This window comes from Candidatus Edwardsbacteria bacterium (assembly GCA_018821925.1).
In the GTDB taxonomy this organism is placed as follows: Bacteria; Edwardsbacteria; AC1; order AC1; family EtOH8; genus UBA2226.
Map to the genome: position 1 here is coordinate 1 of JAHJLF010000072.1, position 57,671 is coordinate 57,671.

A 57,671-nucleotide genomic window follows, 5' to 3' on the forward strand; every position below is an offset into this window, starting at 1 on the left:
CGTTGTTGCTGTTTGTTGCGTCAAACATAACGGCGGCTGATTTCACAGTCATTGACGATAAGTTCAATTCATATTATTATGATCTTGAATTGCGGGGCTTGGTCGAGCCGGCGAGTTTGTACGGCCCGCTGACCTACCGCCAATATCAATCAATCCCCGATTCGACCAGGGAAACATCAATCTCACATTACCGGGAGCTGGGGCTGCCGTTTTCCGGCAGTGAACAAATGCGCCTTTTCGGCCAAGTTGAGGCCCAGCTTCTTAAAAACAAAAATAAATTATCAACCGTCGGCGAGTTTCATGGCGGAATGCTGCTGGGCTCCGGACGGTGGTCATCCGCCGCCGTATATGAAGGAATATCGGGTGACGATCTTTCTTCAAATTATTACGGGTATCAGTGGCGCGGAGTCAAGGCCAAGACCGGCCAGGTTTACGTAAGGTGGTCGGGCGATAAAAGCTTTTTCCAGATCGGCAAGGACCAGATTAACTGCGGGCTGGGGCTGACGCTCTCGGGCCGGGATCCTTACGAGAATATTCAGGGGGGTGTGACCCTGGGGGATCACTTGAAACTTTACGGTTTTGTCGGCAAACTTGACGGCTGGCTTAAGGACAGCGTTTTTGTCAACCGTTATCTGGCCGGGCATCGGGCCGAGATATCTTTTCCCCCATTTCAATTGGGATTCAATGAATATGTGATCTATGGCGGGCCGGGACGGAATGTGGAACTATATTATCTTATTCCCTTATATCTTTACCAGGGAGAGCAGATCAACCGCCAGTTTGACGATAACGTCATCTGGAATGCCGATTTTAAAATCGTAAAACCTCCTTTCAGATTATCCGGAGAGGTGACCATTGATGATTTTCAGATAGAAAGGAAAACCGCCGGAGACCAGGAACCAACCGAAGCCGGATTTGGCCTACAGGCCGATTGGGCGGTTATATCCAGCCCCTGTTTTGTCACCACATCGCTTTCCTACCGGATGATCACCGGATGGACATACAATCAATCCAAGGATTGGAACCGTTTCTTGTTTGAATCCCAGCCGATCGGTTCCGAAGAAGGAAACGATTTCGACCGGTTGTCATGGAAATTAACTGCGAATTCTTCGGCCTGGATCGGCTCGGCCGAAGTATTTTATAAACGAAAGGGTCAGGGAAGCATCGAGGATCCATGGACTGAACCCTGGGCTCATGATTCAACCTGGCACGAGACCTTTCCCACCGGAGTGGTGGAGAAGACATTAGGCTGCCAGATTAACCTGGAATGGCAGACGACGGTAATTAAAATTTTGAATCAAAACCGGCTAATGAATGTCTTCGGATTATGGAGATATGAAAACAGCCAAAACTATGATAATATCTCCGGGCAAAACCGCAGTCAATGGTTGGCCGGGTTGGGACTGGGATTCAGTTTTTCGCAGGGAATAATCAATTTTTAAACGGGCACTGATTCGTCTTTATAATGCCATAACCGTGTAATAGGTTTAAGTAAGCTTTTTATGGATAGCAATCTGAAAAACACTAAAATTGCCATTGTCCACGATTATCTGAACCAATACGGCGGAGCCGAGAGGGTTCTGGAATCGTTGCACGGGCTTTTCCCGGAGGCTCCGATCTATACCCTGCTGCATGATCCCGATATGCTGCCAGGCCATTTCCGTGGCTGGGATATCCGCCCGTCCTTTCTCAACCGATTACCAGGGCACCGGCGCCACTATCAAAAACTATTGGCTTTATTCCCACTGGCGGTGGAAAGCTTCGATCTAAATGATTACGACATAGTTATCTCCAGTTCCAATGCTTGGGCCAAGGGGGCTATAACCACTAGCCGAACATTCCATCTTTGTTATGTACATACGCCCATGCGTTTTGTATGGGATTGGTATCATTATATTTCTCATGAACATAATGCCGTTACCAATCTCTTTCTGATCCCGTTTTTAAGCAGGATCCGCCTATGGGACGAATGCAGTTGCCAACGTCCGGATTTTTATGTTTCAAATTCAATGGAAGTGCAAAGGAGGATTGCCAAGTATTACCGGCGCCACTCTACGGTGGTTTATCCGCCGGTTAAAACCGATTTTTTCATTCCGCCGGAGGACAGCGCTATTGGCGATTACTTCCTGGTAGTGTCCAGGCTCAAGCCGCATAAAAGGATAGATCTAGCGGTAAAAGCATTCAACCAACTTAAGCTGAAACTTATAATAGTCGGAGACGGCGGCGAATACAACCGGCTAAAATGCTTGGCCGGCCCGAACATCAATTTTGCCGGCAGGGTATCGGATGACCAGCTGCTGAAGTACTACCAGGGTTGCCGGGCCTTGATATTTCCCGCCTTGGAGGATTTCGGCATTGCCCCGGTAGAGGCCCAGGCCTGCGGACGCCCGGTTATAGCCTATGGGAAAGGCGGCAGCGAAGAAACCATCGTGGATGGCAGGACGGGTATATTATTTCAGCAACAAACACCTGAGAGCTTGATTTCAGCGGTTACCGGTTTTAACCAGTTCCAATTTGAAAGCAAGACCGTAAGAAAACAGGCGGAGACTTTTGACCAAAAAATATTCGAGCAGAAATTCATCAGAATCTTAAGCGATCAATATAAGGCATTCCTTCAACAGAGGCAGGGAGACCGATGAGAAAATATTGGGCCGCAATATATTCCTGGATTATATTAGCCAGCGATTTAATATTAGGCTGGACTGCCGCCAATATTTTATGGACCCTGTGGTTTGTAAAATGGGGCCCCGGGCAGGGTCCGCAGCCGCTGGAGATGGAACATAAGGTAGCTTTGGTGGTTTTTCTGTTGCTCTCGGTGCTGCTGCACGGTGGGTATCGCCACACCTATAAAATGAATCGGCTGGAACAAATATTGAACATATATAAATCTTCACTTATAAGTCTGGTTTTCATTATAGTGGTGGTTTTTTTAATAAAAGGTTATCGGTATTCCAGGGGATTTATTGTTTTATATTATACGGCTGCGCCGTTCCTGCTCTCTTTGGGCAGAGTATTGTTTTTTGTATTCAGTGAAGAGCTTATGAAGCGCGGCTGGGGTATAAAAAATGCAATCATTATCGGCAGTGGGAAAACAGCCAAAGCCGTTTTTGACCATCTGATAACCAACCGGGCCTACGGATACAAGATAATAGGATTTTTGGTGGAGAACGAAAAGGATCTGCAATTCAAATACGGAGGGGTGAAGGCCATCGGCCTTCACCGGGATTGCGATATAGCCGTCAAAAGAAATAAAGTTGAGGAGATATTCATCCCGGGTCTGACCACTAAACTGGCCGATTACAGCGACCTGATCGATCTCTGCCGCAACCATAAAATGGAGGTCAGCATAATTTCCCACCACTATGACCTATTGGCTAAGGTGGCCGGGATATATGATGTAGCCGGGGTGGCCATTGTGACCCAGCACGGGACCTTTTATAGCCGGTTTTACCCCTATGTCAAAAGGGCCATGGACGTTTCCCTTTCGACCCTGGCCCTGGCTGTGTTCAGCCCGGTGATGTTGGCAATCGCCCTGCTAATCAAACTCAACTCCCCGGGGCCGGTTTTCTTCAGGCAGACCCGGGTGGGAAGGAATAGCATCCTCTACCCGTTGTTAAAATTCCGAACCATGCATAAGGATGCCGAAAAGGTAAAGGTGAACCTGCATCAGCATAACGAGGCCGATGGTCCGATATTCAAGATCAAGGAGGACCCCCGGATCACCAGGGTGGGACGCTGGCTGAGGCGCCTGAGCCTGGACGAGCTTCCCCAGCTGATCAACGTATTCAAGGGGGATATGAGCCTGGTGGGACCGCGACCCCCATTGCCCTCGGAGGTGGAGAAATACCAGGATTGGCATAAATACAGACTACAGGGGCAACAGGGGATGACCGGGCTGTGGCAGGTTTCCGGCCGGAGCGAATTGTCCTTCGAAGAGATGGTGCTGTTGGACATTTACTACCTGGAGCACTGGTCGCCCATGATGGATCTGGAGATACTGATCAAAACCATTCCGGCGGTGATCACCGCCAAAGGGGCCTACTAAGATTACAGATATGGGATAATAGATTTTAGGGAATTATAAATGGAAAATACCGGGAATAAAAAGATATCGCCCAGCGTGGTCCGGCTGGGGTGGGTCAGCCTGCTGACCGACGCCTCCTCGGAGATGCTATATCCGTTGATCCCCATTTTTCTGACCACTGTGCTTAATGCCCCGATGGCGGCCCTGGGCCTGATCGAAGGGCTGGCCGAGAGCGCTGCCAGCATTCTGAAGATATTCTCGGGCTGGTGGTCGGACCGGATCGGAAAACGCCGGCCCTTCGTGATTGGCGGCTATTCGCTGTCGGCCCTGTCCAAGCCGCTGATGATCTTCGCCCTGACGGCCGGCTGGCCGCTGGTTCTTCTACTGCGGGTGATGGATCGCACCGGCAAGGGCTTCAGGTCATCGGCCCGGGACGCCCTGATCGCCGACCACACCCCGGACTGTTTGCGGGGCCGGGCCTTCGGACTGCACCGGGCCATGGATTCCCTGGGAGCGGTGCTGGGCCCGCTGGCGGCCCTGTTCTTCATGAGCCGGCTGGGGGAGGGTGCCGCGGCCTACCGGACGGTCTTTTTATGGGCCTTCGTCCCGGCAGTGCTGGGGGTATTTCTGCTGTTCACCGTCCGGGACAAACCATTTGTCAGCCGCTATATAAAACCCAAGTTCCAGTGGAAGGCCTTCAACCAGGATTTCAAGATATTCATTTTCATCAACCTGATCTTCGCCATCGGCAACTCATCGGATGTTTTTCTGATCGTCCGGGCCAAGGAGCTGTTCTCAACCAATCCGGTGGTGATGTCGCTGCTGGCCTACATGCTGTACAATCTGACCTATTCCCTGGGTTCCTACCCGGCCGGGATGCTGGCCGACCGGATAGGTTCACGCAAGGTATTCACCCTGGGGCTGTTGGTCTTCGGGCTGGTCTATCTGGGCTTCGCCTTCAATCACAGCCCGCATATGCTGTGGGTATTGTTCGCGGTCTACGGATTATATACCGCCCTGACCGACGGGGTGGGCAAGGCCTATGCCTCCAAGCTGGTGCAGGAGGAGCTGCGGGCCACCGGAATGGGGGTGTACCACATGTCCACCGGGCTGGCCAGTTTTGTTGCCAGCACCATCGCCGGGCTGTTGTGGCAGACCCTGGGGTTCAGGTCCACATTCATCTTCGGAGCGGCCGCCGCCCTGCTGGCGGTGATCATGTTCGTATTTTTAATCAAAGGGAAGAAATAAATGACGGCAGTGATAGATGCCATAAATGTGAATCGGATATTCCAGGCCCCCAAAGGCGACCTTAAGGTATTATCCGAATTATCCTTCTCCATCGAAAAAGGCGGAACCGCCTCCATTGTGGGGGCCTCGGGCTCCGGCAAATCCACCCTGCTGCATATCCTGGGGTGTCTGGACCGGCCCACCGCGGGGAAGGTTATGCTGGGCGGGCAGGATACCTCGCTGTTGTCCGATCACGATCTGGCAGGGGCCAGAAATAAAAGCATCGGCTTCGTCTTCCAATTCCACCATCTGCTACCGGAGTTCACCGCGGTCGAGAACGTGGCCCTGCCCCTGCTGGTCGGCGGTATGGAAAAAAATGAATCGTTTGCTCTGGCCGAGAAGCTGATGGATGAGGTGGGCCTCAAAGAGAGGTGTCTGCACCGGCCCTCGGAGCTTTCGGGCGGGGAACAGCAGCGGGTGGCGGTGGCCCGGGCCCTGGCCAATTCGCCGGAGGTCATCCTGGCCGACGAGCCCACCGGCAACCTGGACAGCCGGTCCGGAGGATCGGTGGCCGACCTGCTATGGCGGATGAACCAAGAAAAGAATATCGCACTGGTCCTGGTGACCCATAATAACGAACTGGCCGGGCGGGCCGAACGGATAATGGAACTTAAGGATGGACGATTATGGCCGAAGTAAATAACCGAACACTGAAAATAAAGAACATCTACAAAAGCTACCGCAAGCACCGGGCGGTGAACGGCATCTCCATCGAGATCAACCAGGGGGAGATAGTGGGGCTGCTGGGGCCTAACGGGGCCGGCAAGACCACCACCTTCAACGTCATCACCGGACTGATCAAGCCCGACGAAGGTTCGGTGCACCTGGACGAAACCGACATTACTGACATGCCGATGTACCAGCGGGCCCGGCACGGCCTGGGCTACCTGACCCAGGAATCTTCGGTGTTCCGCAAGCTGACGGTGGCCGAGAATATCATGGCCATCCTGGAGATGATGCCTTTAAGCGATCAGCAGAGGCAGGATCGCCTGAAGAACCTGCTGCAGGAGCTGAGCATCACCCATCTGGCCGACAAGAAGGCCCATTCCATTTCAGGCGGGGAGCGGCGCCGGGTGGAGGTGACCCGGGCCCTGGTCACCAACCCGGCCTTTCTGCTGCTGGACGAGCCGTTCACCGGGATAGATCCCATCGCCCGGGCCGACATCCAGCAGGTGGTGATCAAACTAAAAGAACGCGGCATCGGCGTTCTGTTGACCGATCACAACGTCCGGGAGACCCTGGAGATCACCGACCGGGCCTATGTGGTCTACGAGGGCCAAATATTCGCCTCGGGCACGCCCCAGGAGATCGTGGATCACGCCGGGGCCCGGGAGAAATTCTTGGGGAATAAGTTCACCCTGTGAGGGCGGATCAGTATTTAATAAGCCAGATAATCATATAAGGGAAAAGTCATGGATAAAAATGCCAAGATCTATGTGGCCGGACATGCCGGGCTGGTAGGATCGGCCATGCTGAAGCAGTTGAAAGAAAAAGGCTATCACAATATCATTCTGCGTGAGATGAACCAGCTGAACCTGCGGGATCAGTCGGCGGTAGGTGAATTTTTCAAAGCCGAAAAACCGGAGTATGTCTTTCTGGCGGCGGCCCTGGTGGGCGGCATCCATGCCAATAACACCTATCCGGCCGATTTCATCTACGATAACCTGCTGATAGAGTGCAACGTCATCAATGCCTCATACCTCAACGGGGTCAAAAAACTGCTGTTCCTGGGCTCCTCCTGCATCTATCCCCGGGAATGCCCCCAGCCCATGAAGGAGGAATACCTGCTGACCGGCCCGCTGGAACCCACCAACGAGCCCTACGCGGTGGCCAAGATCGCCGGGATCAAGATGTGCCAGGCTTACAACAAACAGTACGGCACCAAATTCATCTCGGTGATGCCCACCAATCTTTACGGCCCCAACGACAATTACCATCCTCTCAATTCGCATGTCCTGCCGGCCCTGATCCGCCGCTTCCACGAGGCCCGGGAGGAGGGTCGGCCCTATGTGGAGGCCTGGGGCACCGGCTCGCCCCGCCGGGAGTTCTACTACTCCGAGGATATGGCGGCGGCCTGCATCTTTCTGATGGAAACCTATGACGGCGGCGAAATTGTCAACATCGGCTGCGGACAGGATATGACCATCAGGGAGCTGACCGCACTGGTGGCCAAAACTGTCGACTATAAGGGCCAGATCCGCTGGGATGAATCCAAGCCCGACGGCACCCCCCGGAAATTGCTGGACGTCAGCCGACTGCACGGTTTGGGCTGGACCAAACACACCCCGCTGGAGGAGGGCCTCAAGCTGGCCTACCGTGATTTTCTGGAGAACCCCCAGATCAGAAAATAATGACAATGCGTTCAAATTAAAAAAATATAAAGACGGAGGAACTGTGATGATCAAAGACCTTTCTGCTTTCTATTCCAAGAATGCCCTGAACATGAAGCGCTCCGAGATCCGGGAGCTTCTCAAATACACCCGCAAGCCGGAGATCATCTCCTTTGCCGGCGGGCTGCCGGATCCCCAGACCTTCCCGCTCAAGGACATCGAGGAGATAGCCTGCCAGGTGCTGAGGGAGAAAGGGAACGTGGCCCTGCAGTACGGCCCCACCGAGGGCGAACTGCCGCTGCGCCAGGAGATCGCCAAATGGATGGCGGCGCATAAGGCCGGCATCAATCCCGAGAACATCATGATCACCTCGGGTTCGCAACAGGGCCTGGACATCATCGCCAAGGTGTTCATCGATCCGGGCGATCCCATCATCGTGGAACTGCCCAGCTACATCGGCGGGCTGCAGGCCTTTCAGGCTTACCGGGCCAAGATGATCGGCATCCCCCAGGATAACGACGGGATGAAGGTGGACAAGCTGGAGAAGGTTCTGGCCCGGATGGCCAAGAAGAAAAAGAAGCCCAAGTTCATCTACGTGGTGCCGGATTTTCAGAACCCCTCCGGGGTGACTATGTCGCTGGAGCGCCGGAAGAAACTGCTGGAGCTGGCCTATAAATACGAAGTGCCGATCATAGAGGACAGCCCCTACCGCGACCTGCGGTTCACCGGGAACGATGTGCCGCCCATCTACAGCCTGGACACCCAGAACCAGGTGATAGTGCTGGGCACCTTCTCCAAGATATTCTGCCCCGGCCTGCGTCTGGCCTGGCTGATGGCCCCGGCCGCCTGGACCGACCGGATGATAGTCTCCAAGCAGAGCATGGACCTGGCCAGCCCCACTTTCAACCAACTGATCGTGGCCGAGTATATGAAGCGCGGGCTGCTGGTAGGACAGGTCGAGAACATCAAAAAACTGTACGGCAAAAAGCGGGAGGTGATGCTGAAGGCCCTCAAGAAGAACATGCCCAAGGGGGTCAAGTGGACCAAGCCGGAGGGGGGGCTGTTCCTGTGGGTCAAACTGCCCAAGAACATGAACGCCACCGAATTGTTCATGAAGGCCATCGAGGAGAACGTGGCCTATGTGATAGGCTCGGCCTTCCACTGCGACGGCAAGGGGCAGAACACCATGCGGCTGAATTTTTCCTACGCTTCGGAGGAACAGATAGCGGAGGGCATTCAGCGGCTGGCCAATATGATCAGAAAGAATATGTGATCCCGGCATATAAGCATGATGGGTAGACAGTATACAGTAATCAGTAGGGGCGGGGTTTAAACCCGCCGACCTCACCCCCGACCCCTCTCCTAAAGCATTAGGAGAGGGGCTTTTGTGTCCCCTAAAAAGGGGAGGATATGAGGGGTGTCTTGGTTCGGGCCGTGTACAATACCGTAGGGATATGGTCGCCATGTCCGGCACCATGCCTACCCGGCAGGAAACATTGGGCCGGCCCCGGCCGGCGGGTTTTCTGTTTGACATATGGGATAATTAATAGTAGAATACTTATAACATATCATCATTGGGCTTAAGCAATACCATTACTCTAATACTGTAAAGGAGAACAAGATGAAACACACTTTGTCCGCAGTCATGGCCGTGCTGGGGGCCTTTTTTATTCTGGCCGTTCCGGCCCAAGCCGACTGGGCCACCACCACCGTGGCGGCGGGGACAAACCCTTCCGCTGTTGCTATTAATCCGGTAACCAACAAGATTTACGTGGTCAACTGGAGCAGCAACAACGTAACGGTGATAGACGGGGCCACCAATGACACCACCACGGTGGCGGCGTGGGCAAGCCCCTGTGGCGTGGCTTGCAACCCGGTAACCAACAAGACCTACGTGGCAAATTATGGCAGCAATTGTGTGACGGTGATAGACGGAGCCACCAACAATACCAGCACCGTGGCTGCGGGAGGCGGCCCCTGGGCCGTGGCTTGCAACCCGGTAACCAACAAGATCTATGTAGCAAACAATGGCAGCAACAACGTAACGGTGATAGATGGCGCCACCAATGTCGCCACTACCGTGGCGGCAGGGACAAACCCCTATGCCGTAGCGGTAAACCCGGCCACCAACAAGATCTACGTGACCAACGAAGGCAGCAACAACGTAACGGTGATAGACGGGGCCACCAACGACACCACTACCGTGGCTGCGGGGACAAACCCCAGGGCCGTGGCTTGCAACCCGGTAACCAATAAGATCTACGTGGCCAACTACAGCAGCGACGACGTAACGGTGATCGACGGGGCCACCAATGCCACGGCCACGGTGGTGGAGGGAGAAGGACCCTATGCCGTGGTTTGCAATCCGGTAACCAACCAGATCTATGTGGCGAATAACAACAGCGCCAATGTAACGGTGATAGACGGGGCCACCAATGGCACCACCGCCGTGGCGACCGGAACACAGCCCTGGGCCGTGGCTGTGAACCCGGTGACCAACAAGATCTACGTGGCGAATATCGGCAGCAACAACGTAACTGTGATAGACGGGGTCACCAATGACACCACAATCGTGGCTGCGGGGACAAGTCCCAATGCTGTGGCTTGCAACCCGGTGACCAACAAGATCTACGTGGCCAACCAAAGCAGCAACAACGTAACGGTGATCGACGGAGCCGCCAATGCCACTGCCACGGTGACGGCGGGGACATATCCCTATGCCGTGGCTTGTAACCCGGTTACCAACAAGATCTACGTGGCCAACTACAGCAGCGACGACGTAACGGTGATCGACGGGGTCACCAATGCCACGGCCACCGTGACGGAGGGAGACGGACCCTATGCCGTGGCTTGCAATCCGGTAACCAACCAGATCTATGTGGCGAATATCGGCAGCAACAACGTAACGGTGATCGACGGGGCCACCAATGCCGCCACCACCGTGGCTGCGGAAGGAGGACCCTATGCCGTGGCTTGTAACCCGGTTACCAACAAGATCTACGTGGCCAACTATTCAAGCAACAACGTCACGGTAATAGACGGGGCCACTAGTGACACGGCCAGCGTAGCGGCGGGGACAAGTCCCTGTGCCGTGGCTTGCAACCCGGTTACCAACAAGATCTACGTGGGGAATTACAGCGGCGACAGCGTGACGGTGATCGACGGGGCCACCAATGCCGCCACTGCCGTAGCGACGGGGACAAGTCCACGTGCAGTGGCTTGCAACCCGGTAACCAACCAGATCTACGTGGCCAACTGGACCAGCGCCAACGTAACGGTGATAGACGGGGCCACCAATGCCACCACTACCGTAGCGGCGGGGACCAACCCCATTGCCGTGGCGGCCAACCCGGCAAGCAACAAGATCTATGTGGCCAACTATGGTAGCAACAACGTAACGGTGATAGACGGGGCCACCAATGACACCACTATCGTAGAGGCGGGTTCATATCCCTATGCCGTGGCTTATAACCCGGTAACCAACAAGATATATGTGGCGAATTACAACAGCAATAACGTAACGGTGATCGACGGGGCCACCAATGCCACAACCACCGTGGTGGCGGGGACAAACCCCATTGCCGTGGCTTGCAACCCTGCAAGCAACATGATCTACGTGGCGAATTATTACAGCAACGACGTAACGGTGATAGACGAGGCCCCTGTTTACGATACCGGGGTGCGGGCGGTGATTACTCCGCTGGCAAATAACAGCACCTACCTGTCCCAGCCCACCCTGACCGGCAGGGCCGTCAACCGCTGGGCTACCAACAGGACCGACATGATGGGCGTCATCAACGATTGCCTGCCCTGTCCTAATTCCTGGCAATGGTCGGCGGGCCCGTTCGACAGCACCTCCTCGGACTCCATCAGCTTCAATTTCAACTGGGGGGATTCGCTGGTATGGGGGGAGAACTTTGTCACCTTCGTTCCGCTGGAGATGCAGGCCGCCACCACCAACAACCTGGGGCTGGGCACTCCCTTTTCCGGTAACAGGCTGGTCTATCCGGTCTACCGGATAGACTCGACCGCCTACGGGGTGGCCGGCCAACCGGAGAATATCGGACAGCCTTTGGCATTCAGGCTGGAACAGAACTGGCCCAACCCCATGAAGGATCAGACAACCATCAGGTATCAACTTTCCAAGTCAGCAGCAGTCAAGGTGGAAATATATAACATAACAGGCCAGAGGGTGAAGATCCTGGTTGAGGGGACACAGCCGGCCGGGCATCATACGGTGCAATGGAAGGCCGCCGGAGTGGCCTCCGGGGTGTATTTCTGCCGATTGCAGGCCGGGGACTTCAGCGCGACTAGGAAACTGCTGATAGTCAGGTAAGCCCCTTTCATTGGCATAAGGGCCGCCCTTTAGGGCGGCCCTTATGACTACATTCATGAAATTCATATTGCTTTATTGGGTGTTTTAAGATAACATCAATATGGGGTTTGGATCATAAACCGCTATCGGCGCTTTCTCTGAAAACTTAATTCACAAGGAATAGACATGAAAAGAATGCTTATCACGGCAATAGCCTTGCTGGCAATGCTTCTGGGCGGAGCGGCAACCTGCCGGGCCGATTGGGCCACCGCCACCGTATCTGCCGGCTCCTGGCCGGTGGCCGCGGCAGTGAACCCGGTAACCAACAAGATCTACGTGGCCAACCGCTATGCCGACAGCGTCACCGTAATCGACGGGGCCACCCTGTCTTCGACCAGGGTGGCGGTGGGCCAGTACCCCAGGGCCCTGGCGGTCAATCCATACACCAACAGGATATACGTGGCCAACTATGACGGCGGCACGGTGACTGTAATAGACGGGGCCACCCATTCCACTGTTACCGTGGCGGCCGGAACCAATCCCATGGCAATTGCGGTGAATCCCATGACCAATAAGATCTACGTGGCCAACGAGGGCAGCGCCAATATCACCGTGATCGACGGGACCAATAATTCCGCAGTGAACGTGACGGGAAGAGACGTGCCCTGCGCCATAGCCGTGAACCCAGTGACCGACATGATCTACGTGGCCAACGCCGGCAGCCACTATCTGACGGAGCTGGCCGGCATCGATAATTGGACGGAGAGCATCAGCATAGCGCCCAGCGGAACCTACACCTTTGCCGTGGCGGTGAACCCCTCCACCAACATGGTCTATGCCACCAGGGGCGACGGCCTGGTGGTGGAAGTGAACGGGGACGGCCATGACACCAGCTTCGTGTTGATTGATGGAGACGGCGGGGCCCTGGCGGTGAATCCGGTGACCAACAAGATCTACGCGGCCAATTATAATGACAACAGCGTAACGGTCATAGACGGGGCAACCCATGCCACAACCAGAGTGGCCCTGGGGTCACCTCCGCAGGCCATAGCGGTGAACCCGGTGACCAACAAAATCTACACCGCCAACGACACCGGCGACAGCGTGACGGTGATCGACGGGGCCACCAATGCCATAACCAACATTTCCACCGGGAATCTTACCTGGCCCCAGGCCATCGTGGTCAACCCGGCCACCAACAAGATCTACAGCATCAACCACATGGGCGACAACCTGACGGTGATCGACGGAGGCGATTACGATACAGCCACGGTAGCCGCGGGTTCCATTCCCTTTGGCGCGGAGGTGAACCCAGTAAGCAACAAGATCTACCTGGCCAACACTAACAGCGACAACGTCACGGTGATCGACGGTGCCACCAACGACACCAATGTCGTTGCGACAGGCGATACCCCCTGGGCGGTGGCGGTCAACCCGGTGACAAATAAGGTCTACGTGGCCAATTACTATGGCAATAACGTGACCGTGATAGACGGCGTCACCAACGGCACCACCACGGTGGCTGTCAGGACAACCCCCCGGGCGGTGGCGGTCAACCCGGTGACAAATAAGGTCTATGTGGCCAACGGCAATAACTCCAGCGTCACGGTGATAGACGGCGCCACCAACGACACCGCCACGGTGACCACCGGATCAGTTCCCTATGCCGTGGCGGTGAATCCGGCCACCAACCGGATCTACGTGGCCAACTACGGGAACGCCAGCGTCACGGTAATAGATGGGGCTACCAACAACACCGCCACCGTGGCTGCGGGAGCCAGCCCCCGGGCAGTGGCGGTGAACCCGTTGACCAACAAGATCTACGTGGCCAACACCAACAGCGACAACGTCACGGTGATCGACGGCGCCACCAACGACACCGCCATCGTGGTTGTGGGCACGAATCCCTATGCCGTGGCGGTGAATCCGGCCACCAACCAGATCTACGTGGCCAATAACGGCAGCGACAACGTAACGGTGATCGACGGCGCCACCAATGGAACAACCACAGTGGCTGCGGGGGCAACTCCCCGTGACGTGAAAGTGAATCCGGTGACCAACAAGATCTACGTGGCCAATGGTGGCAGCGACAATGTAACGGTGATCGACGGCGCCACCAATGCCACTCACACGATCGCCGCCGGGAACTCCCCCATAGTCCTGGTGGTGAATAAGGTGACCAACAAGGCATATGTGGCCAATAATAGCGGCAGTAACCTGACGGTGATCGATGCGGTTAGGGAGTGGGACACCGGCATAACGGCAGCCGTTGACAGCAGCATCAATCACCGCAGCTATGCCCATCGGCCATATATCACAGGCACGGCCTCGGTGAACTGGCCGCCCAACTGGATCACTTTAGATCACGTGCTGGACAAATGGATGACCGGGCAGGAGGCCTGGCACCAGGCTTCGGTGAACGGATCCGGTAAGACCGTCGACTGGACTTACAACTGGAGCGGCGACTCCCTGCTGTGGGGCGAGAATTATATCAATATCGTGCCTTTGTCGCAAAGCGGCACCACCAACAACCTGGGCCTGGGCACGGCCATGACGGGGAATGTGCTGACATACCCAATCTATTACCTGGACAATGTTCCGCCGACCATCGCCTGGTGGGACAGTCTGGCGGATGATACTGATTCAACCGGTGGTTACGGTCCATACCAGGTGAAAGCTGTCATCAGGGATTTCTCCGGCATTTCCACGGCCTTTCTGCATTACGACGGAGACAGCGTGGCCATGAATAGGACCACAGCCGATAGCTTCTCCGCCAGCATCCCGGCCCAGATACTGGCCGCGGGAGACAGCCTGATCGTCACCTATTCGGTCAGCGCTAGGGATCATGCTCACGATTTTAACAGAGTTCAGAGCTCGCCAAGGGCGATTTGGCTATACAATTTTATGGGAGTGGCGGGAAGGCCGGCATCATCGCTTCCGACTTCGTATGTCCTGAACAATGCCTATCCCAACCCGTCGAGGGGGCAGACGGTATTCAAGTACCAACTGCCCAGGCAGTCCGATGTCCAGCTTCAGGTATACAACGTGGCCGGGCAGCTGATAAAGACCTTCCGGGAGGGCAGCAAGCCGGCCGGGTATCACCAGATAAGCTGGAACGGCAATACCCTGCCCAACGGCATTTACTTCTACCGCCTGCAGGCGGTAGACTTCAGCGCGACAAAGAAACTGCTGATAGTCAGGTAATCTAGGACTAAGGTAGTTTAAGTGAAAAAGCCCCGCCAAAGGCGGGGCTTTTCATATTGATATTCGGGGCAAAATATTTGCTGCACTTTGGTGTTGCAGTCCGGGCATAATTATTGTAACATTAACGCAGGTTAAATAATAAAAGCCGGTTTGCGTATTCGGTATACAGTATTCAGTAGACGGCAACATTGTAAAAATAAGAAATCTTATTGCCTTGGTGTCTTGGTGGTTAAACTCCGGCAAAGTTTAAAAGCCTCGGTGTCTCTGTGCCTCTGTGGTTAAAATTCTGGATTCCCGACTTCTCGGGAATGACAATGGTGGATTCTTCGGCTTGGCAAGCAAGGGGCCGGGCTCAGAATGACGTCCGTATTTAAAGCTAAAAATATAAAGTCTTAGTGTCTTGGTGGCAAAAATTATAAATTAGTAAAGAATATTATGCCGGCAAAGGATCAATCCAAACGGGCCTGGGTGGTCTCGGTGGACATGGGCTACGGCCACCAGCGGGCCGCCTACCCCCTGAACGAGATCGCCAACGAACGGGTGATCACCGCCAACAACGACCAGATCATCTCGGAGCGGGAGCGGGGGATCTGGCAGTGGAGCCGAATCGGCTATGAGACGGTCTCCCGGCTGAAGACCATCCCCTGGATCGGCAAGTTCATCTTCGGGGCCTACGACAGCCTGCAGTCCATCGCGCCGTTCTACCCCTTCAAGGTGGATGCCCGGCCCAATCTGACCGTGCTCCGGGTGAAGGGGCTGATCAAGCGCTGGGGATTGTGCAGCAGCCTGATCGATTACGTCAAAAAAGAACCACTGCCATTGGTCACCACCCATTTCATCCCGGCCCTGGCGGCCGACTACCTGGGGCTGGAGAACGTCTACTGCATAGTCACCGATACCGACATCAATCGGGTGTGGGCAATTGACAAGCCCGCCCAGACCAGGATCAAATACCTGACCCCATCGCGCCATGCCACCATCCGGCTACGGCAGTATGGGGTGCCCGAGAACCGGATCATCATGACCGGTTTCCCCCTGCCCCGGGAGAATATCGGGGGTCGGGACCAGAAGATCCTGAAAAAAGATCTGGCCGAGCGCCTGCCAAATCTGGATCCCCACAAAAAGTTCATCACTGTCTACGACGAGACGCTGAAGAAATTTTTGGGCGAATCAAGGGCCAAGAGCAACCATCCCCTGACCCTGTGTTATCTGGTGGGCGGGGCCGGGGCCCAGACCGAGATCGGCATCACCATCGTCAAGGCCCTGCAGAAGAAGATCTGCGCCGGCAAGATCAGGGTCAACCTGGTGGCCGGCACCCGGCTGGACACGGCCGCCTACTTCAATAAGGAATTAAAGGCCCTGGGCATCGATCCCCGGACCAACTCGGGGGTCAAGGTGATCTACGCTTTGGACAAGCGGGCCTACTTTTCCATCATCAACCGGGAGCTGAGGACCACCGACATACTGTGGACCAAGCCCTCGGAGATGTCGTTCTACACCGCCCTGGGCCTGCCGGTGATCATCGCCCCGCCGGTGGGGGCCCACGAGAAATTCAATCAGCAGTGGCTGGAGCACATCGGCTCGGGCTTCGTCCAGGAGGATCCCCGCTACGTGGACCAGTGGCTGTATTACGTGCTGGAGAGCGGAAAATACGCCGAGGCCGCCTGGCATGGCTTCATGAATGCGCCCAGTATGGGGACCTACAACATCGAGGATGCTATGTTCGGCAAGCCGGGGGAACAGTAGCTCTCTTTTTTCTCACACCAAGACGCTAAGACACCAAGTTATTGTCGGGTCTCTTCCCCTTAGTGCCTCCGTGTCTTTGTGTGATGTTTATAAAAATCAATATTCAATAATATCAAACTGATATGCCGGAAAAGAAAATAAAAATAGGTGACGAGGTCACCCGCCAGGGGGTAGACAAGGAATCGTTGAAAAAATCCTTCTTGGATCACATTGCCTTCTCACTGGCCAAGGACAAGTATTCGGCCACCAAGCGGGACTACTACCTGAGCCTGGCCCTGGCCATTCGGGACCGGCTGGTGGAGCGTTGGGTGCGGACCCAGCAGCGGTATTACCAGGTGGACGCCAAGCGGGTCTACTACCTGTCGCTGGAATTCCTGATGGGGCGCAGCCTGGGCAACAGCATCATCAATCTGGAGATGGATTTCGCCTGTCGCAAGGCCCTGGAGGAGCTGGGATTCGACCTGGAGGAGATGATGGAGGTGGAGTGGGACGCCGGGCTGGGCAACGGCGGCCTGGGCCGGCTGGCGGCCTGCTACCTGGACTCAATGGCCTTTCATGCCCTGCCAGCCTACGGCTACGGCATCCGCTATGAATACGGAATCTTCCTGCAGAAGATACAGAACGGTTACCAGGTGGAGATGCCGGACAACTGGCTAAGATACCAGAACCCCTGGGAGCTGCCCCGGCCGGAACATCTGTATCCGGTAAAATTCTACGGCCGGGTGGAGATGGGCCAGTGGCCGGATGGCCGGTCCCGGTTCCTGTGGCAGGATGGCGAGGAGGTGATGGCCATGGCCTACGACACTCCGGTGCCGGGCCACGGCAACAACACCGTCAATACCCTCAGATTGTGGTCGGCCAAGGCCACCCGGGAATTCGACCTCAGTTACTTCAACAGCGGGGACTACGTCTCGGCGGTGGAGGACAAGAACCAGAAGGAGAACATCACCCGGGTGCTGTATCCCAGCGACAATGTCTATCAGGGCAAGGAGCTGCGCTTAAAGCAGCAGTACTTCTTTGTCTCGGCCACCCTGCAGGACGCCATCCGGCGCTATAAAAAAACCCAGCCGGACATGAAGGCCTTTCCAGAGAAGACCGTCTTCCAGCTCAACGACACCCACCCGGCCATCGCCATCCCGGAGATGATGAGGCTGCTGATGGACCAGGAGGGTATGGAATGGCAGGAGGCCTGGGACATCACTGGAAAGGTGTTCGCCTACACCAACCACACCGTGCTGCCGGAGGCCCTGGAGCACTGGCCGGTGGACATGATCGAACGGATGCTGCCCCGCCACTGGCAGATCATCGGCGAGATCAACCGCCGGCTGATGGAGGCGGTGGAAAAGAAATACCCCGGCGACCGGCAGAAGAAACAAGCCATGTCCATCATCTCGCCGGATCCCGAGCCCCAGGTACGGATGGCCCACCTGGCCATCACCGGATGCTTCTCTGTGAACGGGGTGGCCGAGCTTCACACCAGGATCCTCAAGGAAAGGGTGTTCCCGGAGTTCAATGAATTCTTTCCGGGCAAGTTCAACAACAAGACCAACGGCATCACCCCCCGCCGCTGGCTTAAAAAATGCAATCCGGGCTTATCCGAACTGATCACCAAGAAGATCGGGCCGGAGTGGGTAAAGGACCTAAGCCTGCTGAAAGAATTGGAGCCGCTGGCCGAAGATTGCCTGTTTCGGGAGAAATGGCGGGGGATCAAACGCGACAACAAGATCCGCCTGGCGGAATACATCCGGACCCACAACAACCTGGAGGTTAATGTCAACTCCATGTTCGACGTCCAGGTAAAGCGCTTCCACGAGTACAAGCGCCAGCTGCTGAACGTGCTGGGGGTGATAGCCCAATACAACCGGATCAAAAAGGACCCGGAGGCCCCGGTGGTACCGCGGACCGTCATCTTCGGCGGCAAGGCGGCCCCCGGTTATTTCATGGCCAAACTGGTGATCAAGCTGATCAACTGCGTGGCGGACAAGGTCAATAACGATCCCGATATCGGTAATAAACTCAAGGTGGTCTTTCTGGCCAACTACGGGGTATCCCTGGCCGAGCTAATCATGCCGGCCGCCGAACTGTCGGAGCAGATCTCCACCGCCGGGATGGAGGCCTCGGGCACCGGCAACATGAAGTTCGCCCTGAACGGGGCCCTGACCATCGGCACCCTGGACGGGGCCAATATCGAGATCATGGAGGAGGTGGGCGAAGACAACATCTTCATTTTCGGGCTGACGGCCGAGGAAGTGTCACAGTTAAGAGCCAAGGGCTACGATCCCAAAAATCAATATCATTCCAACGGCCAGCTGAAAGAAGTTGTGGACCAGTTGGATGGCGGGTTATTCTGCCCCGAGGATCCGGGACTGTTCAAGCCCATAGTGGACAGCCTGCTGAACAAGGGCGATTATTATTTGCTATTGGCAGATTTCGCCTCCTACCTGGAATGTCAGGAGCGAGTGGATAAGACCTACCTGGATACAGACCAGTGGACCAAAATGGCCATACTCAACGTGGCCAATATGGGAAAATTCTCCAGCGACCGCTCGATCAAGGAGTACGCTGAACAGATATGGAAAGCCCACTCGGTGCCGATTGAATAGGCGATGGTTATTAGTTGCTGGTTATTACTACTTGGAGCAGTTATTAGTAGACCGAGGCAAAGGCCGTGAACGGCCTAAGGTTGGTACAGTACGTGCTCTTAACCCAGCCCTTAAAGGCTGGGTTAAGGAGACCCATTGAAGATAATCAAGGCCATTCATGGCCTTATGTTTTCTATTATATGCTCCGAGTAATAATTGTCGGCGTTTAAATCTATCATCACCAAATATATGGAAGGACTTTTTATGGCAGGGCAGGAATTAAAGTGGAACCTCAACGACATCGTGGCCAAGGGAAAATTCAACGAAACGTATTCCGGGATCGAAAAGGATATCACCGGGATGGCGGAGCAGCTAAAGCTGCTCAAGCCGCAGATGTCCCTGGCCGAATTCAAGCAGGTCATAGAATTCCGCGAGGATTTGAAGACCAGATTGTCCAAGATCTCTTCTTACGGCGAGCTGTGGGAGAACGCCGACCTGAAGTCGCAGGACGCCAAATTGTACAAATCGCGCACCCAGGACTTGAGCATCAAACTGTCCGATGCTATTCTTCCCCTGGAGCACTGGCTTAAAGGGCTGACGGTGGAGGGAATGGAGAAACTGGACGACTTCAACGCCAACCGGCTATTCGCCGAACTGCCGGATTTGGAATACGTATTCAACTATAACCGGGCGGCCGCCAAACACACCTTAAGCCAGGGCGAGGAGAGGCTCATCACCCGCAAGAGCGTCACCGGTTCCCAGGCCCTGGTGGATATGTACAACCTGATCACCGACAGCTTCGAGTATAAATTCCAGCCCAAAGGCCAGAAGGCAAAAACATTCAAGGTCCAGGGGCAGGTGCGCAATTACTACTACAGCGCCAAGGCGGCGGAGCGGGAGGCGGCCTATAAAGCCGTCTTTAAACCCTACCATGACAACGAGGATAAGCTGTTCGTCATCTACCGGGCGTTAGTCAAGGATTGGGACAACGACGCCAAACTGAGGAATTTTCCCAGTCCCGTTTCGGTACGCAACTTCAACAACCGGGTGCCGGATAAGGCCATCAATACCCTGCTGGAGGTATGCCAGAAGAACGTTGGGATCTACCAGGATCTCTTCCGCTATAAGGCCAAACTGCTGAAGATGAAGAAGCTCCGTCGCTACGATCCGTATGCCCCGCTGGAGGCGCCCAAGTCCAAAATGCCCCTGCCCGAGGCCAAAAAGCTGGTGCTGGAGATCTTCCGCGACTTCGCGCCGGGCTTTGCCGACAAGGCCGAGTCCATCTTCAAGGCCGATCATATCGACAGCCATCCCCGGCCAGCCAAGGACACCGGGGCCTTCTGCGCCGATATCGCTCCGGGAACAACCCCTTATATTTTGCTGAACTACACCGGCAATAATTCCTCGGTGTCCACCCTGGCCCACGAGCTGGGGCACGGGGTTCACGATCTGTACGCCCAGGGGCACTACTTCAGCTCGTCGCACACCACCCTGCCGCTGGCCGAGACGGCCTCCACCATCTCCGAGTTGATGGTGTTTGAAAAACTTTTGGGCCAGGCCAGGTCCGACAAGGAGCGCCGGGCCATGCTGCTGGAGAAGCTGGGCGACTCCTATGCCACCGTCATCCGCCAGGCATATTTCGTGATGTTCGAGAATCAGGCCCATAAAAGGATCACCGAAGGAATCAAGTCCGACCAGCTGAGCGACCTGTATATCAAGCAGCTGCGCTCCCAGCTGGGCTCGGCGGTGGAGGTGGCCGAGGAATTCCGCAGCGAGTGGGCCTACATTCCGCACATCTTCCAGACCCCGTTCTACTGCTACGCCTACAACTTCGGGGAACTTTTAGCCCTGGCCCTGTTCGCCCGTTACAAGGACGAGGGCAAACCCTTCGTTCCCAAGATCGAGAAGATCCTGGCCTACGGCGGATCCCAGAGTCCGGACCAGATCATCAAGGAGGTGGGCATGGATATGTCCTCGCCGGAATTCTGGCAGGGCAGCTTCGAGGTGGTCAAGACCTGGCTGAGCGAACTGAAGAGACTGTCAAAATAATAAACCCCAAAGGGCTGCCGGCATCCGGCAGCCCTTTTTAGTTTCGCTGAAAATAATGTCACACTGAGATTATTCCGTGCCCCGCAGGTTGAAGTGTACGCATATGAGCGCGTCGGCATCTTGGTTTGACCTCACCCCATCCCTCTCCTAAGGCATTAGGAGAGGGAGATGATGATTTTTGTATTGCAGAAATACGCAATTTGTAGTAATATGAAAAAATGATAATTTACTATTCTGTCGTTGGTTGATGTTTCTACAGCAACTGATAAACGGCCTGACGGTGGGCTCCATCTATGCCCTGATAGTCCTGGGCTTTTAAGCCAGTGGGGGCTCAATTCCCGGGCGGCGGTCGGGTGCTGCTGCTGAGGCCGCAGGGGATACCGGGGAACAAGACGGATAGGATCTGAAAACGAAAGTCGGGCATCAGTGTGTTAAACGATTCGGTGGCACTATAGTAATTTAATTGCATTTGGTAAAAAATATGAAAATACTATTGGCTGGACCAGGCACTGGAAAAACAACAAAAATAAAAAGCATTATAACTGAACAATATGATGGTTGTAAAAATATTGTAGTACTCTCTTTTACCAATGCTACGGTAAAAGATTTAAATACCAAATTCTCAAAGTGTGAAAATGTTACGTGTATGACACTTCACAGTTTTGCCTTAAAGTATAATCATCTACCTGAGTTGCATATTCTAATAAAAGAAGAACAAAACATATTAAAATGGATAGCTGGAAAACTGAAAATAGACTTTGATACTATTTGTGAAATTCTTCATTGTATAACTTTTAATAAAATGATACTCGCGTGTTTGGCTTTTATAAAAAGCAACTCGGCATATTTTGTAGATAAATTAGGCAAACTTGATCTTTTGGTTGTAGACGAATTCCAGGATTTTAACCCCGTCGAACAAAATTTTGTGCTTCAATTATCAAAGATTGCTTCCGAAACTATTATATTGGGTGACGATGACCAATCCATATACGGGTTTAAAGATGCTGACCCGGATGGAATTATTTCTTTGTACAAAAATGAAAATGTAGAAAAAATCCAGCACGAGAATTTATGTTATCGCTGTCCAGATAACGTTGTTGATTATGCTGTACGCTTAATAAAAATAAACAAAAACAGAATCCCCAAAAAATGGTTAAAAACAAGCAAGGGCGGACTTGTAAATATCGTACAACATATAACGCAAGAAGAATCGGACGATTATATTTTGGATAAAATAAAAACAATATGTCGTAGTGATCTGAATGCAAGTATTTTATTATTAAGTGCTGTTGGTTTTTCAGTTGATGCACTTAAAAATAAATTGATAGATAAAGGCATTGAGTTCGTTGATTTTTGGCATAATGACCTTGATGAAGAAAAATTAGTATATATTTGGTGGCTTAACCTATTTTATGGAGATAAGAAAACATTATTTTTATTATTGCTGCTAAAACATTACAAAGCTTTACAAAAAAAGAAAAATCTTACTTATTTTAAAGATAAAATAGAAAAGGATTTCGACGTGACCGCCATATTATCTGAGACAAGAAAGTTTAACGAATTGCCCAGCAATATAGCTAGACATATAACTGCACCACCAAATTTTGATACTTTGGCAAAAGAGTTACCGGTTTTTGAACGATTTCGTGAATATCTTAATTTAAATGACCTGCCAAATTCTGTAAAAACCATTACTAAAAGAATGCGTAACCCCATAGAATTTATCGATAATAAAGTAAATATTATGTCTATTCATAAATCAAAAGGGCTAGAAGCAGATTATGTTATTATAAATGGGTTGATAACAGGAATTCTGCCAAATGAAACGAAAGGCGTTGATACGATAGAAGCACAACGAAGATTATTGTTTGTGGGTATTACACGGGCAAAAAAGGAATTAGATCTAATTTCAACTGTGGAATGGGAAGCAAAAGACGCGCATAAAGTTGATTTTAAAGAATTTCGTTTCAATTACAAAAGAAAGAAATATAATGCAAAAACATCTAAGTTTATCGAGGAAATATCTTTATAGATCAACTTAGTTAAGTGAAAAACAAACTTAAAATATTCATCTGGCCTTTTAGTTGAGTGCCATGGTGGCCCCAAGATCTTCCGCCCACAGGGCCTGCTGCCCAGCAAAAGAAGGAGGCTGGAGCTGGAGGAGTGAACTGACCTGCTGGCACTGAATACCTGTTACCATAGTAAATAGATCAATAATTAAAACTATTGGAGATAATATGAAAAAAATCGTTATGGTCCTGGTGCTTCTGGCAGCGGCCATGATCCAGGCCGGCTGGGCGGCCAGGCCGGCCGGGCCCCAGGATAATTTCCGCTTGGTGGTGCTGGCCGACCGCACCGGCGGAGCCAACCAAAAGGCTTTCGAAATGGTGCTGAAGGATATCGAGCGGATGAAGCCGGACCTGGTGGTGACGGTGGGCGATTTCATCGAGGGCTACAAGGACTCGGCCGGGACGGTCAAGGACTGGGACCAGACCCTGCCAATGCTAAAAGTGCTCTCCTGCCCGGTGTACCTGACCCCGGGCAACCACGACATCACCACGCCGGAGGTGCGCAGCATCTTCATCAAAAAGACCGGGCGGAACCCCTATTATTCCTTTGATCACCAGAACAGCCATTTCATAGTCCTGGACAACTCCCTGGTGGAGACCCTTGATAAAATGGAGCCCGCCCAGATCAGGTGGCTGGAGAAGGACCTGAAAAGCATCAGGAAAAAATCCGGCATCTACGTTTTCATGCACAAGCCGTTCTGGACGGCCGGGGTGGGGGCCGGAAAACCGGATAAGCTGCATGACTTGTTCAAAAAATACAAAGTGACGGCGGTGTTCACCGGACACTGGCATAATTATGCCTCGGAGGTTTACGACGGCGTTCGCTATGTGGTGATGGGCAGCTCCGGGGCGGATATCGGGCCCACCGAGAATGTCAGCCTGGCCGGCTTTTACCAGTACCTGTGGGTCACCATCAAGGATGGAAAATTCAGTCCGGCATTGGTAAAGGCCGGGAATAATTATGACCTTGATTACGTCAGTCTGAAGGAGGAGATCTTTGCCCATCAGATACCCGGCAAGGCGGTGTTTATAAATGGATCGGAACTGATAGAAGGCAAGAAATTCTCCTCCCTGGATGCCAAGGTCAGAATCATGAACCTTACCGACCAGCCTCTGAAAACCGAGATATTATGGGAGACTGCCAAGAACTGGAAATCCGGCCAGGATAAAATCCCGGTGGAGATAGCCCCCGGCGACAGCTTCAAGTCCGTTTTCAGGTTCAAAGGCTCCGGAATTCTGTATCCCCTGCCGGTGATGAAAATGTCCTATCCTTTCGGGCGCGATAAGGTTTATAACCTGGAGATGACCCCCAGCGTGGCTAGAATATTGGAGTGCCCCAGGGTAAAAAAATCTCCGGCCATCGACGGCCAGTTCGAAAAGAATGAATGGCTGGGGGCCGGCAAGGTGGCCGATTTCTGCGGCTGGGACGGCAACCCGGCCACGGCCGATCCCACCCAGGTCTACTTTATGCACGATGGCGAGAACCTTTATATCGCCGCCGTCTGCCGCGACACCGTCATGGCCCAGCTGAAAACCGCCAAGACCGTCCGGGACGATCAGGTGTACAACGACGACTGCATCGGGTTCCTGTTCGCCGCCAATAAGGATACGGTCTACCAGATGTACGTCAATCCGGTATCCACCGTCTGGGACCAGCTGATAGACAACACCCGCGACGACCTGGATCAGAAATGGAACGGCGGCTTCCAGGCCAAGGCTCTGGCCGGGGAATCGGAATGGGTGCTGGAGATGAAGGTGCCTTTGAAGGATATCGGCCTGACGGCCCTGGACAAGAACACCGAATTAAGAATGAACATCCGCCGCAAACAGCAGCGCAACAATCAGTCGGCCCTGTGGATGTACGACTGGTCGTACCAGACCAAGAACTTCGGAGTGGTAAGGTTCAAATGATAAAGCCAGGTGCATCATGAATGCTGCTGCCGGCGGGATGTCCGCTTTCCTAAATGAGAAGGGGTTAAAATTATGCTGATCGCTTTCAATAAACCATACGGGGTGTTGTCGCAGTTCACCTCGGACGATCCCCGCCATGTGACCCTGGCAAAGTTCGGCTTTCCCAAAAACGTCTATCCTCTGGGCCGGCTGGACGCCGACTCCGAGGGTCTGCTGCTGCTGTCCGACGAGGCCGAGCTGAACGCCAAACTATTGAATCCCATGCAGGGCCACTCCCGCACCTACTGGGTCCAGGTGGAGAATATCCCCCAGGAGAAGGATCTTTTAAAACTGCGAAGAGGGGTAACCATAAAGGGGCACGGGACGCTTCCCTGCCAGGTCAGGATCCTCGACCCTCAGCCCGAAATAGAGGAGAGGGATCCGCCCATCAGAATCCGGAAAAACATTCCCACCTGCTGGCTGGAGATCTCTTTGACCGAGGGCAAGAACCGCCAGGTGCGCCGGATGACGGCCGCCGTGGGATATCCCACCCTGCGGTTGGTGCGGATAGGTATCGGAAGCTATCGATTGGGCGGTCTTAAAACGGGGCAGCGGAAAATTTTGGGACTGGCTGAGCGTAAAATGATCTTTATCAAAGAATGACAGGGTTATAGATGCTTTTAACGGCTCAAAATATTTCTAAAAGTTTCGGCGGCCTGATGGCCCTACAGGATATCTCATTCGAGATAGGCCGAGGTCAGATACTCGGCTTGATCGGACTCAACGGGGCCGGCAAAACGACGTTGTTCAACTGCCTGACCGGGGGCTACCGGCCCGCCGGACAAGGTAAGAAACGACCTCCAGGTGATAGAGGCCTATCTGGGAACCCAACAGTGAAGATATTATGGAAATAAAATTAAAAAATATAGTTCTGATCGTCATTCTGGCCCTGATCGCCGCCGAGCTGGTCTTCATCATCAAGGGCAACGGGCATCTTAAAATGCTCCAGAGCCGGAGGGCCAGACTTGAGGAGGCCATAGAGCTATCCAATCAGGGGGTGGCGCTTTCCCGGCAGGAGGAATATTCCGGGGCTCTCAAGCTCCTGGAAAAAGCCCAGAAGCTGGCTCCGGGAGATTCGCTGATAGGCGAGAATCTGAAGGCGGTCTATTTCAATTTCGGCGTCAGTCAGATTCATCAGGGAAAATATCAGGAGGCGCTGGAACTCTCGGGCCGGGGCCTGAGCCTGCTGCCGCAAGAGCCGGCCCTGCTATATGTCAGGGCGGAAGCCTGGTATAGTCTCAGCATGAACGATTCCTGTCTTTCCTGCATCGGCAGAGCCTATGATCTGAACCCCAGGGACTCGGTGATAATCAGCCTGTTGGACGACCTGGACAACCGCTGCCGCCAGGAGGATGGTCTGGAGGCCAGCCAGACCGGGTATTTCGACATCAAGTTCGAGGGCGGGGAGAACCGGGAGATGGCCGACCGGATACTTTTCATGCTGGAGGGCATTCGCGATAAGCAGGGGGCGCTGTTCGGCTGGCAGGCTCAAAGGAACATCAGCGTAACACTCTACAATAACCAGCAGTTCTCCGACATCACCAGCCTGGCCTCCTGGGCCGGTGCGGCCTTCGACGGGAAGATAAGGGTGCCGGTCGCCAATTACCTGGAGGATCGGGAAGTGCTGGAGAGGGTGTTGACCCACGAGTTCGTCCACGCCCTGCTGTTCGAGATCGGGGGCCGGAAATTTCCCGGGTGGTTCAACGAGGGTCTGGCCCAGTATCAGGAGGGACAACGGGCCGTCAATCACGTCTACCTTCCGCTATCCCAACTGTCCGGTTCGTTCATGACCCTGGAGCGGGAGGATGCCCAATATGCCTATCGGGCCAGCCTGTCGGCGGTCAGTTTCCTGATCGAGGATAACGGATGGGATATGGTCCGGCTGTTTTTGGACAAGATGGGGCAGGTCGGGGATTTTAAAAAGGTTTTTAAGGGGTCATTCAATCTGTCAGTCGAGCAGTTTGACCAAAAATGGAAGAGGAGCATCGGCAAATAGCAGGAAGCAAGTCATTGCGAGGCGGCATCCATACTGGGCAAGCGAAGCAATCCATACGAGTATTCAGTATACGGTAGACAGTATTTGGTATAAGGCAATGGATGATAGAGAACGGATGATGGATTTTAGGGAAGCTTTAGCCACAGAGACTCAGAGGCACTGAGATTTATAATATACTTTTTATTGCTTGCCAGCCATAGTCCGTTTGCTTTTGTGATGTGCACGTCGATGGACGAAGGCTGGTCATTCCCGTGAAAACGGGAATCCAGGCCTTTCTTTAACCACCAACGTAAATGAAAAAAACAACGATGAACACTGCCAGAAAAACATTTTGGGAAAAATTCTACCAGAACCAGTACTGTCATGTATCCGATGTTTACGAAAAGCGGGGCGAGGTTCATAAGCTGATCGGCAAATACGATAAGGCGTTGTTTGATTTTAATAGAATTTTGAATATCGGGGAAGTATTAAAGAATGAAAATATAAAGGCAAAGGCTTTTAGACAGATTGGAAATGCATACCTGCAAAAAAGTGATTTTAAATTATCTGAAATATATTATAATAAATCTTTTCAAATTTATACATTGTGTGATGACAAAAAAGGGATGGCCCTGTGCTATCAGCAATTAGGTGAAATAAAACATTTTAACGAGAAATATGACGATGCAATAAAATATTATAGCAACGCTGAAGAAATTTATGCAACACTTAATGACGAAGAAGGCAAGCACTCTGTTTTATTGAGCATAGCAGATTGTTACCGGAGTTTGCAGCTATTTGACAAAGCTTTACAAATACTCCAGTTGGTTCTTCAATTCTATAGAAAAACCAATAACCAGACGAAATTATGCAGATCTATCCAGGTTTTAGGCAAAGTCCATTGTGCTATGGGTGAATATGAGAAAGGGTTTAATTCCTTAAATGAAGTTTATATTCTGGCAAATAAGATTGGTGATAATGTCGTAATTATATATTTGCTTTGTGATATTGGTTTGCTCTATTACGGTAATTGTAAATATAATGAGGCATGCGAAATGTTTGAAAAATGTTTTGAGTTATCACAGAAATATGGGATTAATTATATGATGGCTGTTTCTCTTCTTAATATTGGTGATAGTTATATAAAATTACAAAATTTCGACAAAGCCCATAATATACTTGAACAAGCCTTGAAAATGGAAATAAATATTGAAGGCATAAAAAACGAAGCAAATCGTCTTATGAATCAAATAAATATTCAAATGAAAGGAGGTGAATAAAATGATATATTTAGGCATTCGTTTTGCAGGGAATAAATATGTTGTTCATCCTACGACCGAACAGGCTTTTTTAAATTCAAAAGGGAAGAACGAGGAAAATATCTGGTACTATACTTCGGAGAAAGCCATCGATGAGTTTGCTATAGCCGGGACATTTGGAACCTATGATGAACAACAGACGGCAAAAGATGCAATACTTGCCGTAGATCCAAATGCTCAAAAAGTTTATGTTCCCCCCAAGCCACCAGATTTATAGTAAATATTAAGGGCGCCCTGATAAACAGGGCGCCCTTTTGGTTAGACAAGTGGTTTTTTAATGCATATACCCACCCTTTCGGCCAATTTAATTTTATCTTGACATCATCCACTCTTTAATGATATCCTATGCTGTTATGCTACAACACATTGTTTAAAGGACTCCCATGATCGAGAAGAGTATTTTTGAACTATCGGCGGCTGGGCGAAAAGGACACCCTTTGCCGGCCTGCGATGTGCCCGTTAAGCCCTTGAACAAACTGATCCCCGAGAAATATATCAGAAGCGATCTGTCCGGCCTGCCCCAGGTCTCGGAGATAGATGTGATGCGCCACTTCGTCAGGCTGTCCACTCTGAACCACCATGTGGACAAGGGTTTTTACCCGCTGGGCTCCTGCACCATGAAATACAATCCCAAGATTAACGAGGATATGTCCCGCTTGCCCGGCTTCACCGGACTGCATCCCTTGCAGGATGAGACAGACATACAGGGCGCGTTGAAGCTGATGAACGAACTGGGCGATCAATTGTGCCGGATCGCCGGGCTGGACGCCATCACTCTGCAGCCGGTGGCCGGGGCCCACGGCGAGCTGACCGCCCTGATGATGATCCGGGCCTATCACACCAAGAACGGAAATCCCCGCAGCAAGATACTGATCCCCGATTCGGCCCACGGCACCAACCCGGCCTCGGCCACCCTCTGCGGCTACCAGGCAGTCCAGATAAAATCCAACGCCCAGGGGCTGTTGGATCCCGAGGATCTGAAAGCCCACCTGGACGGCGAGGTGGCGGCCCTGATGCTGACCAACCCCAACACCCTGGGACTGTTTGAGAAGAACATCTGCACCCTCACCAAGATGGTGCACGACATAGGCGGGCTGGTGTTCATGGATGGCGCCAACCTCAACGCCCTGATGGGCATCGTCCGGCCCGGCGACATGGGTATCGACGCCATGCACTTTAACCTGCACAAGACCTTCGCCACGCCCCACGGCGGCGGCGGCCCTGGCGGGGGCGGGGTGGCGGTCAAAAAGATACTGGAGCCCTTCCTGCCGTCGCCGGTCATCAAGGGCCGGCAGGAGCCCCAGGAGAGCGAGAAGGGACTCAAGGGTGCAGAGTATTATCTTGACTACAATCGTCCCGAAAGCATTGGGAAGGTTCACTCGTTTTTCGGAAACTTCCTGGTAATGGTCAAGGCCTACACTTACCTGCGGATGCTGGGGCCCGAAGGGGTCAGGGCCGTCTCGGAAAATGCCATCATCAATGCCAATTACATCATGCGGTCTTTAGAAGGCATTTATGATCTGCCCTACAAGGCCCACTGCAAACACGAATGCGTCTTCTCCGGAGTCAAGTTCCGTGAGAAGGGCATCAAGACCCTGGATATCGCCAAGCGGCTGCTGGATTACGGCTATCACGCCCCGACCATATATTTCCCGCTGATCGTGCCCGAGGCCATCATGATCGAGCCCACCGAGACCGAGAGCAAGGAGACGCTGGATGCCTTCATCGACACTATGAAGAAGATAGCAGAAGAGATAGAGAAAACTCCCGAGATAGTGAAGAGTGCCCCCAACAATACGCCCATCGGCCGGCTGGACGACGTCAAGGCGGTGAAGGAGCCGAAGCTGACGTGGGGCGGCACCTGTGGTTGAACCCTCCACTTCGAAAGATTAACGGGGGCCATTCTCAGTGCAGGCTCTGCCCTCCCCCAATGGTAGAGAGTAAATATTTTTTGGAATGGTTTCAAACTGTTAACAAACGGAGGTGCGGCCATGAAAAAAATCTATTCCTTGATCACGATACTATTTTACATCTTTCTGTCATTGTCGGCCAACGCCGGCGAGATTTCGTTCGCTCCCTATATAGCCATTCCGACAGGGTCGTATCCCGAAGTGGTTGCGATAGGTGATGTAAATAACGATGGCCGTAATGATGTGGTGCTGGGGACATCATACGGCGCAGATACTTTGAATGATTATAAGTTGTTCGTTTTTATCCAAGCTGTTGAAGGCACATTGAATCAGCCAGAAATCTATGATGCTGGTTTCGTGACATCAATAGATGTTGGAGATTTAAATAACGACGGTCGCAATGATGTCGTTGTTGGGTTCGATGATTCAATAGGTGTTTTTTTGCAAGATACAACCTCACAGCTTCAACCGAAAATATGTTATTATTCTGGCAGCGGCGTGAATGGCATTACCACCGGTGATTTCAACAGTGACGGGCTAAAGGATATTGCTGCCAGTCACTTCGATGATGATTTTATTCGGGTATTCTACCAACAAGCGAGTGGTGTTTTTGACTCGAGCCGGACCTATGCCGCACATTCGGAATCGTGGCATGGTATTAACGCCGGGGATGTCAACAATGACGGCCGCGACGACGTCTTATTCATGATGGGCCGTTATAATAATAACAATTTCTTGATTTTTCTTCAGGATTCAATCGGTCAGTTGGATTCACCGATGAATTATGGGATGGGTGATACAACGGCATGGGGCACGGCCATCGGGGACGTGAACAACGACGGTCGCAATGATGTCGTGTTATCCTTTGGGGGAAATATGCCTACTTCTGGGGTGGCGGTATGGACGCAGGATACTCTCAATTCTTTGCAGAATTTACCGACATGCTATCCTTGTTATGATTGTGCAGAACCGGTGGGGATAGCCGATTTTGACATGGATGGACGAAATGATGTTGTCGTGGCCAACGGGGGATGGAACGCGGTAAGCGTTTATTGGCAGAATGAAGCAGGCACACTTGCACCATACGACACCGTTTACGTGCCCTATGCTAGTCATTACCAGTCTCAAGGGCTGTCGTGTGGTGATATCAACAGTGATGGTAAGCCGGATGTTGTGTTAGCGGATTACAACCATGGATTAGTTGTTCTCTACAACACCAGCACCACCGGGGTTTCTGATTCGCATTGGGAACCAACAGAGTTTAAAGTTGAAAGTTTAAAGTTGAATGTGGCTGGCAATAAAATAAGTTACCAGTTGCCGCAAGGTGGGGTTGCATCCTTAAAGATTTATAACTTGCTGGGGCAGGAAGTGCGGACGCTGGTGAACGAGTTTAAAAGTTCCGGAGTTTACAATTTACAGTGGAATGGCCGGGATGCCGGAAACCGCAAAGTGGCCAGTGGGGTTTACCTGGTCAAACTTGAATCCCAGGGGCAGACGGCAATCGGGAAAATGTTGATAGTACGGTGACACACCCCTAACCCCTCTTGTTAGAGGGGAATAACACACCCCTAACCCCTCTTAATTAGAGGGGAAGTTTAAGCATCAATATTTTGTTATAAAAATCATCATGACAAATTCCTCCATCTCCGATCTAGGCGAGGTCAGCCCGGAACGGGCCAAAGAACTGCTGGCCAAGATAGCCAACCAGGTGGTCAAACGAAAACTGTCGGTGCCGGCCATCATGTTCATCGAGTCGGTAAAGCCATTGTCCTTTGTGGGCAGCCAGGTGCTGATCTTCATGCAGCCCATCGTTCAGGCCTTTTTTAACCGCAAGGAATACGACGAATTCGCGGTGCTGATGGAGGATCGGGATAACGTGGAGCTGCTGCTGCAGGAGATCGAACGGCAGGAGGCCGAGTGGCAGGCCCGGGAGAAGGCGGAGAGAGTAGAAGCTAAGAAACAGAGAAAAGCGGAGGGCAAGAAGACCTGGTGGGAGACGATAAAAAATAAGTTTGGTATAAAGTAGGAGCGAAAGGCCCTGCGCCCGAAACCGACCCCTCCCCGCCATTAGCAGGCAGTCCATATAGGCGGGCAGGCCTACCCTCTCCGATGCGGAGAGGGAAACGTGCTAAATAAAAAATCTGTGTTTATCCGTGTCCAATTAGGTCCTTGGATTCCTGCCGTTGCAGGAATGACAGGTTAGCCGGTAAAAATAAAAACAAAACATAATCTATGTAACCCATTAGGAGACTCATAATGGCAGTTGATCCCAACAAATTGAAAGTGATCCTGGTCACCGACTGCGGCAGCACCACCACTAAGGCGATCCTGATCGAATACAAAAACGGCGAATACCGCCAGACCACCCGGGGCGAAGCGCCCACCACAGTGGAGAAGCCCTTTGAGGATGTGACCAAGGGGGTTCTCAACTCGGTGCGTGAGCTGGAGGAGCTATCGGGCCGCAAGATCCTCAACGGTGACGACATCATCACCCCGGCCGACGGCATGACCGGCGTGGATATCTATATGTCCACCTCCTCGGCCGGCGGCGGCCTGCAGATGATGGTGGCCGGAGTGGTCAAATCCATGACCGGCGAATCGGCCGCCCGGGCCGCCCTGGGAGCCGGGGCCATCGTGATGGACGTGCTGGCCTCCAACGACGGCCGCCTGCCGCACCAGCGGATCGAGCGGATCCGCCACCTGCGTCCGGACATGATCCTTCTGTCCGGCGGCATCGACGGCGGGACCATTACCCACGTGGCCGAGATGGCCGAGCTGATCGCCGCGGCCGACCCCAAGCCCCGCTTCGGCACCAGCTACCGCCTGCCGGTGATCTATGCCGGAAACAAGGACGCCCGGGAGATCATCACCAAGACCCTGGAGTCCAAGACCGCCCTGCTGATCAAGGACAACCTGCGGCCGGTGCTGGAGCGCGAGAACCTGACCCCGGCCCGCGACGCCATTCACGACGTCTTCATGGAGCACGTAATGGCCCACGCCCCGGGATATAAAAAACTAATGGCCATGGCCCATGAGGTCCCCATTATGCCCACCCCCGGCGCGGTGGGGCTGATGATCCAATCCCTGGCCAAGGCCGAGCATATTGCCGCCGTGGGGGTCGACATCGGCGGGGCCACCACCGATGTCTTCTCGGTGTTCTTCGACAAGGGGACCGACAGCGACGTCTTCAACCGCACCGTCTCGGCCAACCTGGGCATGAGCTACTCCATCTCCAACGTGCTGGCCGAGGCCGGCATCGCCAACATCATGCGCTGGGTGCCGTTCGAGATGGACGAGGCCGAGGTGCGGAACCGGATCCGCAACAAGATGATCCGGCCCACCACCATCCCCCAGACCCAGGAGGAGCTGCAGATAGAGCAGGCCATCTCCCGCGAGGCCCTAAGGCTGGCCTTCGTCCAGCACAAGAGCATGGCGGTGGGGCTCAAGGGCGTCCAGCAGGAGCGGACCATCTCCGACGCCTTCGAACAGACCGGCTCGGGCGAGACCCTGATCAACATGATGGACCTGAAGATCCTGATCGGCTCCGGCGGGGTGCTGTCGCATGCCCCGCGCCGGGTGCAGTCGGCCCTGATGATGATCGACGCCTTCCAGCCCGAAGGCATTACCACCATGGCGGTGGATTCCATCTTCATGGCCCCGCATCTGGGAATTTTATCAACCGTGCATGCCGCTGCCGCCAACGAGGTCTTTCTTAAAGATTGCCTGGTGCGCCTGGGCTCCTGCATCTGCCCCACCGGCCACGGCAAGGAGGGCCAGCCATGCCTTACCGTCAAGTTCGCTAAGGCCGACGGCACCAAGGTGGAGGAGAACATCAAAGTGGGACAGATGAAACATCTAATGCTGGAAGAGAACGTCAAGGCCATGGTGGTTCCGGCCAAGGGCTTCGATATCGGAGCCGGCAAGGGCAAGGAGATGGAGGTTGCTTTGGAGGGCGGGACAGTGGGGCTTATTATAGACGGCCGGGGCCGGCCGCTGGTCATCCCCGAGGACAAGAAGGAGAGGGTGCGCAAGCTAACCGAATGGAACCAGGCCCTGGGGGTCTACCCTAGTAAGTAAAAAGTTTAAAGTTCAAAGCTTAAAGCTTTTTGTCATTTAAATTAGCAAACAGGAAACCAGAAATTCAAAACAGGAAATATACGATGGCACATGCATATACTCCGGGACTGAAGGTAACCGAGAAGACCCTGATCAAAAAAGACCGCCGCCTTCCCCTGAAAGGCCAGGTGATCGTCAAGAAGGGCGACAAGGTAGGCTCCGACCAGATAGTAGCCAGGACCGAACTGCCGGGCAACGTCCAGCCGGTCAACGTCTCCGGCCTTTTGGGTCTGCTGGCCGAGGACGTGCCCTCCCACATGCTCAAAAAGATCGGCGACCCGGTGGCCAAGGATGAGACCATCGCCGAGAGCAAGGGATTCTTCGGGCTGTTCAAGAGCAGCTGCAAAGCCCCGGTGGCCGGGACCCTGGAGTCCGTCTCCAGCATCACCGGGCAGGTGATCCTGCGGGAGCCCCCCATGCCGGTCCAGATCAAGGCCTACATTGACGGGCAGGTGACCGAGGTCAGCGAGGCCGAGGGGGCCACCGTGGAGGCTTTCGGCAGTTTCATCCAGGGCATCTTCGGAGTGGGCGGGGAGACCAACGGCGAGATCAAGGTGGTGGCGGCTGATCCCTCCCAGGAGCTGACCATCGAGATGCTGACCCCCGATTGCCAGGGCAAGGTGGTGGTGGGCGGCTCGCTGATCAAATACGACGCCCTGAAGAAGGCGGCCGAGGTAAGAGTCAAAGCGGTGGTGGTGGGCGGCATTGACGACGCCGATCTGAAGAAACTGATGGGATACGACATCGGGGTGGCCATCACCGGACATGAGGATGTGGGGCTGACCCTGGTGGTCACCGAGGGCTTCGGCCAGATGAGCATGGCTGGCAAGACCTTCAAACTTCTGAAGTCCAAAGAGGGGCTAAAGGCCTCGGTCAACGGGGCCACCCAGATCCGGGCCGGCGTGATGCGTCCCGAAGTGATCATTCCGCTAAGCAGCCAGGATGTCGGCAGCGAGGCCGTCAAGGAGGCCGGCGGTATGGAGATCGGTAGCGCCATCCGGGTGATCCGCCAGCCCTACTTCGGCAAGATCGGCAAGGTGTCGGCCCTGCCCCACGAGCTGCAGCAATTGGAATCCGAAAGCCACGCCCGGGTGCTGGAGGTAACTTTCGAGGACGGCGCCAAGGCGGTGGTCCCCCGGGCCAATGTGGAGCTGATCGAAGACTGATCCGGCTTGATCAGATAAAATTACAATAATGAAATCATGTCCGGGGAGATTTACATCGAACCGGGCATGATTTTTCAACCATCATCAGACGAGGGGCCGATATGCAATTAAAAATCACGATATTGACATTATTGGTGCTGTCCGCCGGGCCATCCTTCTCAGAAGCTGTTTCCGCTTATGATCCGCCTCCCCAAAATTTTTATGTGGAAAATATAAAAGCGGAGGATGTTCCCAATGATGCCGGGGGTGAACTCAAGGTAAGCTGGACCCTGCCGGCCGACCAGGGTCCGGAGATATTGGTGCTGCGATTACTGAGGGCCGAGATCCCGGAAGGTCCGTTCTCCCAGATCATCGAAATGGCTCCCGGGATCAGCGAGTATTCGGACCAGGGACTGGCTAACGGGAAAAAATATTTTTACCGGATAGATGCGGTCACCGATGCCGGGGTGTTTCCTTCCCGGGTCAGCGATCCGGCGGTTCCTCGGGCTTCATGGTTCAACTCCCAGCGGGTCAGCCTGCTGATAGCTTTGGCCCTCTTTACCGGATTGGTGCTGTTCTTCATCTGGCGGGCCAGAAAGGGAGACTCGCTGTTCGTCAGGAAGATAACCGGGCTGTCGGCGGTGGACGAGGCCATCGGCCGGGCCACCGAGATGGGGCGCCCCATCCTGTATCTGCCATCGGGAGGGCTGTCGGCGGTGTCCGACATCCAGACCCTGGCCAGTCTGGTGATACTGGGCCAGGTGGCCGAGAAGGCCGCCGAGTATGAGACCCCACTGCTGGTGCCCTGTTCCGATCCCTTGGTGATGACCCTGGCTCAGGAGATCGTCAAGGCCAGCTACATGAACGCCGGACGCCCCGACGCCTACCGGGCCGAGAATATCCGCTATTTGACCAACGAGCAGTTCGCCTATACCGCCGGAGTTGACGGCATCATGATTCGTGAGAAACCGGCGGCCAATTTCATGATCGGCACTTTTTACGCCGAATCCCTGATCCTGGCCGAGACCGGCTATGCCACCGGGGCCATCCAGATCGCCGGCACCGCCATGATCACCCAGCTGCCGTTCTTCGTGGCGGCCTGCGATTACACTCTTATCGGCGAGGAGATCTACGCCGCCTCGGCCTACCTGTCAAAGGAGCCGGTGCTGATGGGCACCATCAAGGCCCAGGACTGGGGCAAGGCCATCGCCATCGGACTGATTATCATAGGGGTAATCATGGAGACCCTGGCCCTGAAATATCCCCGGCTTCACTTTTTCGTCAGCCAATGGCTGTCATCGCAGTAAGGAGATCACAAAAATGAAAAAAACACTGCCTTTGATAATTACCTTCCTGGCCGGCTTCTACATGATACTGGCTTTCTTTGTGCCGCACAAGGCCATCGCGGTGTCGGCCCAGGAGATGCAGTCCTGGGAGATCATCATCGTGGCCTTCACTCTGGTGCTGGGCATCGGCAACCTGATCCAGGTGCACGCCGTGAAGATCCACCGCCAAAAAAGCGGCTGGTATTACAGCGTGGTGCTGCTGATCTGCCTGGGGGCCATGATGGTGATCGGGCTGTTCTGGGGCATCAATGAGGGCACGGTCTACTACTGGCTCTACGATAACGTAATGGCGCCCTTATCGGCCGCCATGTTCTCGTTGCTGGCCTTCTTCATCGCCTCGGCCGCCTACCGGCTTTTCGGGCCCGTAACAAAGAGGCCACCCTGCTGCTGGTGGCCGCCACCATCATCATGATCGGACGGGTGCCGCTGGGCAACGTGATCTGGCAGCACCTTCCCTGGCTGGGGGCCAAATTTCCCAATGCCCTGGAAGTGCTGACCCAGTGGATAATGGACATCCCCAACGCCGCCGGCCAGCGGGGCATCAAAATCGGGGCGGCCCTGGGCGCGGTGTCCATGGCCCTGCGGATGCTGTTGGGCATCGAACGGTCATACCTGACCACCGGGGGAGGAAATTAAGATGAGATTCAAGGAAACGATGGCCAAGCTCACCCAGCTGGACCGCCGCTGGATATTCCTGGCCATGGGCCTGGTGGTGGCCGCGGCCCTGCTGGTGGACCTGAAGATGCCGGTGACCGTCTCCCAGGACGTGCGCCGGGCCTACAACCTGATCGACAGCCTGCCGGCCGGGACTCCGGTGCTTTTCTCCTGGGATTACGACCCCGGCTCGATGCCCGAACTGTATCCCCTGTCCGATGCCATGCTGCGTCATGCCATGCGCAAGGACCTGAAGGTGGTGATGATGGGGCACTGGGTCACCGGCATTCCGCTTATCGAAAAACAGATCGCCGAGGTCATCCGGAAGGATTTTCCCGACAAGGTCTACGGCACCGACTACGTCAATCTGGGCTACAAATCCGGCCAATATGTGGTGGTGGTCTCCATGGCCCAGAACATCTACGACGCCTTTCCCCAGGATTATTACCGCAACCGGACCGACACCCTGCCGCTGATGAAAAAAGTGAGGTCGCTTAAAAACGTGGCCGCCATCGTGTCTTTCTCGGCCGGCGACCCCGGCCTGCTGATGTGGATCCAGTTCGCCTGGCAGCGCTTCCGGGTCCCGGTCACCGGCGGCTGCACCGCGGTGTCGGCCCCGGAGTTCTCGGCCTACCTGCAGTCCAACCAGCTGCAGGGCCTGATGGGAGGCATGCGGGGGGCGGCCGAATACGAGATGCTGATCGGTCGTTCGGCCAAGGCCACCACCGGGATGTCGGCCCAGAGCCTGGGACATTTCCTGATCATCGCCTTCATCATCATCGGCAACATCGCCTATTTTGCCACCCGCAAGAAGGAGGAGAAATAACATGGCAGTATTCGGAACCTGGCTGGCGGCGCTGCTGGTGCTGTGCATCTACAGCTTTTTATACAAGGACAACCCGCTTTATAAATTCGCCGAGCATGTCTACGTGGGGATCTCGGCCGGTTATTTCGTGGCGGCCGAATACCACAATGTGGTGCTGCCCAACCTGCTGACGCCCCTGTACCGCGACTTCGCCCACAAGTTCTACCTGATCATCCCCGGGCTGCTGGGGCTGCTGATATTCTTTGCCTTCTCCCGCAAACTCAACTGGCTGATAAGATTTCCCCTGTCCTTCGTGGTGGGCATCGGGGCCGGCCTTACCGTGATGGCCTTTCTGTCGGCCGATGTCCTGGCCCAGGTGCAGGCCACCGCCATCCCGTTGAATTCGGTCAACAACATTCTGTTTGTGGGCGGGGTGCTGACCACCCTGGTTTACTTCTTCTTCTCGGCCCAGCACAAGGGATTCGTGGGCGGAACCGCCCAGGTGGGGGTGTGGTACCTGATGATCGCCTTCGGGGCGGCCTTCGGCTACACCGTGATGGCCAGGATATCCCTGCTGATAGGGCAGATGCAATTTCTGCTGGGAAACTGGCTGCATATCCTGAAATAAAAATATTTTACTCTTGCCGGATGCTAAAATTGGACAATAAATCATACACCAATAAATGGAAGCCGATAATCATTGGAGTATTATTTTTACTCATATGGTTCGGGGCTTCTTTTTTTAACGGGCGCTTTACCTGGGGGTTTGATTACCTGCAGTATTACCCGCTGTGGTTCCGGCTGGGCTGGGTCCTGGCGGGGATGTCGGCGCTTTTATCGCTTGGCTTTTGGGTCCCGGGACTTCTCATAATAAATGACAGATTTGAAAACCGGAAACTCTGGAACCTGGTTCTGCTGGTAGCTGTCATGGGCGGGCTTTTCTGGCTACTGCGCCAGGCCATCCCCCTGCTGGGCGACGGCTTCCTGCGGGTCCGGGAGATCACCGGCGGCCGGATATTCTCCCTGACCGAACCGCTGACCACCATGGTCCACGGCCTGCTGTTCAATATCCTGTCCGGGAATGTCAGCGATGCCCCGGCCGCGACCCGGGCCTATGTTGTGATCAGCATTCTGTCCGGCCTGGCGATGGTTTGGCTCTATCACAGGATATCCACCCGGTGGTTTGAGAACAGCTATTGGCTTGCCACTGCCCTGCTGCTGGGTTTGGGCTTCAACCAAATATTCTTCGGCTACGTGGAGAGCTACGCTCCTTTTATGCTGGCGGTCCTGGCCTTCGCCTGGCTGGGCGCCCGGTCCCTGGAGGACGAAGGAGGGGCCCTGCCCCTGGTGCTTTTATTCGGGCTGATCGTGGCCCTGCATGCCAAGGGGATCTTCCTGCTGCCGGCCTTGGTCTATCTGCTGGCGGCCAAGTGGCCGGAGGTCCGGCAGAGATTGTGGTGGGTTGTTCCTCTGTCGGCGGCCCTGCCGCTGGCGGTGGTGCTGGCCGGCAGGTGGCTCTCGCCAGATATTCACTGGGAGGCCTCGCTGGGCGAGATCCCCAAAAATCCACTACTGCCGCTGTGGGACGGAATGCGGGGCTATGGCATCCTTTCCCCCGGGCACTGGATGGACATCTTGAATCAATACCTGCTGACCATCCCCGGAATCATCTTTTTATTCTCGGCGTTGCTGATTGAACGGGCCAGGGTCAAGCTGGATCGGACAATTATCTTTTTGTCACTACTGGCCATCAGCGGGCTGGCCTTCATCGTCATCACTGACCCCAAGCTGGGGGCCGCCCGGGATTGGGACCTGTTTGCCTGGGTGGGCATTCCGGCGGCGGTGTTGGGGCTGCATCTGATGAAGCAAAAGGAAAATAATAAAAAGATTTTGATGGTTGGCGGGTTTCTGTCTTTATGGCTTCTCCTACCCTGGGTGTTGCTGAATGCCAGTCTGGATCTGTCGATTGAACGATATCTGAAAATATTGGGGCAGGATGAAAAATCATCGGCCTACGGCTACGAAAATCTGGCGATATATTACCGTCAGGCCAAGTTAAAGGACAAAGCCGAATGGGCCTATAAGCAGGCGGTGGAGAACGCCCCCCACAATCCCCGGATGCTGTACAACTACGGGACCATCCTGGTTCAGAACAGCCGGCCGACCGAGGGGGCCGAATATTTTAAAAGGGCCCTGGTCCTGAATCCCAACGTTTACTTCTACTGGAACGATTACGGAAGCGTTATGCTGAGGCTGGGGCAGTATCCTCTGGCCCGGGAGGCTCTGGAGCGCTCGGTGCGGCTGAATGATTCCAGCCCCGATGCCTGGTACAACCTGGGTATTGCCTGTTCGATTCAGCAGGAATGGGCCAGGGCCGATACCGCTTTTTTGCGGGCGGCCGCTAACGGCTTTAGCGGAGACTGGATTTATGCCTACTGGGGCGAGGTCCAGCTCAACCTGGGGCAGTATCCGTCAGCCGTTAAAAATCTGAAACAAGCCATTGATGCCGGAATAACCGACAGCCTTACCATCGATTCTTATCATAAGGCCCGGGCCGGAATGGAAGCGGGAATGAAATAAAAACATGAGCACGGAAAAAACAAGCTGGCGGTTTCTCAATACCGGCCTGGGCGACGGGGCCTATAACATGGCGCTGGATCAGGCCCTGGTGGAGTCGGTGGGATCCGGCGCCTCGCTGCCCGTGATCCGGTTCTTCGGGTGGAACCCGCCGGCGGTATCCCTGGGGTACAATCAAAAAATAAAAGACCTGGATATCGAAGCCTGCCGCAAGGCCGGCTTTGACATAGTCCGCCGGCCCACCGGGGGCCGGGCGGTGATCCATCAGGACGAATTCACCTACAGCGTCATCGCCCGGGAGAACGATCCGGTGATCGGCGGGACCATCATGGAGACCTACGGCCGGATCGCCCAGGGCCTTTTGGCGGGCCTGAAAATATTGGGGGTGGCTGCCGAGATGGTAAGATCTTCGGCCCCCGATATTCCGGCCACGGCTTCGGCCCTGTGCTTTGCCGCCGCCGGGCGTTACGAGATAACCGCCGGAGGCAAAAAACTCATCGGCAGCGCCCAGCGCCGGATGAACGGCGTCATCCTCCAGCAAGGCTCGCTGCTGATGACCTGCGGGCAGGAGCATAAATTTTTCAGCCGGGATCCTATGGAGAACCGGGCGGGAACCCTAAGGGAGATCCTGGGGCGGGAGCCGGCTTTCGATGAGGTGGCGGCCGGCATGGAGCAGGGGTTTATGAAGTCTTGGAATATAGAACTGGCGCCTGACTCCCTGACCCAGGACGAGGAAAATACCGCCGGAAGATTAAAACCAGGGCTGATATTTGTCGAAGGATAAAAATTTTTGTTGACAGATTGGAGATTTTCAATTAGACTTAATATCCTAGGTATAAAAGAAGTTACAAAATTTTTCTAATACCCATTATTTTCTATTTATGAGTCTACAAGCCAATCTGTCAGATTTCCATCTTACTGAAATAATCTATCTGCTGTTCCACTTCCAGAAGACCGGGGTGATCACCGTCAAGGCCGGAAAGAACTACGGCGAGATCTACTTCGACAAGGGGCGGGCGGTGCACGCTGCCTATGGCGATATCAAGGGAAGCGAGGCGGTCTACGGCCTGTGCCTGGAATCATCCGGCGAAGTAAAGTTCGCCCCCGGGGCCAAGGCCTCCGAGGAGACCATCAAGGACGGAGCCGATGCCCTGTTGCAGGAGGGCGACCGCCGGCGCCTGGAGATGGCCGAGATATTAAAGGCCCTCCCCCCGTTCAATACAGTATTGGTAAGGACCGCCCAGGCTCCCGAAGAATCGGCTGTCACCATCCGGCGCAGCGACTGGACCATACTGGCGTTGGTCAACGGCAAGCGCGACATCCGGGCCATCATCGACGAGAGCAAACTGGGGGTGCTGGAGGTGGTCAAGACCATATCCTGGTTCCTGGCCAAGAACCTGGTGGTGGATCCCCACGAAGTGGAGCGCATCCTGCAGGCCAAGGTGGATTTTGTCAATCTGATGCTGGAGGAGTTCGGTGTCAAGGGGACCGGGGTGAAGCCCTGGATGGAGCTGGCCAAAGCCACCCTGGCGGCCGGCGACAAGAACGGCAATATGGTCCGCCATGTGGAATTTACCGATTTTGTGGTCAAGATAAAAGACGGCGCCAAAACCGACATCAGCAAGGAAGAGGTGGTCCAGGTATGGGACCAGATCGCCGAGGCCATGCACCAGAAGGGCATCAAGGAATACGGGACGATGCTGGCCAAGCACAAATACCAGGCTGTCCAGAAGGCGGCCAAGAGCGGCTAAAGGACAAAATATTTAAAGCGTTGATGGAGAGATTATGGCCAAGGAACCAGCTGAGCTGATGGACAGTGTCCTCAAGATGGAGGGCGTGAAATGCAGCGCCGCCGTCTCCAAGGAGGACGGGTCCATAATAAAGGCCTCGGCCGGCGCCCCGGGAAACCTGGGCGAGGTGGTGGCTTTTATCGGTTCGGCCGCGGAGGTGATCACCGCCAACCTGGATCTGGGCAACCTGAATTCGGTGGTGGCCGAGGGCGAGGGCCATAAGATGCTGATCATGCCGGTCGGGACGGCCTATCTGGGGGTGCAGCTGGACGGGGCCCAGGTTCCCTGGTGGGCCACCCAGATAAATCCCATAGATCTGCTCTCCGAGGACAAGATGGCCGAGATCTCCGAGGCCGAGGAACTGCTGAAACAGAAGATCATCCTGCTGAACATGCTGCTGGAGGAATTCGGAGCCAAGGGCGAAAAATCCAACGAGTGGCAGGAGATGCTGGACAAGGAGATCAAGAACATAGATCCCCAGGGCCGGTTGGACAAGATGCTGGAGGCCGGAGCGGGGCTGGTGACCGCCCGCAGCGGGATCAAGACCGATATCTCCAAGAAGGAGGTGGGGGACGCCTTTGAGAAAATGGTCAACCTGACCTGCAAAAAGGCCATCGCCTCCATCGGTTTCGTGGAGGTCAAACAGAAGTTCCAGGCCGTGATCTCCCGGCTGGCAGCGGAAAAGAGGTAGCGGCTATGGAAGAATTACTGATACGATTATCCAGCCTGCCCGGCGTGACCGGGAGCTTTTTCGTGGGCGACGACAGCAGCTTCATCTCCCAGTCGCTCTCCAAGTCGTTCGTCCAGGAGAACGCCAAGCGAGCGGTGATGGTGCTGGCCCAGACCTTTGAAGCCCTCTCCCAGGTGGCCCAGTTCAAGATCAACCGGATGCTGGTCAACACCGGGGGCAGCCGGCTGTTCATCCGGCGCAGCGACAAGGGATTTTTGAATCTGCTGACCGATATCACCGCCGATGTCAGCGTGATAGATTCGGCCCTGGACGGGGCTTTAAAAGAAATGCTGATAATGGCCCAGCAGTCGTCCCAGGCTCCGGCCCCGGCCCCGCCGGCCGTGCCCCAAACGGTGGTGGCTGCCACTCCGGCCAAAACCGCTCCGACCCCGCAGGTTGCACCTGCCCCGGCGGCCGCACCGTCCCAGATTCCGGCCCCCAAGCCGCCCACCACGGTGGACGCCGCCATCCTGGAGAAGATACTGGCCCAGGCCGAGGAGGCCCTGGGCGAGCTGGGCGCCACCATCTACGAGAATCAGCTTTCCGACCACAAGCTGAATACCTCCAAGCTGACCAGGGACTCGGTGATGAAGTTCTGCTACGCCCTGCAGAAGGACGCCTCCATGATCATCGGGCCTTCGGCCGCCAAGCAGATGGCCGATAAAATGATGATGCTGCTCAAATAAAAGCAGAAAGCAGAAATCAGAGATCAGAAAGCAAAAGGCAGAGGGCAAAAGGCAAAAATGGTAGATTTGAAAATACGGACCAAAGACTTTGCGTTACAGATAATCCGGCTAACAGCAAACTGCCTAAAAATAATGTTGCCCAGATACTCGGAAAACAAATGTTGAGGTCAGGCACCTCGGTCGGTGCAAACTTTCGCGAAGCCACCAGGTCGCGATCCAAAGAGGAATTTATTTCTAAGGCTAATATTTCGCTCCAAGAACTTGAAGAAACGGGGTATTGGCTGGAACTGATTTCAGAAAGCTGCCGGTGTGAACTTGACGAAATCGATGCCGCCGTAAAAGAGAACAACGAACTTACTGCGATATTCGTGACGATAATAAAAAACACAAAGAGGCTTTTCGCTAAAAAATAAACCAGAATCATTGCTTTTTGAATTATGCTTTCATGTTTATTAAAGGGAGGTTGCCAGGTTCGAAGGCTGATGAACAATCAGCGAAATCCCGTTAAAAAATCACCGTAATCAACATTTGGAGGTGAACATGTTCAAACTGCTCCTCTATGATAACGAGTTCCTGTGGTACGTCACCGTTACCAACCTGGTGACCATCGCCGGCAGCATATTATTGTGGATAACCTGCGTGCTGTTCGGGCTGATCGCCCGGAAGTACGAGCTGGTGCTGCGCAAGAAGACCGACTGGCAGTACATGATCTTCGCTCCCTCCGGGATCCTGGTCTACGCCGTCATCCAGATCATCGCCTTTGCCAGCCAGGTAAAACTTAACGTCATGCAGTCCTGGATCGCCTACACCTTTTTCCTGCTGTCCGGACTGCTGTCCCTGCTGGGGGCCATGAAGTTCAAGAAGGTGGTAAGCCCGGTCAAAAAGGTTGCCCCGGCCCCGGCTGCCAAACCGACGGTTTAAATTCCTGTAATCTGAACCCGGCTGCTTGCACGATAATCCGTGTCATCCTGAGTATAGCTTCTTGCCTATCAAATCGAAGGATCAATACCAAATCATCCCTCAGCCAGTCAGGCGAGAATGCATTCTCCTTCCAAAGCCAAGCACCGCGCCAAATTCAGGACAGGCTTTCGAAAGCAACAAATTTTACCAATCTCAGGACAAGCCTCGGGATGACAGAACACGGACAACCAGATAAAAAATTCCTACGATAAACCAGATTTTTTAGGAGATAATCAATATGGAAATATCCATACCGGCCGAACTGCTGTTCGCTGTTGGAGTGGCGCTTTTCTGTATGTCGCTGTTCTTATATGCCAGGATACTAAAGAGGCTTCTGGCGGTGATCCGAAGGGAATCCGGCATCTGGGTATTGCCCATGGTGGGCGCCGGATTTTTGGCTTTGGGGGCCGTTTTCCACTTCATCCCCCTGGCCATATATCCGCAATTAGACCCCTCCCGCACCGACCAGCTGATGCAGATCTGCCAGAACCGATCGGCCGAGGCGGCGGGCATATTTTTGGCGGGCCTAATATCCATTCTGGCCGGCTGGATGTACACCCGATGGACCAGCCGGTAGCAGTGGGTGGCGGTTTTGTTATTTCAACAGCAACGATTGAAAAAAAGATAAAAATTTTATTTAAAAAGGCTTGACTTTTTTAATAAAAAGTGGTAATTTTTCAAATGAGGTCAGTTCCAAGAGATAAATTTTGGAACAGGTTTTCTGTTATGGCCTTTTTAGTTTAGATACTCAACTTTAGCAAATGTTAATTTTAGGGTGAAGACTGTCCCTTTGTGTCATTCCCGCGCCGCGCCCCGACATAGAGTCGAGGCTCCGATTTCATCGGGGCCGTGGGCAGGCGGGAATCCATAAAAAACTTGGATTCCTGCTCCCCGCCTTCGCGAGGACAAGTTTCGCAGGAATGACGGGAAGAATTGTTTATCATACGCAAAGTTTATTAAATAATTGAATTTTCGAAAGGAGGTGAGGGAGTCCCAGAGAGTTTTATTTTAATGCCGGCAAAAATGCCGAACCCTAATCAAAGGTAACTAAAATCAAAAAACTCAAGGAGAAAAACATGAAAAAAGGTTTATTGTTATTTGTAGCCGTTTTTGCCTGCTTTGCTTTGACAGCCTATGCTGCTCCCACCCATCAGGGAATTCCCATTGAGGGCGGCACTACGACAGCGGTCAAGGCAGCTCCCGGCAAGGCCCCGGTAGGCGCCGTTGCCATCGGTCCCATGGGCTATGCCGATTCCTGGAGGACCATCGCGGCCGCCCAGGGCAAGAGCATCATCTCCAACGCCGCCGGCACCGACATCCAGGTGCTCTATGGCACATACAGCGGCTCGGCCGGAAACCCCTCCAACCTGACCTGGGGCTATTCCGACAACAGCGGGGCCACCTGGAACAACCAGACCATAGTCTCCAACCGCAACTCCCGGACCTACTCCGGGCTGGCGGTGGACGCCAATTTCACCCCCTACATCGTCTGGCAGGATCGGATCGTCTCCGCTGGCTGGCCCATCTGCCTGACCTTTGACGAGGGCGGATACACGGCCGGGCTGTGGAGCACCGCCGTCAACCTGACCGACTCCGGCTTCATGTACCTGCCTGGCATGGCCATTCAGGACGACGGGGCCGGCAATTTCAACCTGTTCGTTGACGCTTTTCCGCACAGCGCCTTCGGCGGCAATGCCACCCTGCACATGGCCCACAACAAGGCGGCCGACCTGAGCGCCTGGACCGCCCCCTGGGATTTAAGCGGCTCATGGGGCTGGAAGCCCTGGATGGTTGCTCCCTGGTGGGACGACCAGGATGCGGCCGACTTCACCATATCCCCCAGCGGCGATACAATAGTGGCCTTCTGGGAGCAGTGCGAAGACACCATAGTGGGGAACTACCGCCCGGTCTATTCCATCTCCACCGATAACGGCGGCACCTGGAGCGCCCCGGCCTTCTTCAATATGGCCGGCACCGACGCCAACGGGCATCCCTATCAGTACACCACCGGCGGCTGGTGGTACCGTTTCGACGGCGCCTGGATTGGCGACAAACCATACTTCCTGTACTGCCATAACGCCGGGGTGTGGAATGGGAACGCCCTGTTCATCTATTTCCCGACCGTGGCCGGCGACTACAGCGCCTGGACCGGGGTGCGCATCTCCGAGATCCCGGGCAACCTGGCCGGGCTGAACGACGGCGACCTGGTGGGTTCCTATGCCGATTACAGCACCCTGTCCTATGACGCGGCCGGCAATATCTTTGCCACCTACGTGGGCATGTCCCAGGGGTCCAACGCCTTCGCGGACATCATCGGGGTGGCCTCCACCGACGGCGGCAACACCTGGCTGCAGCATGTCTACCTGACCAACGACGGCGCCACCTATGACTACAGCTTCGTGGAAGCGGCCGAGTATGCCGGCGGCGGCAATATGCATATCCTGGCCCCGCCTGCTATCATGGACAGCTTGTATTACCTGACTGTTCCCACCGCCACCCTGCTGGCAGCCCCTGCCAGGCCGCGGGAGATCGACCTTCCCAACCTGCTGTGCGGCTCTGCCGAAGGCGGCGTGGGCGGCCCGATCGATGCGGTGATGGATACCGTCAACAACGACACCATGTATTACTTCTGGTCTCCGATGATAGGCCTGAACGGCCAATATGAGGTGACCATCTCCAAGACCGCCGACTGGTCGGCCGACAACTACGACCTGGCCTCCCTGCTGGACGTCAACTACATCCTGGGCGTGGTCGGCATGCCAGAGGCCGGCGTGGTATGGTATTACAAGGTTCGTTCACACTTCGGCGGGGAGACCTCCCCCTGGAGCGCGGTGTATGACTTCTTCTACAACGGCACCGCCACCAACGTGGTTGACTGGCAGACCCCGTCGGGCATCACCGGCAAGCCGGTCACTGTCACTCAGCCCTTCGTGCTGAACCAGAACCGGCCCAACCCGGTTAACAACGACACCAAGATATCCTTCAACCTGCCCAAGGCTGGCGAGTACACCCTTAAGGTTTACAACGTGGCCGGACAGGTGGTCAACAACATCAGCGGACGCGGCCAGGCTGGCAACAACACCGTCAGCTGGAGCAGCCGGAATGTTTCCAACGGCGTCTACTTCTATCAATTGAACGCCGCCGGCAGCACCGCCACCAAGAAGATGATCGTAGTCAAGTAAAACCCATGTTTAAGTTGGCGGGGCTTTTGCCCCGCCAACTTTTAGGCAAAATGTTTGCCTAAAATTAAGCTACCTGCCGCGTAAATTAGCATAGTGCGTCATAAGTTCCACTACTTTGATTGTTGATTTAAACCCCGTCGCTCGAGGCGGGGAGATTCCTTGTCATTCGCTCCAACGGCGCATTTCGTTTCATACTATCACTTACCGATGAGCTCAACCGGGCTTGACCCGGAATCCAGGTATTTCCGGCCGGTAATGGCCGGATCCGAAGATGCCAACCGACGCTTTAGGGCCGAAAAGCCTTAAAACGATAAGCCATAAATAGAACCCAATCCTGCTTTAAATAAAACAAAATATAAAATAAAAAAATAAATGAGGAGGTGAAAGTTCGGAAAATATCCTTGTTAAACGGGAATAGGTTAAGCAGTCATTTATACCCCAAGGATTAAGCAAGAATAAAGCAACAACCATTTTCTGGAGGTAAATTAGAAGTTATGAAAACTCTAAAGATCTTAGTTGCAGTCACGGTCTGCATGGTAATGGCAGGAGGTTTGTTGTTTGCCGGCACCACCGGAAAGATCGTCGGAACTGTGACGGACTCCGAGACCAAAGAACCGATTCCCGGCGCAGTAGTGGAGCTGCTGGGGACCACCATCGGCGCCAATACCGATATGGACGGGCGGTACTTCATAGTCAACGTTCCGGTGGGAACATTCTCCCTGAGGGCCAGGATGATGGGCTATGAGACGGTGACCATCACCAATGTCAAATCCATCATGGATTTGACAACCACCATCAACTTTAAAATTAAGCCCACCGTGATATTAAGCGAGGGCATCACCGTGACCGCCCAACGGCAGATGGTCATCCCCGATGCCACCTCCACCTCCCGGGTGGTTTCAACCAAAGAAATAATGGCCATGCCCAACGCCAGCGCCAATAACGTCATCGGCAATACCGCCGGGGTGGTCAGCTCCGGAGGCCAGATGAACGTCCGGGGCGGCCGGTCCGATGAAATGGCGATTTTTGTGGACGGCGTTTCGGTGACCGATGCCCTGACCGGTGCCATGGGCTCCCAGATCAACACTGCGGCCATCGAGGAAGTGATGGTCATCACCGGCGGCTTCAATGCCGAATACGGCGAGGCCATGTCCGGGGTGGTCAACGTGGTCACCAAGGAGGGCGGAGATAAGCTAAGCGTATACGGCCGGTTCACCACCGACATGCACATGCTCTCCGATAGCCGCAACAACAACAAGGTGGAACTGAGCCTGGGCGGCCCGGCGCCCTACGCCAAGAACCTGGGCTACTTCCTGTCCGGCGAGGTCGGCAACACCGACGATTACCGCCCGGTCTTCATGCCCGATAAATATTACGAACACGATCCCACCAAGGATTACTTCTGGGCCGATACCATACAGTACAGCAGGGCCGAGTGGGATCCCGCCGACAGCGTGGGGCTGATAGGCTGGAAAGGCGATTGGGCCGATTCCAGCGTTTCGGACTGGGATGCCGAGAAGGCCCGCCGGATTGCCCTGGGCTATCAACGGGGCTGGAAGGAGTACGACGAGAACTATCTGCCCCACAACGACTATAACAGCTATCGCCTGCAGGGCAAGGTGACCTATAAGATCCCGGCCTGGCAGGCCAAGATCACCCTGGGAGGCTTTGCCAACCGCGATCAGCGGGGCAGCTACACCGCCTCCTTCAAATACTGGTTGGACAGCTATTATTCATATCTGCAGAAATCCTACCAGGGCAATGCCAGCTGGCGCCATCAGGTAAGCAGGAACACCTTCTATAATATAACCGTCAACAAATTCTCCACCAGAACCCAGACCGGGGTGCGCGACACCACCGTCGAGAAGGACCGCAGCTGGTGGGAGGACTATACGTTTCTGAGCGATGCCGATGCCGACGGCGACAGCATGTACGACGCCTACGAGGGCCAGGCCTATGCCTATGGCATTGATAACCCCTACGGGGTCTCCGGGATCTTCTATACCTTCGGGCTGGCCCGGCTATGGGAGACAACCAAGGCCGAGTATATCGGAGGCAAGATCGATGTCACCTCCCAGGTGAACAGATTCAACCAGATGGTGGGAGGCTTGGAGGTAAAACAGCACCATGTCATCCTGAAAAGCAACTCGCTTCCCTGGGATCCGGTGCCTTTTAAGGATTATTATGATTTCAAGCCCATCACCGGGGCGGCCTATATTCAGGACAAGCTGGAGTTTCAGGGCTTCATCGTCAATGCCGGCCTACGGCTGGACCTGCTGATGCCCGAATCCCAGAAGAAGCTGAACAATTTCAACCTGACCGACACCGCTTCCTATATAGATGCCGAGACCAAGTATAAACTAAGCCCCCGGCTGGGCATCTCCCACCCGGTGTCCGACCGGACCGTAATGCACATCAGCTACGGGCACTTCTTCCAGCAGCCCCAGCTGCAGTATCTGTACGAATCCCTAAGCGCCAATATTGCCCGGGGCAATACCGTGATGGGAGACCCCGACCTGGGGGCCCAGCGCACCATTGCCTACGAGATAGGCTTCAACCAGCAGTTAACCAATGATATGGCCGGAGATATTACCGTCTATTATAAGGACATCTTCGACCTGCTGGGCACCCGGATGTTGCAGGACACCATTACCGGGCTGAACTATACCTCGTTCTTGAACACGGAATACGGCAATGTTCGGGGTTTTGAGGCCACCCTCAACAAGCGGGCCTCGGCCAACGGTATCTTCTCCGGCAAGCTGGCCTACTCCCTGATGCTGGCCAAGGGCACTGCCTCCGATCCCTGGGAAGGCTATCTCAACTATATTTACGGGGGCGGGACCGACCCGGCCACCGGACTGCCGGTGCCCTTCCCCAAGAGCGACGCCTTTTTGGAATACGACCAGCGCCATACCTTCTCGGTATCCACCAACTTTGACTTCGGCGAAAAATTCGGACCGGCCATCGCCGGCTTCAAACCGCTGGCCAACCTATCCATCAGCCTGCTGAACAACATCGGCAGCGGCATGCCCTATACCATCGTCAACTCCAAGGGGGTCCAGATCGGCGGGGTCAACGAGGGCCGGATGCCCTGGACCCTCAACACCGACCTGTTGCTTAGCCGCTCGCTGACGGTGGCCGGGATAAAGATGTCCATAGATTTCGAGGTTCTGAATCTTTTAAACCGCAAGAATGTCGCCAACGTCTTTGCCGTAACCGGAAACCCGCTGAACGATGGCAGCATCATCACCCTCGGCGATTTTACAACCTCTGCCATCCCCTGCAGCGTTTCATATACGGTGGACGGGGCGGGCGACCCGGTGTATGTGCCCAATCCCTATTACAGCAAGTGGCGGGATATCAACGGGGACGGGGAAGTAGACCAATACGAGAAGTACGTTTCCTACGTGGCGGCCTGGGACGACTATATCACCGACCCCTTCACCGCCAACAGGACGCCCAACACCAGGGCCTACGCCGAACCGCGTCGCAGCCGCCTGGCCCTCAGTTTCAGCTTCTAACTTTCAGCCCTGACAAATCGGGCAACCCCGGGCCCATATCGAAAAGGGCCCGGGATCTGATTCAAATAATTAAATTATTCTTACAGGAGGATAGTCAATGTTCAAACGCATACCCAAGGGTGTTTGGCTGATCCTGATAGGGCTGGCGGTAACGGCAGTCCTGGCGGGCCCGGCTCTGGCGGCCACCGCTCCGGGAGCCAGGGTTGCACCAAATAAGGGCATGTCCCAAAAGACCCTAAACACCAACGCCTGGACCATCTACACCACCAACTACGGGCCGTTCGTAAATCCCGGGGTCGGAAGCGGGGGCTTCTGGCGGAACCCGGGCCACGGCTATATCTACGGCGCCGGCCTGTGGGTGGGGGCGGTGGACGATAACGGCAACAAGGTGGTGGCCTTCGGCTACAATCCTAACTCCGGGGCCTACGAGTTCGGCCCGGTGGACATGAATGACAACTGGGAGAACTACCTCAGCGACGCCAGCATCCGGGTCTACTTAGCCACCAACCCGGCCGATTATGCGGCCTGGCCGCTGGTGGAGGGCGGCAAGAAGGTCATCAAATCACGTCAGGACAGCTATGCCCGCTACAGCGACGCCAACCCCCAGTTCACCACCTCGGGCGACAAACAGCTTAAAGTGGTGGTGGAGCAGTTCAGCTACGCCTGGAACTACGCCGATAACAACGACCTGGTCTTCTTCTATTTCAAGGTTCACAACAAGAGCGGCAAGACCTTGAACCAGGTATATGTCGGGCCGGCCAACGACTGCGATATCGGAGACGAGGCCGCTCCCAACGCCAACGACCGGACCGCATTTGATTACACCCGCAATCTGGCCATCCAGTACCAGACGGTAAACGAGGGCGGCTGGGACAAGACCGGGGTGGTGGGCTTCCGCTATTTTGAAAGCCCCATCAACAACAGCAGTGACACCATTAAGGTGGTAGACAACCAGTTTCCCCATAGCATAGCTCCGGGGGAACCCCTGGGCATGACCGCCTTCAAGATATTCACCATCGATCAGGATCCCAAGACCGACGAGGAGCGCTACCTGGAGATGATGGGCATCAACTACTGGGATCTGATCCCCGACGCCTACGATGAATGGGGCGCCGATCCGCCGGGGGACAAGCGTTTCCTGATGTCCAGCGGTCCGTTCACTTTGGGCATCGATTCGGTGGTCAGCACCTGCATCGGGGTCATCGCCGCCCTGGATACCGTCAAACTGAAGCTGGCCTCGGATATCGCCCAGACCATCTACGACAACAATTTCGAGCTGGCCACCCCGCCGGCCGCCCCGGGCCTGACCATTACCTCGGGCGATAAATACGTGGTGATCAGCTGGGACCGCCGGGCCGAGCTAATTCCCGACCCCTATTGGGAGAAGCTGGATACCACCAAAAAATGGTTCACCTATTTTAAGGGCTCCTGGAAATGGCTGCCGGCTTCCAGCCGGCTGCTGGTGGACTCCCTGGAGATAAAGACCGGCGCCGCCACCACCGCCAAAATCGTCCGAGGGGACACCCTCGGCGCGGCTCTGGGAACCGACACATTGAATACCAAGTTCAGCGAACGGTCCATGTATAATCAATACGACTTCCAGGGCTATATCGCCTACCGGGCCCGGACCGTCTCAGACCTGGCCGACCCCGTCAGGAGGGAGTATGTGGGGACGCTATATACCGATCCCAGTTCGGCCTTCAATGCCACCACCTTAAGCTACGGCGGCGGCTCGGGCTATTACTACGACAAGATCGACGGCATCAAGGTGATGCGTAATTTCGACGCCAATAATTATTTCACCCCGGACAGCACCATCATGCTGGCCAAATACGACACCCTGGGGACTGACCGTGGTCTGATCTACAGCCTGCGGGACGATGACGTGATCAACGGGTTCGGGTGGTACTACGGGGTCTCGGCCTACGATTACCAGACCAACGTTTACTTCACCCACAAATGCCCCACCACCCTGAGCAGCAACCCCACCGAGAATGCCACCTACGGGGTGGGGCAGAAGCCGATGGTGGACTATCAGGCGCCGGTGGTCGAATACACCGTTACCGGGGGCTCGAACATCAGGACCGGGGGGACGGTTGACTACGAATATAAACTGGCCCTGACTCCCAAGAACGTCAACAACGACACCTTCCGGCTGGTCTGGAAGCCGGTCACCAAGACCCTTATCCTGGGGACAAATTATCCGGTGTATCATGCCGATCTGAAGGATTGGCGATATGTTACACTTTATGACACTTTGGGAACGGCTATCAAGGATACCCTTATTGATACCACCCTGCAGACCATCAACTTCAGGCCGGCTTACGGGATGGTGGGCAGCGACCCCTTGGCGAGCTATAACGGCACCTTTGACGACGAGGTCCCGTTCGGGGGGGTGGTGTTCATGCCCCAATACAAGTACGCATGGACCCTGGCGGCGGTGGATACGGTGTCGGTCACCGGGGTCTATCCGGCCGACAGCATCTTCGCCCAGGCTTACGGAGCTCTGAACAGCAACTTTACCGCCAGCCTCAACGCCTGGCAGTGGCGGGGCAGCGACTTCGAGATCCGCTGGCGCGACAGCAGCGGAACGGTGGGCACCAATCCCAGCGGCAGCATTATTACCGCCACGGTGTGGGATATGACCAACAATATCGAGGTGCCATTGGAGACCGGGGTCACCAAGGCCAACATGACCCAGTCCTCCTGGTGCTTCAACCCCACCGCCACCACCTGCACCGGTTACGTTGACAGCATCGGCACCTCACGTTTCGGCATGTACATCTCGGGCATAGTGCTTTACTTCAACCGCCGCAATGGTGGATCACTGCGCAATATCTCCACCCTGTGGGACCTGCGGCCGCGCACCGGCGATGTCTGGACCGTATCCTGCTCCGGGCCCGGCAATCCCATGGCGGGCGGAGTGGTCACCTTCATCACCACCAAGGCCTCCCAGAAGGCGGCCCTTTTGGCCAGCCTGCTGGACAATATCAAGGTGGTCCCCAACCCCTACCTGGTGCGGGCCAGCTGGGATGTCAGCAAGAATTATCCCAATATCTACTTCGCCAATCTGCCGGCCAAGTGCACCATCAGGATCTACAACCTGGCCGGGGATCTGATCCGGGTTCTCAACCACGAATCCACCTTCGACGATAACAACGGCACCGAGAAATGGGACCTGCTGTCCACCTACGACAAGCGGCCCGCCAGCGGAGTGTATATCTATCAGATAGACGCTCCGGGCATTGGCACCAAGCTTGGTAAATTCGCCGTAATCAAGTAAAATGACAAGGAGTAAAAAATGAATAAGATAAAAATCATACTTGTTTTAGCTCTGGCCTCTCTGGGGTTGGCCTCCCAGAGCTGGGCTCAGCCGGAATATTCCAATGTGGGAAGGGCCGGACTGACCTTTCTGAAGATCGGGATAGGCTCCAGGGCTATAGGCATGGGCGGCGCTTTTACCGCAGTGTCCAACGACGCTTCGGCCCTCTACTGGAACCCGGCCGGAGTGGCCAAACTGAAAAAGATGGAGGGCATCTTCAGCCACACCAACTGGGTGCTGGACATCAATCAGGAATACATCGGGTACGTGGTCCCGGCCGGGCTGATGGGCAATTTCGGTTTCAGCGCCTCGTTCATGTCGATGGGCGATTTCGAACGGACCACCATCGACGACATCACCACCACCATCCGGGAGGATGACGGCGAGGGGCTTTCCTCCTTCTCGGCCAACGATCTGGCCCTGGGGGTAACCTACGCCCGCAACATGACCGATAAGTTCAGCGTAGGTGTCACCGCCAAATACGTCAGGGAGAAGATAGCCGAGGTCTCGGCCGGCGGGATGGCCCTGGATGTGGGCACCTTTTACCTGACCGGTTATAAAACCCTGCGCATCGGGATGGCCATTCTAAACTACGGGCCGGACATCAAATTCGCCGGCAAGGACCTGCAGGCAGAATGGACCGACACCAGCTGGCCCAGCAATTATACCGGCAACTCTTGGGAGATACTGTCCACGGCCTTCCCCATGCCGCTGCAATTCAAAATAGGGGTGGCCTACGACTTCCTGTTCGGACAGCAGCATACCGTCATTACGGCGGCCGACCTGATCCACCCCAACGACGGCAACGAGAAGGTGGCGGTGGGGACCGAATACACCTGGAAGAACTCCATAGCCAACCTGTCACTGCGGGCCGGATATCTTTACGATCCGGATTGGTATGAGACCAAGAGTGCCGCCGACAACATGAGTGCTGGCGTTGGCATCGGCCGCAAGCTGGGAACATCAAAGATCAATGTGGATTATGCCTTTACCAATAAGGGCTATCTGGAAAATATTCATCGGTTCAGCCTGGGATTGGGCTTTTAATCAGGTAAACCAGTGAATGCTATAGGGGAAGGATTTAGAATCCTTCCCCTATTATTAATGGGTGCATTTAATAGTTTACATATTTAGCGTAGCGTTCGAGGAATGAATGTTTGGTATGATTTTCCTGTCAAAGTGTCATGCCTGCCCCGCATCACCGTGCGGGGTAAACTCCAACAGGCATCCAGGCATTTTTCTGGATTCCCGCTTCTGCGGGAATGACATGGTTATTCCTCGCAATGTTGACAAATCAGAATATATGTAAACAATATACCGCTCGGATTAATAATATTTAAAGCAGAGGGCAGTATGCGATATCTGCGGCTGTTGGCCGGGTTGATGGCCATTATTTCTGCGGATGTGGTCCTGGCCGGAAATACCGGAAAGATCGCCGGGCAGGTTACCGATGCCGGAACCGGCCTGTCTTTGTACGGGGCGGTGGTCTCGTTGGTGGGAACCAATATCGGGACATTTACCGATGATGGCGGAAATTATTATTTGATAAATATCCCGCCGGGAAGCTACAGCGTCCGGGTCCAGATGACGGGATATGCATCGCTGACCGTGATCGACGTCAAATGCACCCAGGATATTACATCCAAGCTTAATTTAAAATTAAAGGTGGCTCCCATAAAGGCGGAAGGCATCGTGGTAACCGCCGAACGGCCGATAGTGGACAAGGAGCTCACCGCCACCAGGCGGACCATCAAGATCGAGGATCTGGTCATGATGCCCTGGGATACCCCGGAGAAGGCGGTGGCCAGTCAGCCGGGGGTGGTGGTCAGGTCCCAGGAGTTCTACATCCGGGGGGGGCGGTCGGACGAAGTCAGCTACCTGCTGGACGGCATTTCTGTCCGGGACGCGGTGGAGGGCTATTCCGGCCTGCTGGTCAACAGCAACGCCCTTTCCGACCTTAGCCTGCTGACAGGCATATTCGATGCCCAATACGGGGAAGTAATGTCCGGCGTCATAAATGCCTCCATTAAGGACGGGGGAAACCCGAAATTCAATTTTTATGCAAATAGCGGCGACC

General features: G+C 54.6%; 42 protein-coding genes and 3 pseudogenes (1 of these 45 running past the window's edge). All 45 read left to right on the plus strand.

Annotated features, from left to right (window positions below):
* The coding region (locus tag KJ869_08615) for a hypothetical protein (protein ID MBU1577255.1) at window positions 1-1,442 on the plus strand (1,442 nt) is incomplete at its 5' end.
* 60 nt (window positions 1,443-1,502) lie between these two features.
* Entirely contained in the window at window positions 1,503-2,639 is a 1,137-nt protein-coding gene (locus KJ869_08620; GenBank protein MBU1577256.1) for a glycosyltransferase, read from the plus strand.
* Window positions 2,636-4,045, plus strand: coding sequence for a sugar transferase (locus KJ869_08625; protein MBU1577257.1), 1,410 nt, complete (start codon window positions 2,636-2,638; stop codon window positions 4,043-4,045). The genes KJ869_08620 and KJ869_08625 overlap by 4 nt, the downstream gene beginning before the upstream one ends.
* A gap of 39 nt (window positions 4,046-4,084) precedes the next feature.
* Complete coding sequence (locus tag KJ869_08630) at window positions 4,085-5,272, plus strand: MFS transporter (GenBank protein MBU1577258.1); 1,188 nt, start codon at window positions 4,085-4,087, stop codon at window positions 5,270-5,272.
* Window positions 5,273-5,950: an ABC transporter ATP-binding protein gene (locus KJ869_08635; GenBank protein MBU1577259.1), complete on the plus strand. Its 678-nt coding sequence runs from the start codon at window positions 5,273-5,275 to the stop codon at window positions 5,948-5,950. It begins immediately after the preceding gene.
* Window positions 5,938-6,675: an LPS export ABC transporter ATP-binding protein gene (lptB, locus tag KJ869_08640; GenBank protein ID MBU1577260.1), complete on the plus strand. Its 738-nt coding sequence runs from the start codon at window positions 5,938-5,940 to the stop codon at window positions 6,673-6,675. The genes KJ869_08635 and lptB overlap by 13 nt, the downstream gene beginning before the upstream one ends.
* Before the next feature lie 48 nt (window positions 6,676-6,723).
* Window positions 6,724-7,662, plus strand: a complete 939-nt coding sequence (locus KJ869_08645) for a GDP-L-fucose synthase (protein ID MBU1577261.1) — start codon at window positions 6,724-6,726, stop codon at window positions 7,660-7,662.
* Window positions 7,663-7,708: 46 nt separating this feature from the next.
* Window positions 7,709-8,914, plus strand: coding sequence for a PLP-dependent aminotransferase family protein (locus KJ869_08650; GenBank protein ID MBU1577262.1), 1,206 nt, complete (start codon window positions 7,709-7,711; stop codon window positions 8,912-8,914).
* Window positions 8,915-9,286: 372 nt separating this feature from the next.
* Window positions 9,287-10,132, plus strand: a pseudogene (locus KJ869_08655) (YncE family protein).
* 135 nt (window positions 10,133-10,267) lie between these two features.
* A pseudogene (locus KJ869_08660) lies at window positions 10,268-11,116 on the plus strand (YncE family protein).
* 132 nt (window positions 11,117-11,248) lie between these two features.
* The gene (locus KJ869_08665) at window positions 11,249-11,977 is read left to right on the plus strand and encodes a T9SS type A sorting domain-containing protein (protein MBU1577263.1); all 729 of its coding nucleotides are present in this window, start codon (window positions 11,249-11,251) and stop codon (window positions 11,975-11,977) included.
* A gap of 165 nt (window positions 11,978-12,142) precedes the next feature.
* Window positions 12,143-15,160: a beta-propeller fold lactonase family protein gene (locus KJ869_08670; protein MBU1577264.1), complete on the plus strand. Its 3,018-nt coding sequence runs from the start codon at window positions 12,143-12,145 to the stop codon at window positions 15,158-15,160.
* A 435-nt stretch (window positions 15,161-15,595) separates the two neighbouring features.
* Complete coding sequence (locus KJ869_08675) at window positions 15,596-16,906, plus strand: hypothetical protein (protein MBU1577265.1); 1,311 nt, start codon at window positions 15,596-15,598, stop codon at window positions 16,904-16,906.
* A 122-nt stretch (window positions 16,907-17,028) separates the two neighbouring features.
* Window positions 17,029-19,509: a glycogen/starch/alpha-glucan phosphorylase gene (locus KJ869_08680; GenBank protein MBU1577266.1), complete on the plus strand. Its 2,481-nt coding sequence runs from the start codon at window positions 17,029-17,031 to the stop codon at window positions 19,507-19,509.
* Between the two features lie 243 nt (window positions 19,510-19,752).
* Window positions 19,753-21,537: a M3 family oligoendopeptidase gene (locus tag KJ869_08685; protein ID MBU1577267.1), complete on the plus strand. Its 1,785-nt coding sequence runs from the start codon at window positions 19,753-19,755 to the stop codon at window positions 21,535-21,537.
* Between the two features lie 481 nt (window positions 21,538-22,018).
* Window positions 22,019-23,569, plus strand: coding sequence for an ATP-dependent helicase (locus KJ869_08690; GenBank protein ID MBU1577268.1), 1,551 nt, complete (start codon window positions 22,019-22,021; stop codon window positions 23,567-23,569).
* A gap of 205 nt (window positions 23,570-23,774) precedes the next feature.
* Window positions 23,775-25,517 carry a metallophosphoesterase gene (locus KJ869_08695; GenBank protein ID MBU1577269.1) on the plus strand — a complete coding sequence of 581 codons (1,743 nt, stop codon included), beginning with the start codon at window positions 23,775-23,777 and terminating at the stop codon, window positions 25,515-25,517.
* Between the two features lie 72 nt (window positions 25,518-25,589).
* The gene (locus KJ869_08700; protein ID MBU1577270.1) at window positions 25,590-26,159 is read left to right on the plus strand and encodes a pseudouridine synthase; all 570 of its coding nucleotides are present in this window, start codon (window positions 25,590-25,592) and stop codon (window positions 26,157-26,159) included.
* Window positions 26,160-26,170: 11 nt separating this feature from the next.
* A complete protein-coding gene (locus tag KJ869_08705; protein MBU1577271.1) occupies window positions 26,171-26,410 on the plus strand; it encodes an ATP-binding cassette domain-containing protein in 240 nt (79 codons plus the stop codon).
* The gene (locus KJ869_08710; GenBank protein MBU1577272.1) at window positions 26,401-27,552 is read left to right on the plus strand and encodes a hypothetical protein; all 1,152 of its coding nucleotides are present in this window, start codon (window positions 26,401-26,403) and stop codon (window positions 27,550-27,552) included. The genes KJ869_08705 and KJ869_08710 overlap by 10 nt, the downstream gene beginning before the upstream one ends.
* 293 nt (window positions 27,553-27,845) lie before the next feature.
* Entirely contained in the window at window positions 27,846-28,811 is a 966-nt protein-coding gene (locus KJ869_08715) for a tetratricopeptide repeat protein (GenBank protein ID MBU1577273.1), read from the plus strand.
* Between the two features lies 1 nt (window position 28,812).
* The gene (locus KJ869_08720) at window positions 28,813-29,067 is read left to right on the plus strand and encodes a hypothetical protein (protein ID MBU1577274.1); all 255 of its coding nucleotides are present in this window, start codon (window positions 28,813-28,815) and stop codon (window positions 29,065-29,067) included.
* 166 nt (window positions 29,068-29,233) lie between these two features.
* Window positions 29,234-30,721 (plus strand): aminomethyl-transferring glycine dehydrogenase subunit GcvPB, encoded by a 1,488-nt coding sequence (gene gcvPB / locus KJ869_08725; GenBank protein ID MBU1577275.1) that lies wholly within the window; start codon window positions 29,234-29,236, stop codon window positions 30,719-30,721.
* Between the two features lie 120 nt (window positions 30,722-30,841).
* Window positions 30,842-32,287 (plus strand): VCBS repeat-containing protein, encoded by a 1,446-nt coding sequence (locus KJ869_08730; protein ID MBU1577276.1) that lies wholly within the window; start codon window positions 30,842-30,844, stop codon window positions 32,285-32,287.
* A 100-nt stretch (window positions 32,288-32,387) separates the two neighbouring features.
* Entirely contained in the window at window positions 32,388-32,786 is a 399-nt protein-coding gene (locus KJ869_08735) for a hypothetical protein (GenBank protein MBU1577277.1), read from the plus strand.
* A 230-nt stretch (window positions 32,787-33,016) separates the two neighbouring features.
* Complete coding sequence (locus tag KJ869_08740) at window positions 33,017-34,837, plus strand: glutamate mutase L (protein MBU1577278.1); 1,821 nt, start codon at window positions 33,017-33,019, stop codon at window positions 34,835-34,837.
* An 83-nt stretch (window positions 34,838-34,920) separates the two neighbouring features.
* Entirely contained in the window at window positions 34,921-36,042 is a 1,122-nt protein-coding gene (locus tag KJ869_08745; protein MBU1577279.1) for a hypothetical protein, read from the plus strand.
* A 101-nt stretch (window positions 36,043-36,143) separates the two neighbouring features.
* A complete protein-coding gene (locus KJ869_08750) occupies window positions 36,144-37,328 on the plus strand; it encodes a fibronectin type III domain-containing protein (GenBank protein MBU1577280.1) in 1,185 nt (394 codons plus the stop codon).
* Window positions 37,329-37,341: 13 nt separating this feature from the next.
* Window positions 37,342-37,779: a hypothetical protein gene (locus tag KJ869_08755; protein MBU1577281.1), complete on the plus strand. Its 438-nt coding sequence runs from the start codon at window positions 37,342-37,344 to the stop codon at window positions 37,777-37,779.
* The gene (locus KJ869_08760) at window positions 37,758-38,003 is read left to right on the plus strand and encodes a hypothetical protein (protein MBU1577282.1); all 246 of its coding nucleotides are present in this window, start codon (window positions 37,758-37,760) and stop codon (window positions 38,001-38,003) included. Before KJ869_08755 ends, KJ869_08760 begins: the two co-directional genes overlap by 22 nt.
* Window position 38,004: 1 nt before the next feature.
* Window positions 38,005-38,847: a hypothetical protein gene (locus KJ869_08765; GenBank protein MBU1577283.1), complete on the plus strand. Its 843-nt coding sequence runs from the start codon at window positions 38,005-38,007 to the stop codon at window positions 38,845-38,847.
* Between the two features lies 1 nt (window position 38,848).
* Window positions 38,849-39,454, plus strand: a complete 606-nt coding sequence (locus KJ869_08770) for a hypothetical protein (GenBank protein MBU1577284.1) — start codon at window positions 38,849-38,851, stop codon at window positions 39,452-39,454.
* Window positions 39,455-39,483: 29 nt separating this feature from the next.
* Window positions 39,484-41,406 carry a tetratricopeptide repeat protein gene (locus KJ869_08775; GenBank protein ID MBU1577285.1) on the plus strand — a complete coding sequence of 641 codons (1,923 nt, stop codon included), beginning with the start codon at window positions 39,484-39,486 and terminating at the stop codon, window positions 41,404-41,406.
* A 4-nt stretch (window positions 41,407-41,410) separates the two neighbouring features.
* A complete protein-coding gene (locus tag KJ869_08780; protein ID MBU1577286.1) occupies window positions 41,411-42,187 on the plus strand; it encodes a lipoate--protein ligase family protein in 777 nt (258 codons plus the stop codon).
* A 97-nt stretch (window positions 42,188-42,284) separates the two neighbouring features.
* Window positions 42,285-43,154, plus strand: coding sequence for a DUF4388 domain-containing protein (locus KJ869_08785; GenBank protein MBU1577287.1), 870 nt, complete (start codon window positions 42,285-42,287; stop codon window positions 43,152-43,154).
* 34 nt (window positions 43,155-43,188) lie between these two features.
* The gene (locus KJ869_08790) at window positions 43,189-43,884 is read left to right on the plus strand and encodes a roadblock/LC7 domain-containing protein (protein ID MBU1577288.1); all 696 of its coding nucleotides are present in this window, start codon (window positions 43,189-43,191) and stop codon (window positions 43,882-43,884) included.
* A gap of 5 nt (window positions 43,885-43,889) precedes the next feature.
* Window positions 43,890-44,609, plus strand: coding sequence for a hypothetical protein (locus KJ869_08795; GenBank protein ID MBU1577289.1), 720 nt, complete (start codon window positions 43,890-43,892; stop codon window positions 44,607-44,609).
* A 57-nt stretch (window positions 44,610-44,666) separates the two neighbouring features.
* Window positions 44,667-45,022, plus strand: a pseudogene (locus KJ869_08800) (four helix bundle protein).
* Window positions 45,023-45,149: 127 nt separating this feature from the next.
* Window positions 45,150-45,530 carry a hypothetical protein gene (locus KJ869_08805; protein MBU1577290.1) on the plus strand — a complete coding sequence of 127 codons (381 nt, stop codon included), beginning with the start codon at window positions 45,150-45,152 and terminating at the stop codon, window positions 45,528-45,530.
* A 277-nt stretch (window positions 45,531-45,807) separates the two neighbouring features.
* Window positions 45,808-46,146, plus strand: coding sequence for a hypothetical protein (locus KJ869_08810; protein MBU1577291.1), 339 nt, complete (start codon window positions 45,808-45,810; stop codon window positions 46,144-46,146).
* Between the two features lie 499 nt (window positions 46,147-46,645).
* Window positions 46,646-48,751 (plus strand): T9SS type A sorting domain-containing protein, encoded by a 2,106-nt coding sequence (locus KJ869_08815; protein ID MBU1577292.1) that lies wholly within the window; start codon window positions 46,646-46,648, stop codon window positions 48,749-48,751.
* A gap of 494 nt (window positions 48,752-49,245) precedes the next feature.
* Entirely contained in the window at window positions 49,246-52,272 is a 3,027-nt protein-coding gene (locus tag KJ869_08820; GenBank protein ID MBU1577293.1) for a TonB-dependent receptor, read from the plus strand.
* 97 nt (window positions 52,273-52,369) lie between these two features.
* Window positions 52,370-55,555 (plus strand): hypothetical protein, encoded by a 3,186-nt coding sequence (locus tag KJ869_08825; GenBank protein ID MBU1577294.1) that lies wholly within the window; start codon window positions 52,370-52,372, stop codon window positions 55,553-55,555.
* A gap of 18 nt (window positions 55,556-55,573) precedes the next feature.
* Entirely contained in the window at window positions 55,574-56,641 is a 1,068-nt protein-coding gene (locus KJ869_08830; GenBank protein MBU1577295.1) for a PorV/PorQ family protein, read from the plus strand.
* 306 nt (window positions 56,642-56,947) lie between these two features.
* Window positions 56,948-57,671, plus strand: the start of a protein-coding gene (locus KJ869_08835) for a TonB-dependent receptor (GenBank protein MBU1577296.1). Its footprint extends 1,985 nt past the window's final position; the window shows 724 of its 2,709 coding nt (coding positions 1-724); the start codon lies at window positions 56,948-56,950; its stop codon lies off the right edge, out of view.

Excerpts from the sequence above, each read along its gene's own strand:
- KJ869_08620 (MBU1577256.1), top strand. The coding sequence starts at position 1,503 with ATGGATAGCAATCTGAAAAACACTAAAATTGCCATTGTCCACGATTAT.
- KJ869_08625 (MBU1577257.1), top strand. The coding sequence starts at position 2,636 with ATGAGAAAATATTGGGCCGCAATATATTCCTGGATTATATTAGCCAGC.
- KJ869_08630 (MBU1577258.1), top strand. The coding sequence starts at position 4,085 with ATGGAAAATACCGGGAATAAAAAGATATCGCCCAGCGTGGTCCGGCTG.
- KJ869_08635 (MBU1577259.1), top strand. The coding sequence starts at position 5,273 with ATGACGGCAGTGATAGATGCCATAAATGTGAATCGGATATTCCAGGCC.
- lptB (MBU1577260.1), top strand. The coding sequence starts at position 5,938 with ATGGCCGAAGTAAATAACCGAACACTGAAAATAAAGAACATCTACAAA.
- KJ869_08645 (MBU1577261.1), top strand. The coding sequence starts at position 6,724 with ATGGATAAAAATGCCAAGATCTATGTGGCCGGACATGCCGGGCTGGTA.
- KJ869_08650 (MBU1577262.1), top strand. The coding sequence starts at position 7,709 with ATGATCAAAGACCTTTCTGCTTTCTATTCCAAGAATGCCCTGAACATG.
- KJ869_08665 (MBU1577263.1), top strand. The coding sequence starts at position 11,249 with ATGATCTACGTGGCGAATTATTACAGCAACGACGTAACGGTGATAGAC.
- KJ869_08670 (MBU1577264.1), top strand. The coding sequence starts at position 12,143 with ATGAAAAGAATGCTTATCACGGCAATAGCCTTGCTGGCAATGCTTCTG.
- KJ869_08675 (MBU1577265.1), top strand. The coding sequence starts at position 15,596 with ATGCCGGCAAAGGATCAATCCAAACGGGCCTGGGTGGTCTCGGTGGAC.
- KJ869_08680 (MBU1577266.1), top strand. The coding sequence starts at position 17,029 with ATGCCGGAAAAGAAAATAAAAATAGGTGACGAGGTCACCCGCCAGGGG.
- KJ869_08685 (MBU1577267.1), top strand. The coding sequence starts at position 19,753 with ATGGCAGGGCAGGAATTAAAGTGGAACCTCAACGACATCGTGGCCAAG.
- KJ869_08690 (MBU1577268.1), top strand. The coding sequence starts at position 22,019 with ATGAAAATACTATTGGCTGGACCAGGCACTGGAAAAACAACAAAAATA.
- KJ869_08695 (MBU1577269.1), top strand. The coding sequence starts at position 23,775 with ATGAAAAAAATCGTTATGGTCCTGGTGCTTCTGGCAGCGGCCATGATC.
- KJ869_08700 (MBU1577270.1), top strand. The coding sequence starts at position 25,590 with ATGCTGATCGCTTTCAATAAACCATACGGGGTGTTGTCGCAGTTCACC.
- KJ869_08705 (MBU1577271.1), top strand. The coding sequence starts at position 26,171 with ATGCTTTTAACGGCTCAAAATATTTCTAAAAGTTTCGGCGGCCTGATG.
- KJ869_08710 (MBU1577272.1), top strand. The coding sequence starts at position 26,401 with ATGGAAATAAAATTAAAAAATATAGTTCTGATCGTCATTCTGGCCCTG.
- KJ869_08715 (MBU1577273.1), top strand. The coding sequence starts at position 27,846 with ATGAAAAAAACAACGATGAACACTGCCAGAAAAACATTTTGGGAAAAA.
- KJ869_08720 (MBU1577274.1), top strand. The coding sequence starts at position 28,813 with ATGATATATTTAGGCATTCGTTTTGCAGGGAATAAATATGTTGTTCAT.
- gcvPB (MBU1577275.1), top strand. The coding sequence starts at position 29,234 with ATGATCGAGAAGAGTATTTTTGAACTATCGGCGGCTGGGCGAAAAGGA.
- KJ869_08730 (MBU1577276.1), top strand. The coding sequence starts at position 30,842 with ATGAAAAAAATCTATTCCTTGATCACGATACTATTTTACATCTTTCTG.
- KJ869_08735 (MBU1577277.1), top strand. The coding sequence starts at position 32,388 with ATGACAAATTCCTCCATCTCCGATCTAGGCGAGGTCAGCCCGGAACGG.
- KJ869_08740 (MBU1577278.1), top strand. The coding sequence starts at position 33,017 with ATGGCAGTTGATCCCAACAAATTGAAAGTGATCCTGGTCACCGACTGC.
- KJ869_08745 (MBU1577279.1), top strand. The coding sequence starts at position 34,921 with ATGGCACATGCATATACTCCGGGACTGAAGGTAACCGAGAAGACCCTG.
- KJ869_08750 (MBU1577280.1), top strand. The coding sequence starts at position 36,144 with ATGCAATTAAAAATCACGATATTGACATTATTGGTGCTGTCCGCCGGG.
- KJ869_08755 (MBU1577281.1), top strand. The coding sequence starts at position 37,342 with ATGAAAAAAACACTGCCTTTGATAATTACCTTCCTGGCCGGCTTCTAC.
- KJ869_08765 (MBU1577283.1), top strand. The coding sequence starts at position 38,005 with ATGAGATTCAAGGAAACGATGGCCAAGCTCACCCAGCTGGACCGCCGC.
- KJ869_08770 (MBU1577284.1), top strand. The coding sequence starts at position 38,849 with ATGGCAGTATTCGGAACCTGGCTGGCGGCGCTGCTGGTGCTGTGCATC.
- KJ869_08780 (MBU1577286.1), top strand. The coding sequence starts at position 41,411 with ATGAGCACGGAAAAAACAAGCTGGCGGTTTCTCAATACCGGCCTGGGC.
- KJ869_08785 (MBU1577287.1), top strand. The coding sequence starts at position 42,285 with ATGAGTCTACAAGCCAATCTGTCAGATTTCCATCTTACTGAAATAATC.
- KJ869_08790 (MBU1577288.1), top strand. The coding sequence starts at position 43,189 with ATGGCCAAGGAACCAGCTGAGCTGATGGACAGTGTCCTCAAGATGGAG.
- KJ869_08795 (MBU1577289.1), top strand. The coding sequence starts at position 43,890 with ATGGAAGAATTACTGATACGATTATCCAGCCTGCCCGGCGTGACCGGG.
- KJ869_08805 (MBU1577290.1), top strand. The coding sequence starts at position 45,150 with ATGTTCAAACTGCTCCTCTATGATAACGAGTTCCTGTGGTACGTCACC.
- KJ869_08810 (MBU1577291.1), top strand. The coding sequence starts at position 45,808 with ATGGAAATATCCATACCGGCCGAACTGCTGTTCGCTGTTGGAGTGGCG.
- KJ869_08815 (MBU1577292.1), top strand. The coding sequence starts at position 46,646 with ATGAAAAAAGGTTTATTGTTATTTGTAGCCGTTTTTGCCTGCTTTGCT.
- KJ869_08820 (MBU1577293.1), top strand. The coding sequence starts at position 49,246 with ATGAAAACTCTAAAGATCTTAGTTGCAGTCACGGTCTGCATGGTAATG.
- KJ869_08825 (MBU1577294.1), top strand. The coding sequence starts at position 52,370 with ATGTTCAAACGCATACCCAAGGGTGTTTGGCTGATCCTGATAGGGCTG.
- KJ869_08830 (MBU1577295.1), top strand. The coding sequence starts at position 55,574 with ATGAATAAGATAAAAATCATACTTGTTTTAGCTCTGGCCTCTCTGGGG.